A 57,671-nucleotide genomic window follows, 5' to 3' on the forward strand; every position below is an offset into this window, starting at 1 on the left:
GTGCAGGCTCAAGCCAACAAGCCGAAGTGCCAAGTTTTCGGGCAGCGGTGACCCTTCAAGTTCAGCTCCCAAGTCACTCGCCTACAGCGCCACATGCCCAGTCTGCTGCGCAGGCTGCAGCGATGCGTCCTTACTCGAAGATGCATTGCGTGAATTGGCGGTTTTGACCGTGTAAATTTTCAGCTGAACACCATGCTGCTGCTCAGCCTCCCGCACCCGACCAATGAAATGGCGCGACACCACCTGTCCCTTGGACAACCACATGAACCCGTCTGGACCCTCAAAATCACGGGCCAACACCAAACCTTCGTACAGGTCCTCGCCATGCAAAATTTTCTCGTTGGCTTTTTCTGCGGCCTTCAGTTTCACAAGAGCTGTGGGCAACACCGCAATCACTTTGGGGTCATAACGCTTGCCTGCCGCACCCACCAAAAATGTCTGGGCTTGCAACTCATCAAAAGCCTTGGACGCCAGCCAGCCTTGTTGCAACTCATCGTAATCTTCGGCAACCGCCAGAATTCGCGCTCCCAGCGGAATGCCCTCACCCTCCAGCCCATCGGGAAAGCCCTGCCCATCGTAACGCTCATGGTGGTGTCGAATAATTTCAGACACATGTGACATTTCCGACATTCCGTGAAAAGCCGCTTGGGCCTTCATAGGGTGCTTCATCAAGGCCACTCGAGCGTCGCCCTTCAATTCCACCACGGGTTTAAACAGCGTGTCGTCACTCAAACCCAGCTTGCCGATGTCATGCAACAGAGAGGCCACATAGATGTCCTGCAACGCCGATTCGCTGGCATGTAGTTCCTTGGCAATCAGGCGAGCCAATTCTGCAACCCGCAAGCCATGGGCAGCCAATTGCGGCGAACGCAACTCCATTAAATTGGAAAACGACTTCACTGCCGCCAGGTACTGCATACGCATCTCGCGCTGAATTTGCTCCAGCATCAGTTGCATCTGGTGGGTTTCAGCACGCTGAGACTCAAGCTGATGACTCAAGCTTGAGTTTGCACCCTGCAAACTTTCAACTTCCTTGCTTAACTTGTCAGCATTGCCTTGGAACTCCGCCAACTGGCGCTCTAGTTCCTTGATCAACTGCTTGTCATCGGTGGCTTGTTCAACAGACATGGTGCGGGTTCCCTTGCGAATGCGGTGCATTCTCCTCGAATGGAATAACGGCAGGCCTTTCAGGAATCTGAAACCCTTTCCCCCTCTAAATGGGGGGTGCAGTTTACTGAATCTGAAATGACCAATTGTCAGTATTAATTTGTAGAACCAATCGAGTCACAAAGACCCTGGGAAGACGAGACATGAGACACGCCCTACTTGGCACCTTGGTGCTGTGTGCAGCCCTGGCCGCTTGCAATTCCGATTCGAACACCACAGCCGGAAATACCGATGGGCGCACCACACCCAACGAAGTCGAGGCGGTGCCCACGGCATTCAATATTGCAAATCAATGTGTCGCAATACAGTCTCTCGCCAACAACAAATTTGTGGCGTTGAGCAGCGATGGTAGCTACGGTGTCACCGAGGCCACTGCGGTGAACGCAGCGCCCTTTTTCCTCAAGCCCACGGCTTTGGGAAAGTACATGATTTACAACCGCGACGATGCCATGATGCAGGCCGTGGGCAATTCGGCAGGCACCCCGGTAGGCAGCAGCACCGCCTTTTCCGACTCAATTGAATGGGCAGTTCAGGAAGATGAAAAAGGGCGCGGTGGTTTTTCTCTGACCAATACTGGCAACACCATGAAGCTGGCCCTTCTGGGTTTCAGCAATGGCCTGGGTACTGTGGAAAGCGCAGGCAACAGTGAAGAAACCCTTTTTCAGTTTGTAAAAGCCACGGGCTGTGCCGAGTTTCCTGAAATTTCCACCAACACCGAAGGCCGCACCTTTGCTGGCGCCGGTTTGAACCGCGCTGTGAAAGGTTTTGCTGATGTGCACAACCACATCACTGCCACCACCTTTTTGGGTGGCGCACACCATGGTACGCCCCACCACCGGTTTGGTGTAACACAGGCGCTGGGTAGTTGCGAGGCAAACCATGGCCCAATGGGCCGGCTTGATTTGGTCGACAACCTGTTCAAGTTTTCACCACAAGCCAGCCACGATACCGAGGGCTGGCCCACCTTCCGCAGCTGGCCTGCGGCCGACGCGCTTACCCATGAAGGCTTGTATTACAAATGGCTGGAACGAGCCTGGCAAGCCGGCTTGCGTATTTTCGTGACCAACCTGGTGGAAAACGAAACCCTGTGTAATTTGGTGAAAGTGAGCAAAGGCAGGCCCCTTGTAAACTGCAATGAAATGGAAAGCGCAGTTACCCAAATCGAGTATGTGAAGCAGCTTGAAAGCTACATTGACGCTCAGGAAGGTGGCCCCGGGAAAGGCTGGTTCCGCATCGTGACCAGCCCTGCTGAAGCCCGCAAAGTAATTAACGAGGGCAAGCTGGCGGTGGTGTTGGGTATTGAAATTTCACACCTGTTCAACTGCGGCATCAAACTGGGACAAAACCTGTGTGATGAGGCAGAAATTGACAAGCAACTGGATCGCCTTCACGCGCTGGGTGTGCGGCAAATGTTCCCAATCCACGAATTTGACAACGCATTTGGCGGCAACAGCATTTTCGATGGTGCAGTGCTGAACGTGGGCAACTTTCTGGACACCGGTGCTTTCTGGCAAACCTACGACTGCCCCGGTGGCGACAACAATTACGCCGATTACATTTTGCGTCAGCCCGGCGCGGTCATGACTTCAGCGCCCGGTTTGGGCAACGACCCTTTGACGCAGGCACTGATTGCCAACAACCCCGGCGTGGCCCCAATCTACCCCACGGGTGAAAACCAGCGCCAGTGTAATCGCCGCGGCCTGACCGAACTGGGCAAATACGCCTTTAAACGATTGATGGAAAAAGGCATCATCATTGAAGTGGACCACATGGAATTGAGCATCAAGGGCGATCTGATCGAGATGGCCGATCGCCAGCAACCCAAGTACCCACTCGTTTCTACCCACGGTGCACACGGCGGCATTACCAGGGAACAGGGTCGCAAAATTCTGGCGGCGGGCGGCATTATTTACCCCTACCAAGGCAATGCGCAAAGCTGGACTGAGGACCTGAAAGTAATCGCCCCGCTGAAAAGCCAACAGTTTGATTTCGCCATGGGTTTTGGTGCCGACACCAACGGTCTTGGTGCCCAGGCAGGCCCACGGGGCGCTGACCGCCCACAAATTACTTACCCGTTCACACTGTTCCAGGGACCCGATTGGGCCGGTGTATTCAATACCAATGTAAGCCCTGTGAAATTTGACAAACAAACCAGCGGCGAGCGAGTGTTTGATGCCAACACCGAGGGGCAGGCCCACTACGGGCTAAAAGCGGACTGGGTCGAAGAATTGCGCCTCGAGGGTGGCAACGAGGCATTGAAGGCACTCTACAATTCAGCCGAGGTGTATATTCAAATGTGGGAAAGAACAACAGCGAAACGACCTCAAATCAATCCATGAACAAACGCGCACTTGTTTACCTCGGCCTGGCCAGCGCCACGCTGGCCGGGGCTTACCTTTACGTTCAATCATTGCCCACTGAAAACGCACATGCCCCTGCTGCGCAAGGTGATGCCGCACAGGCACTGGAGTCTTTGTCCATCGTCGACGGCAGCCTGACAACGGGTTCCTACAGTGCAACCGTTCGCCAAGGGCAGCGTATTCAGTTTTTGGTCCACAGCAATCAAACCGATTCCCTGATTGTTGAAGGGCTGGATGCACGCGTGCCACTTCCAGGCAATCAAACCACATTGGTCAGTATTGCGGCCAATGCGCCGGGCACACACGCCATCGAGCTTGATGTTTCTGGCACCACCATCGGCAGCATCGAAGTCACGCCATGACTTTGGTGTTGCTGCTCAGCCTTGCAGCATTCATCACCTCCAGCATCACGGCTGCCACGGGAATTGGTGGTGGCGTGGTGTTGCTGGCCCTGATGGCGCAACTGGTACCGCCCGCCATACTGATTCCCCTGCACGGTGCAGCCCAACTCATGTCCAACACCAACCGTGTGTTGGTGCAACGCAAATTCATCAATTGGGCCTACATCAAGCCCTTCCTGCTGGGTTCTATTGTTGGCGGGGCATTGATCACACCGCTGGCCCTGTATATGCCAGTGCCCGTGGGGCAGGTGTTGTTGGGCCTGTTCATTGTGCTGGCCACCTGGAAAAGTGCATGGTTGCGCCTTGCGCACTGGCCGCCGGCAGCTTCGGGTGGAATTACCACTGGGCTTAGCCTGGTGCTGGGTGCCACCGGCCCACTGGTGATGTCGGTGCTGCCTAAATCTGCCTGGGAAAGGCAAGTGGTGGTAGGCACACATGGCATGGCCATGGTGATTCAACATGGTATCAAGGTAATTGCATTTTCCAGCCTGAACGTGAGCCTGGTGGAGTACTGGCCCCTGTTGTTGGGCATTGGCCTGGCCACACTGGCGGGCAACCTGATGGGTGCCAAGTTGCTTACACGCGTGCCCGAGGAAAAATTCACGCTCATCCTGAATTGGCTGCTGACCGCATTGGCCCTTCGTTTGGTCTACCAAGGCATCAGCGCGCTTCTAACAGCCAGCAACTAACCATTTCGGGTTCCCATTCAACAGGGATACCAAGCGATCAATTGTGTTCCACACTCAAGGCTGAACACAATTCACACGCCACTGAAGGTTGCCCCATGGTATTCAAACGCACGCTAAATTCGCTGACCTTGCCCCAGAAATGCGCCATCATCGCGCTGCCACTTTTGCTGGCTTTTGGCTTTTTGTTTCAGCAAATGTACACGCAAATCAACACGCTAATCAGCTCGTCCGAAAACGAATTGCGCGGTGCCGTTTTTCTGGAAAAAATTAACCCTGTGATGCAGAAGGTCCTGGCTGATCGAGCACAAAAACAGGCCGGGGCTGTTGGCGATCTGAGCGCAGCACTGAAAGCAGCCAAAACGGATTTGCCGGAGAGCTGGCCCATCACAGCCCGCAACCTGGAGCAAGTGACAGCCCTGTTACCTCAAGCGCTGAACAAGGGCACCACCGATGCCCAATCCGAAGAACTGGGCAATCAAATGGTCACCCTGGTGCGTCAGCTGGCCGATGAAAGTGAATTGACACTGGACCCCTTCCTGCCCAGCTACTACATGATGAGCCCCATGGCCTTTCAGCTGCCACGCGTCATCGAGTATTTGTCTGAACTGGAAGGTCGCCTTCGCAACCCCAACAGCGATGCCGCAGCTACCTTGAGTTTCGTACAGTCGCGGCTTGGCACTTTGGGCCGGGCCATGGATGAAATTCGAGAGGCCACCGAAAAATCAGCTGCTGCGGGCGGTGCAATTACCGCTGACACGCGCGCACAAATTGACACCATTGACCAACGAATTGACAGCATCTCCGCCTGGGTGAAAGAGCAGTCGGCCAAAGACCTGAATTACGACAGCGTCACGGGCCATGCCAACATGGTTGGCTTGCTTGGCGAAGCCGTCAACTCCGGATTTCAGCTGAGCCAAAGTTTGAACAAAACCTTGCAAGCCGACCTGACAGAGCGCATCTCGGGCATGCAAGGCACGCTGATCAAGGCAGGGGCTGGTTCCTTGGCAGTACTGTTGCTGGCCTTGGCCTTGGGTTATGTGGTGTTCAAAGACACCAACACTGAAATCGCCCAAATTTTGGCGTATGCAAAAATTATCGGCATGGGAGATTTGTCCAAACCGATTGACAGCCATGGCAGCAATGAAATCAGCAAAATTCGCGCTGCACTCGAGAATATTCGTCTAAAACAAACCAGCCTGGTGGGCGAAGTAAAGGATGCTTCCACCCGAATGGCCGACACCATCAACACCTTGGTTATTGCCGCCTCGCAGGTGAAAAGCAGCGTGCAAGAGCAAACCGATTCCGCCTCGGCGGTGGCCGCTTCGGTCGAAGAACTGACGGTATCGATCAGCCAGGTACATACCCATGCCAGCCAGGCGCTTGGTTTGTCCAATCAGGCCGGGCAATCGTCCATAAATGGTCGCGAGAGCGTAAAACAAGCCCGCCAGGCCATGGAGGAAATTGGCACCGCATCGGGCAATCTGGCGCAAAGTATCAACAACCTGGGCAATCAGTCTGACAACATTTCCAGCATTATTCAGGTGATTCACGCCATTGCCGACCAAACCAACCTGCTTGCGCTGAATGCGGCCATTGAAGCGGCGCGCGCTGGTGAACAGGGGCGGGGTTTTGCGGTGGTGGCGGACGAAGTACGAAAGCTGGCCGAGAAAACTGCATCGTCGACCAAAAGCATTTCAGCCTTGATTTCAGACATTCAACACGAGACGCGCTCAGCCGTTGAGCAAGTCACTGGCTGGACCGACATGATCAACCTCGGCCAGAGCTCTTCCACGGGTGCCGACCAGCAAATGGAAGCCATCAACCACCACACCAGCGATGCCGAACGCGCAGTGACCGAAATTACAGAGGCCCTGAAAGAACAAAGCTCGGCCTCAACGCTCATTGCCCAGCAGGTAGAACGAATTGCGCGCATGACCGAAGAAAGTCAAGGCGTCGCCCATGAAGTTAACCAGGTGATTACTGAACTACAAAATCTGTCGAATCAAATGGACACCGTCATGGGCAAATTCAAGTTGACCCAGCAAGCGTAAAGCGTCAATCAAGGTTTAAATTCGCTCGATCCTGACCTTTTCCTGAAACAGGATCGAGCTCAAGAAGGTCGCGAACAGGGAATACAACAAGGCGGCCAACACAGCCCACCAAAAACCATTGACCTGAAAACCTTCCAGAATGGAGCCCACCCAGTAGAACATCAAACCGTTCAAAATGAAGTAAAAAAGGCCCAAGGTTAATACAGTCAAAGGCAATGTCAGAATAAGCAAGACCGGCTTCACAATGGTGTTTACCAAACCCAGAATCAATGCAGCCCACAATGCTGCCCAAAACCCCTCTACAACCACACCTGGTAACAAGTAGGCCACCCCCATCAGTGCCACTGCGTGTAAAACCCAGCTCAGCAAGAGTTTCAAATCCATTCCCTCCAAGTTCAGAAAACAAGTGATGTACAATCAAAAACGCTTGTTGGCCAAGCTATCACATTTCGACAAAACCGGTTGGTGCACAATATCAAGCAACAACATTAAGCAACAACGAGAATTTCAGATGGATGTTACTCAACGCCTTGTCTCCCGCAGTTGCCCCTTCTGCCAAAACAGCGCAGAAGACGCACAGGTACTCAGCTATGGCAACAGCGAATGGCCCATGATCGAATGCAACAAATGCCATTTTGTATATTTGAAACGAGCGCCGGTTTATGAGCGTCTTAGCGAAGAATTTGCCTGGGAAAAAACCTCGGAAACCGAACGCCAGGTGCGCGAAGAACGCGAACCTGTGAAGCAAGGCTTAAGCCGCGCCTTCAAGCATTTTCGGCAAAAAGTACTCAAGCGCAACAAGTTGCCCGAGCTGATCGAAAAATACATTCCCGGTGGTCGCGTGCTGGACATTGGCTGTGCAGCTGGCGGCTTGCTGGCTACCCTGCCCGCCAAATACCAACCTATGGCATTGAGGTATCCAAAGCTCTCGCCCAAGCGGCCAGTGAAGTGGTCGAACCCCGAGGCGGCAGCATCATGCACGACAATGCCTTGAACGGCATACAAAAGCTGCCCGAAAACCACTTTGCCGGCGTGCTGATGAGCGCCTTTCTGGAACACGAAGTGGAACCCAACGGTCTGCTACAGGGTGTGGCCAAGGTCCTTCAACCCGGCGGTGTGGTCATTATCAAGGTTCCAAACTATGGTTCCTGGAACCGGAAAATTCGTGCCGAGAAATGGTGTGGTTTCCGACTGCCCGACCACGTAAATTACTTCACACCCGAAAACCTGGAAGCCCTGATTGTTCGTCAAGGCATGAAAGTGGTGCAGTTTGGATTGGCAGACAGACAGCCCACCAGTGACAATATGTGGATTGTTGCGGCCAAGTAATCGGGGGCACACGCACCGGTCAAACACCCACCGGCTTGACCAGCTTGTTGAGTATGTGCATCAGGTCTTCGGGTTGCAGCGGCTTGTGAAGCACCGCATTCATGCCCGCTTCAAGGGCACGTCTTTCGTCTTCCGGCCCTACTTCACCAGTCAAACCAATCACCGGTAAATTTGCATTGAAAGGTTGTTTGCGCAGTTCTCGGGTGGCCTCAAGTCCGTCCATCAACGGCATTTGTACATCCATCACCACCGCATCAAAACCATGGCCGTATTGCAACAAGAACGACAATGCCTCCAGCCCATTGTTGGCTTTGGTAATGTTGGCTTGCTTGCGCACCAAAATTCCTTCAAGCACCTTCAAGTTCAGTTCGCTGTCATCCACAATCAACAAATTCATTTTATTGCGTGCCGCAATTGCCGAACTCATTCGCGTGGCCAGGTTCGGTGCCGCATTTTTAAATGCACTCTGAAGTTGAAGCGGGGTTAAGGGCTTCACATAAATTGCGCTAAAAATTTCGCTGATGCCTTTGTCCAGCAAACGCCGCGTGTCATCACTGCCCAGCAGCACGGCACAGGGAACTCCCATCAAGCCCATGGCCTTGACAAACTCAATCCACGCCAGTCGATCGATTTGTCGCTTGGGGAAGTCCAACACAACGCCAGCGACCCCGGGAGTGCTGACCATCAACTTGCGCGCCTCGTCAAGGCTGCCAGTGGTAATCAATTGACGGCCCACCAGCTTACTGGCGTTGAGCAAGGCCTGGGTTTGAAGTTCACTGTCAGACACCAGGAGCACCGATTCACCTGTCTCGGTGAAAGTACTTGCGCCACCTTTGGGTACAGCGAATTCAAGCTCGGCCCAAAAGGTACTGCCACAGCCCAACTCGCTGTTGAAACCCAGGCTGCCGTTCATCAACTCGACCAGCTTTTTAACCAGGCTCAAACCCAGACCAGAACCACCAAACTCCCGTGCAACCGAGGTGTTGGCCTGATGAAATTGTCGAAACAGGTTGGCTTGCCCTTGCGGTGAAATACCGACCCCGGTGTCTCGCACTTCCACGCGCATGCGGCAAACACCATCTTGATTCGACAACACCTGCAACAGCAAATGCACATGCCCCACCTGCGTAAACTTGATGGCATTGCCCACCAGGTTCACTACAATTTGACGGAAACGCAGCTCGTCGCCAATCAATTCACGTGGCATGTGAGCAGGTGGTTCAATAATCAACTCGATTGGCTTGTTCGCCGCAGCGCCAGTCATGATTCCTGACACCTTGTCGATGAACTCCAGTGTCGAGAACGGTTTGGATTCCAGCTCCATGCTGCCGGCTTCAATTTTGGAGATATCAAGCACATCACTGACCAGATCAATCAAATTGCGCGATGTTTTTTCCAGACTTTCCAGCAACAATTTCTGATTGCTGGACACCGAGGTGTCCTTTAGCAAATAGGTGAGGCCAACAATCCCGTTCAAGGGCGTGCGGATCTCATGGCTCATGTTTGACAGAAACTCTGTTTTGGCCTGGCTGGCCATTTCTACGCGTGTATTGGCCTCTCGAAGGCGCTTGTTTTTGTGGGCCAGGTTGTGGGCCATCTGGTTGACGGCTTTGGACACGTCACCCAATTCATCGTTGGTGTTGATCTCGCACACCGCATCTTCATTGCCATTTCGAATTTCATCCGCTGTGCGCTTTAACTTGGCCAATGGGTTCAACACCCCCGTGCGCATCAACACCACCAACAAGGCAATCACCACCACAAAACTACCCAAGCCCACCGATTCCAGGACCGTGAGTCCTTTCAGGTTTCTGGCTTGTGCTTCATTCACCTGTGTGGACCACTGATAACCCAACTCTGAAATGACCTGGGTTTCTGCAATCAGGCGTTCGACAATCAAGCTTTGGCGGCGCTCCAGAAAAGCAGCGTTGTTGTTGCCTGGCACTGCGGTGTTATTCAATTCATTGAAAATTGGTTTCAGTTCAGCCAGGCTAGCCTGAATGTCCGACAACTCTTGGGGAGCCACAGAGGGATGATCTGTGGTCTTGATCAGGCGTTCAAGCTCTTCTTGGGTACGTAACCAGGCGTCAGCCACTGAAGGCGACTTGAACAACACATATTCCTGAGTCAGCACCAACAGGCTGGAAGACAAACGAGTGATGTTTTGAGCTTGTTGCGACTGCTCCAAGCCCTTGAATTGCTCACTGAGAATGAACAGATTACCCAACACCAACACCACCGCGCAAATCACGGTACTGAGAATGGCCAGGTTGATTTTGGTAGCAACGCGCACTAAATACTTCCCGTTATTGAAGCGACACAGCGCTGGGGTCGACTGTTCTCAAAAATGCCGGGTATAAAAAACTGGTGTAATTGGGTTGAGGCAGATTGCTTGGCACATGCCCCTCCCGCAGGGCCCAGCGCCCCTGCCCCTCCATTGTGCGCGGTAAAGAACGGTTCAAACTCAAGCGAAAACGGTAGTCATCAAATATTTTGTCAATCAGCGTCACCGGTACTCTCAAACGCTTGGCAGCCAAGGCCTTCACCTTCTCGGGATGAGTCTGGATAAACTGGGTGCTGTCCTTCAAGGCCTGCACAATCCGTTCAAGTTCTTGCGGCCTGGCTTTGATTGCGCTTTGCATGGCAATCAAATTGAATGTTTCTGTGTACAACTTGGGAATGGGCACCAGTTGCACATCAGTCCCCAGCTCCAACTCAATGCGAGACACAAATGGCTCCCAAATGCACAGTGCATCCACCTCCTTGTTGGCCAAAGCGGTCAGTGCCGTCTCAGGGGTAATCGCTTTGAGTTTCACCGTGTCTGGGTCAATACCGTTGTAAACCAGTACCAAATCCAGCACATATTGGCTTGCACCACCTTTGACATAGCCCAGGGTTTTGTCACGCAGCTTGCCAGGCTCCGTAATTTTGGCATCAGTGCGCGCCACCACCTTCAAATCGTTCGCAACACTGACAAAGCTGGTCAAAATTGCGAAATCACTTCGGGAAAAACTGTTGAACACCACGGGCAGCTCGGTGGCTGTCGAAATGTCGGTTTGACCGTCAAGCATGTTTTTTACACAGCGATTACCGCCAATGCAATTCACAAACTCAACATTCACACCACGTTTCTGAAAAAACCCCTCCGCCTCGGCGACGTACAAAGGCAAAGACAACAGGGTTTCAGAAACCCCGATGCGCAAGGGCGCCGCATGCGCGGCAAGTGATAGCAACCATAAACTGAGAAAAAGTGCGGCTCGAACCATTCAAACTCTCGATGAGCAAAGGACCCCTCAAAAGTGTAGGGGTTTTGTTACATCAGAAAATTACCAAGAAGAAACACAAAAAGCCATCTCTTCCCGACATTGAATGATCAAACACTCAAGGAGTGTCGCAAGCCGTGAACACAGGGGTGGCCAGGGCTGGCACACCCCGGATTAACTTGAGATCAGAATGCAAATGTGGCAGTCAAATTCAGGCCATCGGCTTCGATATTGTCTTTGTCGTAAAGCATTTCATAGCCAGCACGAATATTCACGTTGCCTGCGGTGTACATCACACCACCGCCATAGCTGAGTGCACCATCGTCGTCGCTGGTATTAAAGCCGGGACCACTGATGTTGGCATCCAGAAAACCATAGCCCAACGTGCCATACAGCGAAAACTGGTTGTTCAAAGGCAACTTGCCCAAGAGGTTGGCACCGATATAGGAATCGACCTTGGCTCGGAATGCGCCCGAGTTTTCTTCGTCCACACCCGTCAACAGGCGACCCTCTACGGCCAGGTTGGGGCTGAGTTCGTAGCCACCGACCACACCCAGCGTGTCGACATCCAGCTCGACTCCACCGATACGGCTGTCGGTAATTCCCAGGCTGTTGTAGGCGGCGCCCAGGTAGGGGCCTTCAGCGAAAGCGGGGCTTGCTGCAGCTGCAGACAAAACGGCAATAGAAATTAGTTTTTTCATGGCTGACTTCCTTCATTTGTTATGGATACTGCGCACCCCTTGGGGAGTGCACAGTTCCTAACGCAGGAAATCAGCCAATGGGTTACAAAAACCCGTGATACACAGTGATCAAGCTGCCAAGGGTTCTTGATTCTTGCGCTTTAAGCTTGGCAAGCTGTACTTGAATGCACGGCCAACCACGGTAGAAAACTGCTTGAGCAGCGAAGCCTTGTTGTAATGCTGGCCGTAGCGTTTGCAAACTTCCTGCACTTCAACCGACATTTCTGCGTAACGGTGCGCTGGCACTTCAGGGAACAGGTGGTGTTCAATCTGATGGCTCAAGTTGCCCGACATGATGTGGAACAACTTGCCGCCGGTCAGGTTCGATGAACCTTTCAACTGGCGCAAATACCAGTGTGCTTGCGATTCGCCTTCGATGATGGACTTGTCGAATACTTCAGAATCGGCTGTGAAGTGGCCGCAGAAAATAATCACGAATGTCCAGTAGTTGCGAATGATGTTGGCCAGGAAATTACCAGCCAACACGGGCAGGAAGAATGGGCCAGCCAACAGCGGGAAAAAAACATAGTCTTTCGCAATCTGGCGACCGGCTTTCTTGAATGTCGGAATGGCGCGGTCTTTGGTTTCTTTCAGGGTTTTTTCACCGCTGATTACTTTTTCAAGTTCAAGCGTTTGCAAAGCCAGCAGGTTTTCAAAGAAAGTGGCCAAAATCACCATCAGCGGTACGTTGGCCAGAAAACGAGGTTCCCATTTTTGTTCAGGGAATAGGCGCAACACGCCATAACCAATGTCATGGTCCTCTCCCAACACGTTGGTGTAAGTGTGGTGGCGGTAGTTGTGGCTGTAGCGCCAGTTATCCGCGGTACACCAGGTGTCCCACTCGTAAGTTTGGCCCATCAGGCGCTTGTTCTGCATGAAGTCATATTGACCATGCATCACATTGTGGCCCAACTCCATGTTTTCAAGAATTTTCGACACGCCCAAAGTCAGCGTACCCAGAATGAATGCGGGCGGAAAAATACCGGCCATCAACAGGCCACGGCCTGCAATTTCTGTGTAGCGCACTGCTTTTTCAATCTTGGTGATGTACTTGGCGTCGCGTTCACCCACGTCGGCCAGGTGCTTCTGGCGAATCGCTTCAATCTCGGCACCAAACTGTTCCAGTTCAGCGGGGCTCAATTTGCGGTCAGCTTTTCTCATGATTTGCTCCAGTATTTTTAGGTTTTGCTTTTAGAGGTCCAGGGAAACCGGGCCTTGGGCGGCGTTGATACACAAACGCAGCGCCGTGTTGTTGGTGCCGCACACCGATTTGTTTTGCATGTTTTGCGTGGTGCCTGTCAGCTTTTCACATGAACAGGTGTTGCAAATGCCCATGCCACAACCGTGTGGGGGGTTAATACCCTGCTCTTGCAGTGCTTTCAACAGGGGCTTGTTATTGCTTACTTCAACAATGCGATTGCTCTTGGTCAGGGTCACCGTGAATGTTTTTACCTCGGCGTTCTCATCAATGCTCAAGGCCATGGGGGTGAATGATTCGGCGTGAAAGCTTTTGGGTGTGTCACCCAGAATGCCGCGCAGGGCATTCATGAAACCATCGGGGCCACAGGCATACACATCGGTGGTTTCCAAAGTGCCTGCAACCGCTGCGAATTGCTCAGCGCTAGGGCGACCCGCCAAGTCACCCGCGGCCAGGTTGGCGCCACTTTCCAGCAGGCGGACATATTTGAAGTGTTCGTTGATTTTGGATTTCAGGGTGGCGTCAAACAACACGTCTTCCGGGTTGCGCGCCCAGCTCATCAGGGTTACATCAGCAGGCCAACCTTTGGCTTCCAGTTCTTCAATCAAGCTGATCATGGGTGTAATACCGCTACCAGCAGCCAGCAGAAGCATGGTGGGGCGCTGTTGGTTCAGCATGGGCTGAGTGTGTCCAAGGGTCATGTCACCAAACACATCGCCCAGTTCCGCCACAGTGCCCACTTCAAGTTGGTTCACTACATAACGTGACACAAGACCAGTTGGAGTTTGCTTGATAGTCAGGCGCACCAAGCCACTTTCAGTGGGGGCGCTGCTGAAGCTGTATGAACGCGTGTGCACCACACCATCAATCGTAATGCTCAGGTTCACGTGCTGGCCAGCCTCGAAACCTTTGAACAAAGCATTGGGGCGCAACCACAGGCTGACTGCGTCCGCAGTTTCGCGATCAATACGTGCCACCTCGGCCAGACAACGATCGCTTGAATGGGTGCTGCCCGCTTGCTCAAGCCAGAAGGTAACGAATTCCTGACCCAGAATTTTGGAGAGTCCGCGGACTACTTTGTTGGACAGTTGGCTGTTGGTTCTCATTGCGTTTTCCACATTAGTGAACAGATGTGCACCAATGTAACTAAAAACGCCTGTTTTTCGCAAGAGATTTTGCTGAAAAAACTAGAATAAAGTGTCAGAAGAGTACAACTGTACACTTATTTTATTGGTCAAATAATTGATTTTATTGATATTTTTTTATTTGATCGAAATGAGCTTTTTAAGTGAACACTTTTGAGAATTTATCTTCCCAACAGTACTTTTTGATCATTAATCATGCGATCAGCCACGATACTGGCATCAATTTTCAGGCCACCCTCACTCAACTGACGGCGAATCATTTCCACCTTATCCGCATCAAACGGGGTGGTACTGTCTACCAACATGGTGCCCCTTGGCCTTGAGATCGACACCACCACGCTGGCACCATCCCGGTCTGCGGCGGTTTTCACCTCCGGTGGGCGCGAGGCGGCCAATGCGTCCGCCTTCTTGGGATCGGGCATGGTGAAGGCTATCGGGGGTTTGTCGCCAGAAATCATGGTGATGCTGAAAGTTGGTTTGTTGAGACGGAAAGACAAAAAGATACTTAGAACGATTCCCGATATAAATCAGGCACACAGGAAAATGATTGCAAGACTTCGGCTGACAGCATGTCGGAAAATAAAGAAGCCCGCGCCGAGTAAATCCCGACAAAGCCGGAATTGCCACCCAAATTACCCATATCCTCTATCGACGCGCGATCAAATCAACCCACTAACATAGTGAAATCAAATCGCTAACCCCCCAGCCCACCCGGAGCGCTGCTCATGATTCGTCTTCTTTATTGCAGCCAAGCCAAGTCCGATTTCAGTGAAGAAGTGCTGAAAGAAATCTTGCTGACCTCAAGAAAAAACAACAGCGCAGCTGGGATCACAGGCGTGCTGGTTCACGGAGGTGGCATGTTCATGCAAGTGCTTGAAGGGCCCGAGCAAAATGTGCTGCGCACCTACATGAAAATTCTCGACGACAAGCGGCACACCGACAGTCGAATCATTCAAATCTCTCCGATGAAAGAGCGCATGTTCGACAACTGGACCATGGGTGTTATCGAAGCAGAACCCCTGACCTTTGAACACGTTGCCAAGTTGCGAGCGCATCGCCTGGAAACATTGCATGCAGATGCATTTACGCAGGTGATACGTGAATTCAACGCCCTGCTGATTAAGACCTGAAACATTGTTCGGTCAATATAGAACGCTTGACCAATCCCCCAAAGCAGCACCAAGGCTATGATCCATTTAGGAGAAACTGGCCAACAGCCGTTTCGGCATTGCAGCCATGTGTCTGCTGACCTACCTGGGTGGATTCATTTTTCCCGTGCCCAGCGACATCATGTTGCCGCCCATGATCATAGGTCGCCCAGACCGCTGGAAACCCCTGATGATCGCATGCGTGCTGTGTTCGGTGGCTGGTGCCTGTTCAGCGTACTTACTTGGGTTTGCATTCGCAGGTGAATTGGCCACATGGGCACAATCGGTTAACCTGGAAGAAATAAACCAGGCCACAACACTGATGGCTGAATACGGCCCGCCTATTTTGTTTATCGCGGCATTTGCGCCCATTCCCTTTAAAACACTGGCGCTGGCCGCAGGCGCAGGCGCAATGCCCTTGGCGGCTTTTTTACCGGCAGTGGTGTTGGGCCGGGCTATTCGGTTTTATGTCATTTCGAAGGTGACGCTTCAGGGCTTGAAGTGGATTAACAATTAATCAGTTTTCGAAATTCAAAGCGCCCTGACCGATAACATCTACTCTTAGTTCAAAAAGCTCAATTGGACACTCAACGGAAAATTGGGTGAGCGCATCAAAAACTCGGTCAGCCGACGCTTTATCCCCTTTGAATACTGTGATGTGGGGATTGAAGCCGAACTGGTTAATTGGAAAATCTGGTTTCCACCAGACCTTTCTTAGCGCTTCGCCTTGAACCGATAGATACACCACATGACAATCCGCCAATTCAAAACGTCCTACACCCGACAATCGCAGCTTCGGTTCGTGGGAAAGTCTCTGCATGATCTGCTTGGATCTGCGAGAGGACACCGCTGTCTTGTATGGGCCGCGTATCGTTACGTGGGGGCTTGAGGGTATTTTTCCAACGCGATTAAAGCGCGAACGAAGATCGACAAAAAGATCCTGGATCTTTTTGTCTTTCACTTCTAGCGTAAGAATCTGTTGAGCGTTGGCCATTTTAAATTACAAGGTACTGTCGATATTCAGGTGAGACACTGGGATGATGCAAGGCCGAAAACAAAAAACTGGAGACTTGCCCAGCCTTGTCATTCAAAGCCATCCTGGTGGGGTCATCAAGCAAATTGAAATCCTGATATTCTTTAGTGTGCAAGAAAAACTCATAGTCGTCCAAAAAAATTGTAAACCCACGACTTAATTGTGCATCATCTAACATGTCCAAACCAACAGCCAGCCTCTCAAGTGGAGTTTTCTCTGTTAAATCCAAAAGCCACTCCTGATTAACATGGCTTTGTAAAACCATTGGCAACACCGTGCTGAATACTGTCAGCATCCGACTAAACTTCAAGTTGAAGTTTCGCTTCTTCCATGAACGTGTAGGCCCCGATCTTGCATTCTCGTAATTCAAACACAACGTTCGCCAGAACCTGAGCAAATCATTCAATAAAAACAGAGGTTTAAATTGACTGCCGTTGTCTCTGTCGCGAAAGTAGAACTTAAGAATTTCCTCTTTGTGTCTTCGATACAACTGCGGATCTGTAAGCGGCTTACTTTCCAGCAACATCAGCATTCGCACCGTAAACCAATTGACCCCATCATCTCTGGCAGAGCCAACACAAGACTCATGCTGTGGAATATTGAATATTTTTAGAAATTCACCGTCATTGCTAGGCTGCCCATAGCCCAACTCCTCATACACACCAAGTATCGAGGCCAAACATTTAACGTTATCAAGATGAGAGATAGGCACTTCGGCACTGGATGTCAAAAATAAATCCAAATCAGAATTCTCACCTGAATCGTGTCGCCCCAACGAGCCTGCGACAAAAACGCTGGTTTCAGAAGGATTCGTGAACTTTGCCGGATTGGAAAATTCACGCTTAAGGGCGTCAATTTTCTGTGTCGACAAACCTTGCCGCCGCCCTATACCTTGGTGTTGGCTAAGTATCACTGAGTACACAGAATTCCTCATCAATCTCATCATCCGCTCAAATAATTGGATGATAAAGACAATATGACGGCGCAACAAAAAATGCCTTGGGTGACTAACCCAAGGCATTTTCCAATCAATGTGGTAGGGCCGGAGGGGTTCGAACCCTCGACCAAAGGATTATGAGTCCTCTGCTCTAACCGCTGAGCTACAGCCCCACTTTACCTTTCAAAAGCTTTATTCGCCTTCCAGGAAGCTTTTCAGCTTGTCTGAACGGCTGGGGTGACGCAGCTTGCGAAGTGCCTTGGCTTCAATTTGACGAATCCGCTCGCGGGTTACATCAAACTGCTTGCCCACTTCTTCCAGCGTGTGGTCGGTGCTCATCTCAATACCAAAACGCATGCGCAGCACTTTCGCCTCGCGTGGGGTCAGCGAATCGAGTACATCTTTGGTCACAAAGCGCAGGCTGCTGTACTGTGCAGCGTCTTGCGGGGCCAAAGTGTGGTTGTCTTCGATGAAATCGCCCAAGTGAGAATCGTCGTCGTCGCCAATCGGTGTTTCCATCGAAATGGGTTCTTTCGCGATTTTCAGAATCTTGCGAATCTTTTCCTCGGGCATTTCCATGCGCTCGGCCAAGGTGGCGGGATCGGGCTCAATACCGGTTTCCTGCAGAATTTGACGGCTGATACGGTTCATCTTGTTGATGGTTTCGATCATGTGCACCGGAATACGAATGGTGCGTGCCTGGTCAGCAATGGAGCGGGTAATGGCCTGGCGAATCCACCAAGTGGCATATGTCGAAAACTTGTAGCCACGGCGGTATTCAAACTTGTCCACCGCCTTCATCAAGCCCACGTTGCCTTCCTGGATCAAATCCAGGAATTGCAAGCCACGGTTGGTGTACTTCTTGGCAATCGAAATCACCAAACGCAAGTTGGCCTCGATCATTTCACGCTTGGCCAAACGGGCACGGTTTTCACCGGACACCATTTGTTTGTTGATCGCGCGCAAGTCATTCAAAGGCAAAGAAACCGCGTCTTGAATGGCAACCAGCTTTTGCTGCAATTCGTTGATCGCAGGAATATTACGCGCCCAGGTTTCAGCCCAAGCCGCGTTCGATGCGCTGAATGTATCTACCCAGGCCGCTTCCACTTCATGACCACGGAATTTATCGAGGAACTGCTCGCGGGGCACGCCCACGCGGTTTACGGCGATGTCGTAAATTTCACGTTCAATTTTGCGAACACTGTCCACTTGCTCACGCAAAATGCTGCACAGGCGCTCAACCTGCTTGGCAGTGAAGCGAATTTTCATGAACTGTTCGGCAATCGCTTCCTTGGCTTTTTTGTAGGCCGCAGAATTGTAGCCACCATCTGCACGTGCTTTTTTCAGCTTGGCAAACTGCTTTTCAATTTCAGCAAAAACCACCAGCGAATTCTTCTTGAGTTCTTCCAGCTGACGGGCCGACATGCCGGAGGTGGTGCCACCGTCATTGCCCTCTTCTTCGTCATCGCTGTCTTCGTCGTCGCTAACCTCTTCAGGCGCTGCGGCTTCAACCATGTCGTCTGTAATTGAGTCGTCAACAATGCCGTCAACCACTTCATCTACCGTCGACAAACCTTCAGCAATGCGCTGGCCCAGGCCAACCACGTCTTCGACAATGGCTGGGCACGCAGAAATGGCTTGCACCATGTCTTTCAGGCCAGCTTCAATTCGCTTGGCAATTTCAATCTCGCCTTCGCGAGTCAACAACTCAACCGTACCCATTTCACGCATGTACATGCGAACGGGGTCGGTGGTGCGGCCAAATTCAGAATCGACGTTGCTCAACGCGGCTTCAGCTTCTTCTTCTGCGTCTTCGGCAGAAGTGCCAACCGGTGCGTTGTCGTTCATCAACAAGGCTTCCGCGTCAGGGGCCTGTTCGTAAACAGTGATACCCATGTCGTGGAAGGTGCTGACCATGGCTTCGATCACTTCGCCGTCGGTTACATCGTCAGGCAAGTGGTCGTTAATTTCAGCAAAGGTCAGGTAGCCGCGCTCTTTACCCATTTTGATCAGGGTTTTAAGCTGGTTGCGGCGCAATTCGAGTTCTTCAACAGTGGCGTTGGCCGAGCTGAGGTAAGCCGAGTTGATCAGCGCTTTGTCTTTGGCCTTGGAGCCGCGACCACGCTTGGGCATGATCACCAGGTCGGCTTTTTTGGCATCTGAATCGTCGTCTTCGGGCACATCGTCGGAGTCGATCGATGCGTCTGCACCGGAATCGATGTCCTCGTCGTCCTCTTCTTCAGCCTTGGGCTTGCCAGCCTTGGGCGGGCGTCCACGCCCCTTGGGGGCTTCAGCGGTTTGCGCTGGCGCCGCCTGTTCAACCACCTTGGGTTTGCGACCGCGTTTTTTGGGCTGCACTTCCTCAACAGCAACGGGCTCCGCCACCTTGACGGGCTTGGCCGCCGCTTTGGCTACAGGCTTGGCTGCCTTGGCCACTGGCTCGGCAGCAGCTTCAACCACTTTGGGCTTGCGGCCACGCTTGGGCGTTTCATCGGCCACAACAGGTGCGGGTGCGGGCGCAGCGGCTTTCTTGCTCACAGGCTTTTCAGCAACAGGTGCTGTTTTCTTGGATTCTGTCTTCTTAACCACGGTGTTTACTTTCGCTTCTTTTACAGTTGCCTTTTGAGGAGAAACCTTCTTCCCTGCCATTGACGACGCTCCCTTGCGTTTGGATGCCTTAGTGGAGGATTCCTTCTCCGGCTTTTGGCCACCAGGAATCTGTGTGTGTGTATCGGTTTGCTGAGAACTCACGGTTTGTGACTTCGCAGACTTGGTTTTGTGGCCGGATTTGGCTTTCTGTTCCTGTGTTTTTGAAAAAATGTTGAGTATTTTGAACATTCATTCCCTGAACAACTCAATAACAGCCACCTAATACGCAAATGCGCACTACAAAAAGATGCAAAAGCTGCACCGTAACCCTTAATTATAACTGATTAACTCGCTTTTGTTTTAATTCTTGGAAGCGTTGCATGCACTCGTGATACCAACGGAGTTGCTCCCCCTGAGTGGGCATCTCGGCGGTTAGCCGCTCCAGCTCAGCCTTAAACCACAGCTCGCTACATTGATACACGCCAGAACGCAACTCGGTTTCAAAATCGAGGGAATCATCCAAACTGCGCGCTTCTTTCAGAACCGAGTTAACCCAATTTTGATGCACTTCGTCATTAAAGGCATGTTGAAGCCTAGCCTCTAGCAAGTTGGGGTCGTTTCTGACTTTTTCAAGCAAATGAACAAAACTGTGCACCTCGGCTGCGGGGTCTTGCTCTCGCTCGTACAGCTCAAGCAATGAATTACACAACTCCACAAGCTGGGGTGCACGAATAACCCGCGCAGCCAGGCTTAATAACGGCGATTTTGCAGTGGGCCTGGGGCAATTGTTTTGTAATGGCTCGTCGTCGAACTTTCCAAACCGTTTACCGAACTTCTTGCCGGAAAATTTGCCCTGCTGCCCGCTCAGTTGCCCGTTTTGCTGCCCACCCTGAAACTGCCCCTTGTTTTTCGGCGAAAAGTAATCACCCCCGCCCTCGCGGCTTTTCAAACCCAAGTGGCGGCTAAGCTCCATGGGTGTGGCGCCCAGCAAATTGGCCAATGCACGCAACAACGACGACCTGTAAACGGTGGGCTGCATTTGCACAATTAAAGGCTTCAAGAATGAAATGGCAGCCGCACTGCCCTCAATTTGCTGCAGGGGGTAGTTGCGCTCCAGGTAGCGCGCCAAAAATTCTGACAAGGACGCGGCTTGCGCCACCATGGCCTCGAAGCATCTGGCCCTTCGGTTCGAATAAAAGAGTCGGGATCATGCTCGGCGGGCAGGAAAATGAAATCGGCCCGCTTGTTTTCGCTAACGTGTGGCAAACAGGCCTGCAGGGCGCGCCATGCCGCCTTTTGACCAGCCCCATCGCCATCAAAGGCAAAAACCAGCCGGTCAGTTTGTTTGAATAATTTCAATACATGATCAGGCGTTACTGCTGTACCCAGCGTGGCCACTGCGTTCTCGAAACCCCATTGGGCCAAGGCCACCACATCCATGTAACCTTCGGTAACCAAGGCGTAGCCCATTTTGTGAATGGCCTGGCGCGCCTCGAACAAGCCATATACCTCATGCCCTTTCGAGAAAACTGGCGTTTCGGGGCTGTTCAGGTATTTCGGCTTTTCGTCGCCCAGCACTCGGCCACCAAAACCAATTACCTGCCCCTTGGCATTTCGGATCGGGAACATGATGCGGCCACGAAAGGCGTCGTACCGACGGTTGCTGTCGCTGATTTTGGTCAGCCCGGCCAAATCCAGCTGGGTATTGCTTGCGTAATTCTCGACCACGGCTTCCAGGTTTTGGTAAGCATCGGGCGCGTAACCCATGCCGTAGCGGGCGGCCACTTGCCCAGTCAATCCGCGGTTCTTCAGGTAATCAATGGCCACCGGGCTTTTTTTAAGCTGTGCCTTGTAATAGTTGGCAGCGCGTGTCAGCAACTCAACCAGCTCTTCCCGCTCAGAACGCACCTCGGCCGGAACATCCATGCCTTTTTCATAAGGCACATCAATGCCCAAGTTGCCCGCCAGGTTTTCAACAGCCTCGGGGAAGGTAAGCCCAAGGTGCTCCATCACAAATCCCACCGCATTGCCATGTGCACCACAACCAAAACAGTGATAGAACTGCTTGGACGGACTGACCGTGAATGATGGAGACTTCTCGTTGTGGAATGGGCACAAGCCCTGCAAGTTAGCCCCGGCCGCTTTTAACTGCACATAACGCCCCACCACATCGGCAATGTCGAGGCGGTAGAGTAAGTCATCAATAAAGCTTTGAGGAATCATGCAGTTTGGGTGAATTCACATGCAGAAAAATCAGAGCCAATGGCCCGACTTCTAGAATAACAAACCCAAAGGGGAGGAAACGAGCAGTTGGTTTGCGATGGGCCAGCTTATTTGGCCAAAGCGGCCTTGACCAGCCCAGATACTTTGCTCATGTCAGCCTTTCCAGCCAGCTTGGCTTTCACTGCGCCCATGACTTTGCCCATGTCTTGCGGGCCAGTTGCGCCCACTGCCTGAACAATGGCCTGAATTTCGGCCACAACTTCTGCTTCGGACAATTGCGCAGGAAGATAAGATGCCAAAACAGCAGCTTCGGCTTTTTCAACCTCGGCCGACTCTGGCCGACCACCCTGCTCAAACTGGATGGCGGCTTCGTTTCGTTGCTTGATTTGCTTTTCGATGATGGCGAGGACCGCCCCATCGTCGAGTTCGACGCGTTCGTCGACCTCTTTTTGTTTGATTGCCGCTGAGAGCATTCGAAGCGTTGTGAGCTTCGCTTGCTCACGGGCCTTCATGGCCTGCTTGATGTCTTCAAGAATTTGCGCTTTCAGTGACATACCAAACGAATCAATACATTTTCTTGGGCAACATTTGGCTGCGCAGGCGCTTGTAGTGGCGCTTTACGGCAGCAGCTTTCAGGCGCTTACGCTCAGCGGTTGGCTTTTCATAGAACTCGCGTGAACGCAGTTCAGTCAACAGACCTGTTTTTTCGATAGTGCGCTTGAAGCGACGCAGGGCAACTTCAAATGGCTCGTTTTCTTTAACGCGAACGTTTGGCATATGGCTCCAATCGGGTGTTCGTAAGTTGTTTTTCAGCTCTTTTCTGATCTTTAACCCATTGATTTCACATGTTTTTTTATGCAAAACCCAATGCGCTAGAGCAAAGAGTTACCGCCAAGAATCTGGCAAAGACCGAGATAGTACCATGCAAAAGCCGGCTTTCTCAAGGGTTTTCAACTATTTTTGGTCCAATATTGCATGGGCCACAGTGTAGCCACTGGCCCAAGCCCACTGGAAGTTGTAGCCACCCAACCAGCCGGTTACATCCACCACCTCGCCAATAAAGTACAGGCCTGGAATTTTGCGCGATTCGAGTGTTTTGGGCTGCAAATCGGCAGTGCTGACACCGCCACGCATTACCTCGGCTTTTTTATAGCCTTCTGTGCCACTGGGCACCAACTGCCAGGCTGCAATTCGCTGCGCCAAAGGCCCAAGTTGTTTTTTCCCCAACTCCGCCACTTTGCGGCCGGCAAGCGACTGCAATTCGGGTTTGTTCAGCCAGGCTTGCACCAAACGCTTGGGCCAGTGCGGCACTTGCGCAGCAAACCAGTTCTCAGCGTTGGCTTTTGCACCCAGCGTGGCCTGTAGCAAATCGGTTTGTAGCGCCGTTGCGTCGGTTTCCCTGCCAGAGAGGTTAAGCGTAATTGGCTTGCCGGGGTTCCAGTAAGTCGAGGCCTGCAATACCGCCGGGCCGCTTAAGCCCCGGTGGGTAAACAACAAGTCTTCATCAAACCAGGGGGCATTGGAATCGCTTCCGCGGCTATACACTGGCAGCGCCACACCAGCCAACCCTACAAAGGGCTCCCACATGCCAGAATCAAAAGTGAGCGGAACCAGTGCAGGTCGCTGATCGACCAGTGTGTGGCCAAACTGCTTGGCCAGCTTCAAACCAAAATCGGTGGCGCCAATTTTGGGCACTGGCAAGCCCCCACTGGCCACAACCACATTGCGGGCCTGTAAGACACCCGCTGTAGTGCTTAACCTGAACTGGCTACCATCATGTTCCACTGCATTCACGCTGTGAGGGCGAAACCACTTCACTTTGCCTGCATTGCATTCGGCTGCAAGCATATCGATGATGTCGTCGCTTTTGCGGTCGCAAAACAACTGGCCTTTGTGTTTTTCATGAAACGGTATGTTGTATTGCTTCACCAACGCAATGAAATTGGCTGGTGTGTACCGCGCCAGGGCGGCGCGCGCAAACCTTGGGTTTTCAGATATGAAATTGTCCTCAGACACCTTCACATTGGTGAAATTGCAACGGCCACCGCCACTGATCCGAATTTTTTCAGCCAGTTTTTCACTGTGGTCCAGCAATGCGACCCGCAAACCGCCCTGCCCGGCCTGCGCGGCACACATGAGGCCGGCAGCACCGGCACCAATCACAATGACATCAAATTGCTGCATGGCTTATTGCTTGGTTTGGTGCTTGGTGAACAGCCTCAATTGCATCCAACTGACGCGCAAATCCATGCGGCATTTCCTGCGGATTGTTCAACCACATTTCAATTAAACGTGCGGTTGATTCTGCGTCAATATCGGGGTGTGGATCAGGCTGTTCGGTAAACAGGTTTTCGGGCTGGGAAATGCACCAGGTGCCGCCAGCCTTCACACCATCCATTCGGGGGCTGCGGTAAGGGGCTGCCACTGGTTCGCCTTCATGGCCGCGCAACACCAGCGCAGTGTGGCCTGTTGCGCACAGCACCTCGCGTTGCAAATTCCAGAATTCTGGATGGGTGTAACTGGTCACCAGAAGCGCATTGTTGAATGCGCTTGGCACCATCAATTTGACCAAGGTGTGGGTGCAACTGCGCACACCCAGTACCTTGCGGGTTTGCAACAAGGCTTCAATACGCGGATAAATTTGCGCCATGGGCATGTACACGGGTGCGGTGTGGGGCATGTGAACGGCATTCCAGTTTAAATGGGCAAACACTTGCGCACTGGTAACGCGCCCGGTGAAATCGCTTTGCAAACCATGTACGAGTACAGGGTAGCCGCGTTGCGCCAAAAGGCCTGCCAGCAAGGGGGTGAAGTTGGGTTTGCGCCGCGCCCCGTTGTAACTGGGGATCACAATGACAGGTTTGCCCTCGGCCCGGGATTGCGCGTTGAGCGCCTGCAGGGTGTGAAAATGAGGCGAATGGCTTTCGTCAGGCCAGTGCTGGGCAATGGCTTGCAAAAAACCAATCAACTCGTCGTGGCTTTCGCCTTTGACCCGCAATGCGATGAGTACTGCACCCAGTTCAAAATCCGACACCTCACCGCGCAAAATGGCTGAAAACAGGGTTTTCGCTTGCTCGCGGGGCAAGCCACGTGCGCCATCCTTCCCGCGACCAATTTCTTTGATGAAGGGGGCACAAGAAAATTTGTCGGCTTGAGCGGAGTTGGACATAGGGTCTTGAAAAATACTTAAGACACCATTGTAGCAAGGCTGGCCTGTGCGCGAATCAGTTTGCGAATTTCAGGCACGCACGAACCACATTGGGTGCCGCATTTCAGGCTGCCTTGCAAACCACTAAGCAATTGGTTTTCGTCGGCGCACAGGTTTGAACCGGGACTTTTTACACAGGCAATTGCAATGCCCGCCTGTATGGCCTGTTCAGACACACCCACGCAGTTGCACACCATGCGCACTGCCTCGGTTTGCACGCCTGGAGGCTGGCTTGCGGGTGCGAGCAGAAAGCTGCGCAAGGGCATGACATCAAGCTGCTGGTCGAAATAATTGCGCAACCAGCCTTCTGATTCAATATTGCCAGCGAGGAACACTTTATTCAGCGTGGCAGTTTGGCCTTGTGGCGAGGTTTGAACTTTCACGCCAATGCGGCGGCGTGCGTCGGTTTTCGGGTCGGAATACACCATGACATCGCCGCCCTCGCATTCAAACAAAGCTTGCAGGCGATCAATCACTTCCTTGGCAGGTGCCTGTGCACTGGCTGCGCGAAACAGCACACCGGTCTGCTCGCGGCCCACGGCACGCACACCGCCGCATCAAATTCGGCATACAGCGCACGGGCCTTCTGCCACAGGCCAAGCCAATGTTCACTATAGACAAACACAACCACCTGCCAGGGCAAGTGCACACGTTGAATGTTCACAGCGGAATGCTTCAGTTCCGGTTGTTTGGAATAGGGGTCGAACGCTTCAATGGTGAGCGCATTCACACCACCCACACCCGATTTGCCACCGAAAAATTCTGGTCCCCAATGCATGGGCAACACGGCTTGGTTTCGCGCAACCGATTCATCCTCTTTCGCGCGCAAGGTGATGGTGGCGCGGCGAGACTTCACCGACACCCAGCTTTGTGGCTTCAGGTTCAGGCGCTTGAAATCGGCCGGGTGCAAGGCGATTGCAGGCTCGGCTTCATGCGAGAAAAATTCAGCCAGAGTGCCGGTGCGGCTTGCGCCATGCCACTGGTCGCGTAAACGCCCTGTGTTCAAGCGCCATGGAAAGCGCGCATCGGCCTCTTCGGCCACAGGTTCATAATTGGCAAATACAAACTTGGCCCTGCCTGTGGCGGTGGGATAGACCCCATCTTCGTACAGGCGGGCTTTGCCTTCAGCTACTCCCTCGGGCATGGGCCACTGTTGCGGCCCTCTTGTCTCCAACACCGAATAGCTTAAACCAGTGATGTCGAGATCACGGCCACGTGTGGTTTCGCGGTGCTCATTGAAAATTTCTTCAGTGCTGGTGTAGGGCATGAATGCGTCGGCCGTGTTGTGAAGGCGCGGGCTTTCCACACCCAGCTTTTGTAACTCCACTTCCAGCCGCCTTGCAAACTCCACCACAATTTGCCAATCGTTTTTTGAATCCGCATAGGCAGGCATGGCAGGCCGCACGCGGCTGATGCGCCTTTCGCTGTTGGTGACCGTGCCTTCTTTTTCGCCCCAAGTGGTTGCGGGCAACAGCACGTCGGCATACTGCACAGTGGCAGGTGTCAGGTAAGCATCTTGCACCACCACCAACTCTGCGTTTTGCAAGGCACGCGCCACTTTTTGTGAATTGGGCAGTGAGTGCGCCGGTTGGTACACGCCACCCACACGGCTTTTATTTTGCCTTGTTCCAGTTGATCAAACATTTCAACTGCACTGGCACCCGGTGTGGCACTGATTTGCTTCACGCCCCAGAACTTCGCCACCTCTGCAACATGGGCGGGGTTGTTCAATTCGCGGTGCGCGGGCAGCAGGGTCGACAAGCCACCCACTTCACGGCCACCCATGGCATTGGGCTGACCCGTCAGCGAAAACGGGCCCGAACCTTCTTTGCCAATTTGCCCTGTGGCCAGGTGCAATGCAATCAGCGATGTGTTTTTGTCAGTTCCGGTGGTGGCCTGGTTCAACCCTTGGCAATACAGGGAGAGTGTCCTGTTGCTTTGGGCGAACCAGGTGGCGGCAGTCACGATGTCGCCTTCCGGAACTCCGCACACACTGGCTGCCAGCTTGGGCGAGTAATCGACCAAACCTTTGGCCACTGCGTCGAAGCCTTCTGTGTGTTTGTTGATGTAGGCCATGTCGAGCCAACCGTTTTGCATCATCACGTGCAACATGGCGTTGAACAACATCACATCGGTGCCGGGCTGAATTTTCAAATGCAAATCAGCCATCAGCGCGGTGTCGGTTGCGCGTGGGTCGACCACAATCAGTTTATGACCTGGCTTGGCAGCGCGCGCAGCTTCAAGCCTGCGGTAAGCCACTGGGTGCGCATACGCCATGTTGGAACCGGCGATAAACACGCAATCAGCCAGGGCCAAATCGTCGTAGTTGCAAGGTGGCGCATCAGCACCCAGCGTGCGTTTGTAACCGCTCACAGCGCTGCTCATGCACAGGCGTGAATTCGTGTCGATGTTGTTGGTGCCAATCAAACCTTTGGCAAGTTTGTTGAACACGTAATAGTCTTCGGTCAGCAATTGGCCGCTGATATAAAAGCCAACGCTGTCGGGTCCATAGGTGGAAATCAATCGCGCAAACTCGCGCGCGGTGAAATCAAGCGCGGTGTTCCAGTCGGTGGGGGCCACTTGCTGGTCGCGCTGAATGCGCAGCAAAGGCTGGCTTGCACGCACTTGCCCATACACATTCACCGTGGCCGTTTCAGCCAGCTTGCTGCCTTTGCTGCACAGCTTGCCAAGGTTGGCCGGGTGTGTTTCGTCGCCCTTCACATCAATAATTTTTCCGCCTTGCGTGCGCACCATCACACCACACCCCACGCCGCAATACGGGCAGGTTGTTTTGGTGGTTTGGATGGCTTGCAGCAATTCGCTCATTGGAATGGTTTTCCGAAATTCAGGTGCGTTAATTAAATGCCGTGGTTTTTCACTTCGCTGGCTTTCAGGTGCACACGGCCATCAACCACCTGTACCGTGAATTTCGCGGTGCAACCTTCGTCGGGTTCACGTGCGCAGCCATCGGCCAAACCAATTTGCCAGTTGTGCAAAGGGCAGGTGACCGTGGTGCCGTGTACGATGCCTTGGCTCAAAGGGCCTTTTTTGTGCGGGCATTCATCCAGCAAGGCAAACACCTGTTCTTCACTGTTGCGAAAAACCGCGATGTCTTGCCCTGTGGGGCGGCGCACAATGCGTGATCCCAACACGGGGATGTCTTCCACCGCGCAAATGTCAATCCATTCCATTTGAATTTCCTTCTGTTCCTCAAGTAGTGATGCCGACATTAGACCACCTCCGCCAGCTTGATTGGAATGAACTGGCGCAAATCAACCTGCGCTTCTTTGGGCTTGTGCCATGGGTCTTCTTCAATGGCCAGTGCTGCTTGCAGTTCGGCCCACAAGGCGTTGCGATTGGCGACATCATCGACCACGCGGGCCTTGGCGTGCTCAAGACCCACGCGCTCGAGGTAATGCACCGTGCGCTCCAGATACCAGCCTTCTTTGCGGTACAACTGCAGGAATGCACCACTCACTGCCATCACTTCATCGGAAGTTTTAACGCGGCACAAGAACTGGGCCACTTCGGTTTTAATGCCACCATTGCCGCCCACATAAATTTCCCAACCAGAATCAACTCCAATCACACCGACATCTTTGATGCCGCTTTCAGCGCAGTTTCGTGGGCAACCCGACACAGCCAGTTTCACCTTGTGGGGTGCATACATTTTGAACAAACCACGTTCAAGATCTTTGCCCATTTGCGTGCTGTCTTGCGTACCAAAGCGGCACCATTCGCTTCCCACACAGGTTTTTACTGTGCGCAAACCTTTGGCATAAGCGTGACCGCTGGGCATGTCCAGGTCTTTCCACACGTCTTGCAAATCTTCTTTTTTCACACCCAGCAAATCGATGCGCTGTCCACCTGTTACCTTCACAGTGGGAATGTTGTACTTGTCGACCACATCAGCGATGCGGCGCAGTTCAGCGGCGGTTGTTTCACCACCCCACATGCGTGGCACCACCGAATAGGTTTTGTCTTTTTGAATATTGGCATGTGCGCGTTCATTGATGAAGCGGCTTTGTGGATCGTCCACCGCCTCGCCGGGCCAGGAGCTGATGAGGTAATAATTCACAGCCGGCCGACAACTCGCACAGCCGTTGGGCGTGCGCCAGTTCATGGTCGCGAACACTTCTTCCTTGGTGGTCAAGTGATGCTTGAAAATTGCATCGCGAACCACTTGGTGGCCGTGGTCTGTACAGCCACACATGGGTTTTGTTTTCGGCGTGGCGGAATAATCAGCGCCCGCCGTGCTCATCAAAATCTGTTCACACAACCCTGTGCATGAACCGCAGCTTGCGCTGGCCTTGGTGTGCTTGCGCACTTCTTCAATGGTGAACAAACCTTTAGTTTTAATTGCCTGAACAATGGTGCCTTTGCACACACCGTTGCAACCGCACACTTCATCCGTGTCGGCCATTTTGCTGGCTTGGTTTTGCCCTTCATGGCCGGTGTCGCCAATATTGTTCTGGCCGAACATCAGCTTCTCGCGAATTTCCTTGATGGCCTTGCCTTCACGCATCAACTTGAAATACCAGGAACCATCTACCGTGTCGCCGTACAGGCAGGCGCCAACCAGTTTGTCTTCTTTAATAACCAGCTTTTTGTACACGCCACCAATGGGATCGGAAAGCAGCAATTCCTCGCAACCTTCACCACCCATGAAGTTGCCAGCAGAGAACAAATCAACGCCAGTCACTTTCAATTTGGTGGAGGTAACAGACCCCTCATAGCGGCCAATGCCGAACTGCGCGAGGTGGTTGGCACACACTTTGGCTTGCTCAAACAAAGGGGCCACCAAACCGTAAGCAATACCACGGTGGCTGGCACATTCGCCCACAGAATAAATTTTGGGGTCGGTGATGGTTTGCATGGTGTCGCTAACCACCACACCACGATTGCACAGCAGGCCGCTGCTGGCGGCAAGCTTGTCGTTCGGGCGAATACCCACCGCCATCACGACCAAATCAGCATCGTGAATTTCACCATCGGCAAATTCAATTTGTGCAACACGGCCATCGGGCCCGGCATGCAAAGCCTTGGTGTTTTTCGCGAGTAAAAATTTGAGCCCTTTGGCTTCCAGGCTTTTCTGCAACAGGCCCGCTGCAGTGGGGTCAAGCTGGCGTTCCATTAACCAGGTGGGCAAATGCACCACGCTCACGTCCATGCCCTGAATGGCCAGACCGTTTGCGGCCTCAAGGCCCAGCAGGCCGCCACCGATTACGATTGCTTTCTTGTAATGCTTTGCAGCTTCCAGCATGGCTTCGGTGTCTGCAATGTCGCGATAGCCGATCACGCCGGGCAAGGTTGAGCCGGGCACTGGCAAAATGAAGGAATTGGAGCCTGTGGCCAACAGCAAGCGGTCGTATGGCGCAGCAGTGCCGTCGGCACATTTCACCACGCGTTTCACACGATCGATCTCAGTGACCTCTCGGCCCACGTGCAGGGTGATGTTGTTGCTGGTGTACCAGTCCCAATCATTGAGCACGATTTCTTCGAACTTCTGCTCTCCAGCCAATACTGGCGAAAGCATGATCCGGTTGTAATTGGGATGTGGCTCTGCGCCAAATACGGTGATTTCATACAATTCGGGGGCAAGCTTGATCAGCTCTTCAACCACCCGGATACCGGCCATGCCGTTACCAATTACCACCAGCTTCTGTTTTTTGACGGACATCAGCATACGATTTATCCCAATTTACCCAAAAAAAAACGGCCCCCGGCTGCACGAAGCAGCACGGACGCCGTTGTCCAACTCCCGTGGTCACTTTCGTAACCGTGGGAGACCTGTCAATCCACCTGCAGATCGCCGCCGTTGACGACCTACGCCCCTATCAATGCAAGGGGCGTGCCAGCCGACTCAATGTGGTTTTGCACCACAAAGAGGCTGATTCCGGTGAAATGGGGGAGTATTGGACGGGCTGGCTGGCACCCAACTAGTGCAGCGCACCATTCTGTGTAGAACAGTGCGCTGGTTTGTTACAGCGTACAAAAACCGGTTGGGTCTTGAACTTGATTGGGTAGGGCCACGCTGGCACTGACTGTAACAGGCACGGGCAAGCGGTTGAAACTACTGACAAAAACAGGGTTGTAGCCCTGAATGGTCAAGGTGAGCGAATCGCCTTCCAACAATTGAACCGAGATACCCGGCAACTCGATTGCTTTCTCGCCATAGCCTTTCAACGGCGTAATTTGATCGTGCAACACGGTTTGGGTACCATCGGCACGCTTTAAACCCAACCCCACGTAAACAATGGGCGCCTCCGGCGAAGCCGGGCCAACTGGCTCTACTTTCACAGTGGCTTTGGGCGTGCCCACGAAACAACCGGGCAAGTTCGCATTGTTCAATTCAACATACACGGGTTGGGCCAACTGCGCTGCCTGTGTTGAGGTTAAACCAGAAAACAGACCTGCCACGCCCGCCGCCACCTGCGTGGGTGCAGTAAACGCCGAGGCTGCGCGTACACCTTCCAGTTTTGGGCGGTTGGATGAATTGGACTTCACCTCAACTGCGGTGGGGTCATTTCTGCTGTCTTCAAGAACTGAAGCAATTTCGGGCAAGGGCACTGGGTCGAACCCCAGGTAATCCGCAGACCTGGATTGCCTGCCGCCCACCAAATGCTGGGCGAGGAACTGGAACATCATGTTTTTCAGCGGAATAACGCAACGGCCTGTTTCAGCATCCCAGTTGGCGGCTGGGCAGGTATTGCGTGCGGTTTTCAGCCAGATGAGGCTTTCATTGAAGGCGTATTTGGCGCCTGTGCCTTCCAGCGCCATATTGGGGTCTTGCTGCACGCCCAAAGCATTGAGCAAGTGCCCGTATTTGACGAACAACAATTTCGCATCGGCATTCACCTTGCGATAGCACTCAAAGTTTTGAATTGCTTCATTCAGGTTAAACAACACATCAGTAGCACCTTGAATAAAAAAGGCAGGCACATCTGATTTCAGGTTCATGCCTCTGGGCAAGTTTGCAGACAAGTCGCAGTAGGAAACGGAGCCTTGCGAGCCCAATCGCTTTGCGATTTCCTCCGACACCACACCGGTGGTGTTGGCCTGCGCCAAACCCTCAAACAGGAAAGGATCGTAGCGCCCACGGTTGCTTTGCAAACCACCGGCCACCAAACCGTTGAGGTACGTGGTTTTGGGCACACCGCCGGGGTTCAGGCTGTAGCGCAAGTCGTACCAGGTGCCGTTGGGCACCATGGCATCAATTCGGGGATCAAGCCCGCTGCCAATCAATTGAAAAGCACCACCATAACTGCGACCAATAGTGCCTACCACCGGGTTCAATGTCCCGGCCTTGCTGCGGTAACCCAGATTGGGCAAATTGGCTTCGGCCCAATCCAGAATGGTTTTTAAGTCTTTGCCCTCAAAATCAGGATCAAGAATGGTGACATTGCCACCGGTGTCGCCGTGACCGCGCTGATCATAAGAAATCACGTACCAGCCTGCACGCCTGGCGATCGGTTCTTTTTCGTTGTAGGCCACTTGCAGAGTGTCTACACCAATTTCGGAGGTTTGTTGGGCCTCGTCGAAATCAAGCGTTGCAGCGCGGTTGCCGCCAAAGCCGTGGGAGTGCAACAACAGGGGAGTAGCCTCGCCCGCATCTAACTCCGGAAAATAGACAGTTAACGCCAAATCTGTGCCGTCAAATGCCGGGATGACGACCTGCTCAACACGTGCGGCATGGCCTGTGGCCGTTTGCTGGCTTTTGACCCGCAACGGCATTTCAGTTTCAGAAGGGCTAAGGCCACCATCGCCGCTTGAGCCTGTATTGCCAACCCTTGCCTGGTCAGTTTCCGACAGGCAACCCGCAAGCCCAACTACCAACAGCAGTGGCCCCAGCAGTCTGCTTACACCGATCAACATGAAATGTCTCCGATTTGTAATGTTTCGACTATTACTTGCACTTGAACCCTTTCAGATTCAATTGCTTATCGAAGCCACGCTAAAATAAGGTGTTGACTCCATTTTGGCCGCCTGAAGTGACTTCTGCTGAAAATTCTCAAAAAATTGTGCTTGGTTTTGAAAGCTCCTGTGACGAAACTGGCGTAGCACTGTGCACCACCGATGGCCACATTCTTGGGCAAGCGCTGTATTCTCAAATTGCAATGCACAAGGACTACGGCGGCGTGGTGCCCGAACTGGCCTCACGCGACCACATTCGCCGCCTGATCCCGCTGATGAATGAAACCTTTGAACAAGCCGGCATTGCCTTACAGGATGTTGATGCGATTGCCGTGACCACAGGCCCCGGTTTGCCAGGCGCGCTGATGGCGGGTTGCGCCTTCGCCTACAGCCTGGCGATGGGTTTGAACTTGCCTGTTATTCCTGTGCACCACCTGGAAGGGCACTTGCTGTCACCTTTGCTTTCTTCGAACCCACCTGCTTTTCCTTTCACCGCGCTGCTGGTTAGTGGCGGGCACACGCAGCTGATGGGTGTGGAAGGCCTGGGACGTTACACCCTGCTGGGTGAAACGCTGGACGATGCAGCTGGCGAAGCGTTTGACAAAACCGCAAAAATGATCGGCCTGCCTTACCCAGGTGGCCCGGCGTTATCAAGACTGGCAGAAAGCGGAAATGCGGAACGCTTCAAACTGCCCCGGCCCATGCTGCACAGTGGCGATTTCATGTTCAGTTTTTCAGGCCTTAAAACCGCAGTACTGACCACCGCCATGAAACTGGCCGGGGTCAGTCAACCTACTGAAACCATGGCGATCAGCGACACAGACAAAACTGACCTCGCGGCCAGTTTTCAAGCGGCCATTGTGGAAACCCTGGTGAAGAAAGCCTTGGCAGCTTGCCTGCAGCAAGATCACAAGCGTTTGGTTGTGGCCGGTGGCGTGGGTGCGAATAAATCGCTAAGAGAACAATTGGTGAAAGCGGCGCGCAAACGTGGTGTGGAAGTTTACTTCCCCGAGCTAAGCTTGTGCACCGACAATGGTGCGATGATTGCTTTTGCGGGTGCCATGCAACTGGCCATGAACCCAGCGCTGCTGGATGCGCGGGATTACGGCATGCGCACTCGCCCCAGGTGCGAACTGGCCACCCCGATGGAAATATAAATTGAACCCATCGACAGCAAATGCCACTGACTGTGTTTACCGCTTCGCCTCTTGCAGCACCCATGATAAATGCAGCTGAATGCCCCATTTGCTACGAAATACCGTCCTCACAGAACAATCCAGAAATTGAACTTTGCAACAACCAGCACACAGCGTGCACAAATTGCGCACGCAAATTGGCCAATCAGGCGATTGCACAGGGCATAGACCCGCGATGCATGATGTGCCGGGCACCTGTTACCGTGAGCAATATTCTCGTTAATCCAATAGACACCGCGCTCCACCGCTTGCGCGAGGAACCATCCAACCCCAACTATTGGGCACAACTTGGTTTGACCTTGGGCACCGATGAACATGTAATTTTCCAGGGTAAAGCGTATTCCAAACAAAGGTGTTTTAACAAAGCCGCAAAGCTGAGTGCCTAGAAACTCGGGCAAGCACCAATTACCATAGGGGTTCTGAAAAAGGTATTCTTTAAAGCTGTCAAAGAGGTACCCCCTATGAATGCGCCCACCGAAGACTTTGTACTGAATGCCGCCCAGCGCGCAAAGGTAATCGCCGGACTGAACCAGATTCTGCCTGCACACGCTGTTTTGCACGAAGTTGAAGACACCAAACCCTATGAATGCGATGGCCTGAGCCTGTTTCGCCAGCTGCCCATGGTGGTGGCCTTGCCGGAAACAGAAGATCAAGTCGTTCAAATCCTGAAACTGGCCAATCGCCTGAATGCTCCGGTGGTTGCTCGTGGAGCGGGCACTGGTTTGTCTGGCGGTGCACAGCCCCACAAGCACGGCATTCTTCTGGGCATGGCCAAGTTCAACAAAATCCTGAAAGTGGATGTGCAATCGCGCAGCGCAGTGGTGCAGCCTGGTGTTCGCAACCTGGCCATTTCCGAGGCCGTGGCCCAACACCAGCTTTACTACGCACCCGACCCCTCCAGCCAAATTGCCTGCACCATTGGCGGCAATGTGGCCGAGAATAGTGGTGGCGTGCATTGCCTGAAGTACGGCCTTACCGTGCACAACGTGTTAAAGGTGCGCGCCATTACCATTGAAGGCGAAATCGTTGAGTTCGGATCTGAAGCACCCGATGCTCCCGGCCTTGAATTGATGAATTTGGTGATTGGCTCTGAAGGCATGCTGGCTGTGGTTACTGAAGTCACCGTAAAACTGGTGCCCAAACCCGCACTGGCACAGGTCATTATGGCCAGCTTTGACGATGTAGCCAACGCAGGCAATGCCGTGGCTGCCGTGATTGCTGCCGGCATTATTCCCGCTGGCCTCGAGATGATGGACAAACGCGCCAGCCAAATGGTTGAGCCTTTCGTGAAAGCCGGTTACGACACTGAAGCCGAAGCCATTTTGCTGCTTGAAAGCGATGGCACCCCGGAAGAAGTGGCCGAAGAAATTGCGGAAATGACCCGCGTGCTGAACGGCTGCGGTGCCACGGCCATCAAGGTGTCGCAAAGCGAAGCTGAGCGCCTGAAGTTTTGGGCGGGGCGCAAGAATGCATTTCCTGCTGCTGGCCGCGTGTCACCCGACTATTATTGCATGGACGGTACCATTCCCCGCAGAAGCCTGGCCCGTGTACTCAACGCCATCACCGAGATGGAAAAGAAATACGACATGCGCTGTGCCAACGTGTTTCATGCAGGCGACGGCAATTTGCACCCCCTGATTCTGTTTGATGCCAACAAGCCAGAGGAAATTAAACGCGCCGAAGACTTCGGTGCCGAAATCCTGGAACTGTGCGTGGAAGTAGGCGGCACAGTGACCGGCGAACACGGCGTGGGTATCGAGAAAATCAACCAAATGTGCGTGCAATTTTCACGTGCTGAACTGGATGCATTTTTCGCAGTTAAAAAAGCCTTCGACGAACCTGGTTTGCTCAACCCTGGCAAGGCCATTCCAACCCTGCACCGTTGCGCTGAATATGGCCGCATGCATGTGCATGGTGGCCAAGTGCCTTTTGCAGACCTGCCCCGCTTTTAAAAGAACGAGACCATGAGCGACTTTATCGACGACCTGTGTAAGCAGGTGGAACTGGCTGCACGCAACAACACGCAAATTCGCCCGGTGGGTGGCGGCACCAAAAACTTTTACGGTGGCCCCTTGCAAGGCATTGAGGTGGACATGCGCCAATGGGCTGGCATTGTGGAGTACGAGCCAACGGAATTGGTAATCACGGTAAAACCAGGCACGCCGCTGGCTGAAGTGGAAGCGGCACTGGCTGCGCAAAAACAGGAATTGGCATTTGAGCCACCAAGGTTGAGCGCCGGCGGTACCATTGGCGGCGCCATCGCCAGCGGCCTGGCTGGCCCGGCTCGTTTAAGCCGTGGTGGCGTGAAAGATTACGTACTCGGCTGCACCCTTTTGGATGGCAAAGGCCAACTGCTGCACTTTGGCGGCGTGGTGATGAAAAACGTGGCCGGTTACGATGTATCCCGGGTTATTCCCGGCAGCATGGGCACGCTGGGCATTGTCACTGAACTGTCGATCAAGGTCATGCCGGTTGCACCCGCTGAAGCCACACTGCAGTTCGAGATGGACGTCAACAAAGCCATTTCGCAAAGCAATGAATGGTTGTCCAAACCCTTGCCCATTTCGGCCACATTCTTTGAGAATGGCAAGCTGAGTGTGCGCCTGCGTGGTGCCAGCGCCGCGGTGCAGGCCGCCATTAAAAACATGGGTGGACAGGAAATTGAGGTGCAGCAGGCACAAGCCTTCTGGACCAGCGTACGCGACCAGCAACATGAATTTTTCAGCCACGAAGGTGATTTGTGGCGCTTGGCCGTGCCACCCACCACAGTAGATTTGGCCATGCATGGTCAAAGTGTGCATGAATGGGGCAGTGGTTTGCGCTGGTTCCGTGCAGATGACTCTTCTGCTGTAAATGCCGAACAAATTCGCGCAATGGCCAAACGCGTAGGCGGCCATGCCACTTTGTACCGAACTGCCAACGAAGCTGCGCGCGTTCACGCATTCCAGCAACCCGATGCGGTGATGCTGAAACTACAGCGTCGCCTGAAAGAACAATTCGACCCGGCTGGTGTATTCAGCATCAACCGCCTGTCACCCATTTTGTAAGTAGATCGCATGGATACCCAACTCGCCGACTGGATCAAAGACACCCCCGATGGCAAGGCCGCAGATGCCATTTTGCGCAAGTGCGTGCACTGCGGTTTTTGCACAGCCACCTGCCCAACTTACCAAATACTGGGCGATGAACTGGACAGCCCACGCGGTCGTATTTACTTGATCAAGCAAGTGCTTGAAGGCAAGCAGGTAACCCGCAAAACCCAGCAGCACCTGGACCGTTGCCTCACCTGCCGCAACTGCGAAACCACCTGCTTCCGGCGTGAAATATGGCCAGTTGATCGACATTGGCCGCAAAATCGTAGACGAGCGCGTAGAGCGCCCCATGGCGGAAAAACTGACCCGCGAAAGCCTGAAAATGCTCATGACCAACCGCCCCATGTTCACTGCGGGCATGGCCATGGGCAAGGCTGTGCGCGTCATACTGCCCGAAAGCATCAGGAAAAAAGTACCTGCCAAGCGCGCCACCCTGCCATTTGCCAACACCGCACACACACGCAAAGTCATTTTGCTGAAAGGCTGCGTGCAGCCTGCAATGATGCCGTCGATTGACTCTGCAACATCGGTAATACTCAATGCGCTGGGCATTCAAAGCATGGTGGTACAGGAATCAGGCTGCTGTGGTGCCGTGAAGTTTCACCTGAACGACCATGCGGGTGGACTTGCGCAAATGAAAACCAATATTGATGCCTGGTATTCACTGCTACAAAGCGGCGAGGCTGAAGCCTTGGTGATGAATGCATCAGGCTGCGGCGTAACCGTGCGTGAATACGCTCACCACTTTGAGAATGATGCGACATACGCAGCCAAGGCTAAATTAATCAGTGAAAAAACTCTGGACATTGGCGAGTTCATCACCCAACAAAACGCCGACGGGCTGGCACGCCTTGGAACCAGAGTAAAGGCAGCCATTGAACAGCAACGCATTCCAGGCACCATTGCATTTCACCCCCCGTGCACATTGCAACATGGCCAACAAATCAAGGGTGTGATTGAAAATGTGTTGACTACTCTTGGCTTCAAACTAACTCCAGTTGCGGACTCCCATTTGTGCTGTGGTTCGGCAGGGACCTATTCGGTATTGCAACCCGAACTGTCCAAAGAACTGAAGAAACGCAAGCTGGCCAATCTGATGGCGGGCAAACCACAAGCAATAGCATCTGCCAACATTGGCTGTTTGGGTCATTTGGAAAGTGATGCCACTGTGGATGTTCGCCACTGGGTAGAGTGGGTGGCGCAAGCAGTTTAAATGGAACTGACATTCTTGCAATTTCACTAAGGTGTCCTTTTACCTTTTGAAAACGCAATTTAGTCACCATGAACCCAACCCAATTTACCAGTGCACCGCCCATTCAACACATGAGTTACAACGCTTCAGCGGGCACCGATCCCCTCCAGGGTAGTGGGCTGGTTGCTGCTGCCCGCCGACAAGCCTCACAAATTTTTGAATCTGAAGGGATTAATGTTGTTCAAGAGATTGTGAGCAAATGCAACGCCATTGAAAACCAGATGTTTCGTGGTGTTCCCGTTGCTACGCGAATGGCCTTGGGGGAATTTCTGGTGAGTCGCAGAATAACAAACCCCGGGGATTTGACGACACGTCAGGAAAATCTTTGCGCATGGGTGATGCTTGAACACACAGCTTTAAATCCGAGTCAAAAACTGTCTTTCAATCAACTGCAAAGCTTTGCGAAAAAGCCAGCTCAGCTAGACATTGCGACGAAGATTGCCAGTCAATTGTCATTGACACAGGAACGCTTCACCCGTTGATCACTTCCGGCAAATCACCTGCCTACGGCTGTAGTAGCCAGGGTGCGAGGGCACCACTGGCATCATCATGTCTGCACCGTCAATGCTGCGAAGCACATCCTCGGTGCAGGCAGTAACACCCAAACTGGCCAGCCATTTGGTCGCAGCCTCGTCAGCGTCCAGTTCAAATTGACGGTTCATTGCATGCAGTTTTTCCATGGTGGCCGGGTTGCGTTCAATCGCATCAAAAGCCATGTCGGGTGTAGGCTGGCCAGCCAGTTCCATGGCTTTAGAGCCCAATTTTTTCTGATGCTCCAGGTGCACATGGGCGTACTCATGGGCGATCACAAACAACACGCCATCGGGTGTTAAGCGGCTCAAGAAGTCAGGATCCATGGTCAGCAGCGCGCCCTCGATGCGGTCTGACACGTAGGCCCTGCTCCAGGTTTTTGTCAGCTCAACCTCAAGCTTCATATTAGGCACTGTTTTACCCAACTGAACAATTGCATGGTCGATGTCAGTGCGGGTTGCCGCCTGTGCGCTTGAGTAAAACAAGGCAAAGCCCAGACAGGTGATCCATACAAACCGCAAGACTTCTACCCATGCACGCCACATACTCCACTCCAACTTCGAGCAACATTACTGCTTAAGTGTAATCACGACATCGGCGCCATGCAATTGGCTAGAAACCGAATGGCTTCAGGCCGCTTGCAAACTGTATGGCGTCAAGGGGGCGCGAACTGGTCAAGGCATGGGTTTCAACCACCAGCGATTCAAACATGGGGCGCTGATCTTCGGTCAACTCAGCGCCGTCAAACTGAATGAACGGATCGGTCCCACCCTTGATCGTCGCCAACAAAGCCATTTCAAGTACGGAGCCTGGCAAATTCACATGATCCGAAGTAGACAACCAAGCGGCTGCCTTGCTGCGATTCTCCATGCCACCTTCCAACCACAAACACGCGCGACGCAAAGCATTCGTCAAACCGGTCATCGCCTCGGGATTTTCTTGAGCCCATGCACGGGTACAACCCAAGACTTTTTCTGGGGCCTTGGGCCACAAACCATTTGATGTCGCCACAATAGTGCCCAAACCCTCATTCACTGCCAAGGAATTGTAGGGTTCTCCAACACAAAAGGCGTCAATCAAACCCGCCTGCAATGAACCCACCATGCGGATCGGCGGTACCACTTCAAAGCGCACATCCTGATCCGGGTCAACATCGTTCAAGCGCAACCAACGGCGCAGCTGCAGGGTGTGCATCGAAAACGGGAACACCGTGCCGAATACCATCACACGCTCACCCCGGGATTTTGCCGCACGCAAGGCTGAGCCAAGGGTTTCACCCTCGACCAGCCCGGATATCAACGCCGCCAAGGCCTTGCTGACCGTAATCGCATTGCCACTCCGATTCAACACCAATGGTGCCAATACATCTTTTTTGGGAGAACCACCCAAACCCAACTGAAGAGCGATAGCCATGGGCGAAAGCATGTGTGCCGCATCAATTTCACCGTAGGCGAGCTTGTCGCGTAGCGTAGCCCAAGACGCCTGCTTGACCAGTTCTACAGTCAAATTCTCCGCCTCGAAAAAACCCGTTTTCTGGGCCACCACAAACGGCGCAGAATCAGTCAAGGCGATCACGCCGATGCGAATTTCCTGTTGCATTACAAGCCACCTCCGCCCAACATTTCAAACACCTCAATCACGTTGCGGGCAGTGTCAACCAAACGCTGATTACGCTCCATGGCAAGCTTGCGCATGGCGTGGTAGGCCTCGTCTTCATTAAAATTGCGGTGCTTCATCAACAGGCCTTTGGCTTTGTCAATCAGCTTGCGGTCTGCAAGTTGATCCCGGGTTTTCTGCAACTCGTTTTTTAGCGCCTGAAACTCACGAAAACGCGCCACCGCCACCTGCACAATGGGTCGAACCCGATCCGGGTTCATACCGTCGGCCACGTAGGCACTCACGCCAGCCTTGATGGCGCTGGCAATCGTCTCTTCGTTGTCTTCATCCGAAAACATGATGACCGGCTTGGGATTGCTACGCGACAACACGGCCATGTTTTCCAGGCAATCGCGATCGGGCGAGTCGATGTCCACAATCACGATGTCGGGTTGGGACACCGCCACATGCTCAACCAAACGATCAGCAGAACTGAGACGGGACACCAACACATAACCTGCATCAAGCAAGGCGCGTTCCAGTATGGCAGCGCGGCCTGGTTCTTCGTCGACCAAGAGTACTTTCAGTGGAGGTGTGGCGGCTTTGCCGGTTTTGCTATTGACCATGAACAGGTTTACTCATTCCTCAAGGAGCAAGGCGGGACATTGCCCATGAATCACCTTGCAAGGTGTAGGCCAGGCGATCGTGAAGTCGCGATGGACGGCCCTGCCAAAACTCAAAAAAATCGGGCACCAAACGGTAACCGCCCCAAAATGGTGGCCGCGTTTGCGGGTCACCCTGCTGTTCTTCCTGAGCCTGACGCACCCTGGCTTCAAGCACAGCACGGGAATCGATTACCTGGCTTTGCGGCGAAGCCCAAGCACCCAATCTGCTACCTGCCGGTCGAGACAGGTAATAGGCATCAGACTCTTCGGGACTGCACTTCTCTACCCGCCCCTCGATCCGCACCTGTCGCTCCAGTTCTGTCCAGTGGAACAGAATGGCTGCATGCGGGTTCTGCGCCAACTCCTGGCCCTTGCGGCTTTCATAATTGGTGAAAAACGTAATGCCGCGCGCATCCAGCCCCTTGATCAACACAATACGGGCCGAGGGTCGCCCCTTTGCATTGACCGTCGCAAGTGTCATGGCATTGGGTTCGGGCAAATCCGCAGTCAAAGCCTGGTCAAACCAAAGCTTGAAGAAGTCGAGTGGATTGGCCAGGGCGTCGGCTTCGTCCAGTGTGGCTTGGGTGTAGTCTTTTCGAAGATCAGCGATCGACATAAAACAAAACTCCTCGGTGCTGCTAAAGGTATCATGACCTTTATTTTCACATGCAGACAGCACCACAATGAAGAGCAATGCCGATCTCATCGACGAATTCTGCACCACTTTGTGGCTTGAAGAAGGATTGGCCAAAGCCACACTGCAGGCTTACCGCAGCGACTTGCAACAACTGGGAAACTGGCTGGACGAACAGTTTGCGGAAAACCTGCTGCAAACCAGCAGTGAACACATCCGCAACCATGTACACGACCTGCTGGAATTAAAGCCCAGCAGCCTGAACAGAAAACTAAGCAGCTACAAACGTTTTTATTTGTGGCTGAACACCACCAAGCAACGCGAAGACAATCCCTGCACCCAACTGCAAAGTGCCAAACGCGGCTTGCGCATTCCCAAAACCCTGAGCGAGAAACAAGTACTGGACCTGCTGGCCGCACCCGACCTGAGCAACGCTGCAGGGCAGCGCGACAAGGCCATGCTTGAATTCATGTACGCCAGCGGCCTGCGGGTCAGTGAACTGGTGAACATGCCCTTACGCGCAATCGACCTGAATGTTGGGGCAGTGAAAGTGCTGGGCAAAGGCAAGAAAGAACGCTTGGTGCCCATGGGCGAACCTGCAAGGCTGGCGATTCAGCTGTATTTGCAGCAGGCCCGTGGTGAGTTGTTGAAGGGGAAAACCAGCGACTTTTTATTCGTAACCCACTTTGGAACACCGATGACACGGCAAGGCTTCTGGAAAAACATAAAGCGCCTGGCCTTGATTGCTGGAATCAACACCACAGTCAGCCCCCACGTGTTGCGGCACGCATTTGCCACGCATTTGATCAACCACGGCGCCGACCTGCGGGTGGTGCAATTGCTGCTTGGCCATGCCGACATAGGCACCACTCAGATTTACACCCATGTGGCCAAAGAACACCTGCACACCTTGCTCAATCAAAGCCACCCACGATCAAAAAGTCGCTAAAATCGACGCCAAAGCCCAACAACAAGGAGACACCTTTGCTTAATTTTGCCGCTGGCCTGCTGATCGCCTATTTGATTGGTTCTATTTCATTCGCAGTGGTTGTTTCCAAATTCGTGGGTTTGGCCGATCCACGCACTTACGGCTCAAAAAATCCTGGCGCCACCAATGTGCTGCGAAGCGGCAACAAAAAAGCAGCCGTGCTAACTTTGTTGGGTGATGCCTTGAAAGGCACGCTCGCTGTGGCCTTGGCCTTCCATTTTCAAGACCAATTGGGTTACAGCCGTACCGACATTGCCTGGATTGGACTGGCTGCGTTTATTGGTCACCTATACCCGGTGTTCTTCAAATTTGAAGGGGGTAAAGGCGTGGCCACCGCGCTGGGCGTGCTGCTTGGCTTGAACTGGGTACTGGGCCTGGCCACCGCCATTACCTGGATTGTGATTGCTTACTTCTTCCGCTACTCCTCGTTGGCAGCGTTGATCGCCGCGCTGTTTGCAGTGTTCTACAACGTGCTGCTGTTCGGAATTAATGGACAGGCTGCTGCAATCACGATTATGTCCGCATTGCTCATCTATCGACACAAGCAGAACATTGCCAATTTGATTGCAGGCAAAGAAAGCAAAATTGGGCAGAAGAAAAGTTAAGCACCAATATTGCTTTCTTGCTCTGTTTACTTAAGCGGCTGCTGGTTTCTGATAAAACTGCCAGTGGCCGGTATTGCCGGTTCCGTCGTATCGAAGTGTTGGCCAAGTGTCAGGATGGCCTTGTTGATCAACTGAAAAATTCTCGGGCAAATAAATATCAGGAGCATCGCCGTTTCCGTTTCTTATTACCACCGGTAGGCTCAAGGCGTTCAAAAATGCCGCACCGAAATCACCTTCTGCCTGTACCTCACGCTTCGCTTCAAGGGCCTGCAAAGTGGCTCGCGCATCACTCGACCAAGCCTTTGCCTGCTTTTTGGCAATTCCGATCATCAAGTTAACTTGCTTATTCTCAAGCGCAGGATTGTTTATCATGCCGCTTAAGGGAGCCTTCGTGGTTTGATCATAAATTTCCTGAATCTCGCTTGTGGTCAGATCGCTGCCAATTTGTGATACGCGTGTTGTAAAGTCCTCTTTGGACAACGCCTGTGCTGCCACCCCCCATGCAGATCGCAACCAGCAACGATTCTTGTCTGGCGCCACGTTCTGCAAGACTCGCGTATTAAGGTCAGCCAATTCAGTAGTCAAAACATGCCCTCGAGTAATGTCGAGCAGCAATGGTGTTAACTCTTTCATTTTAGAGACGATATCTGACGGGATATCTTTGACCTCCGAGGCAATATGCGCAGAAATGGCTGCCATTGCACTGCGGTTCTCATGGTATTTCTTGACCTCAACTTCGCTGGGTGGACTCGCCCCCTCGGGGTAATTTGTGAGAAACACCCGTTCATAATCTTTTTGCAGATTGTGCAGTTGCTTGGTTCTTGGTTGACCTGCATGGTTCAACACCTTGCCCCACATGGCCACAACCCACTGATTATTAGATAATTTATTGGTGGCTTCCACACGGAAAGAGGTTGCTGCTGCCCCGCTACGCGCCGGAACAACTGTCGGTGCGGACTCGGGCGTGGAAGATTGCGAACCCGACAAGGGATTGCCTACAAACTGACTCAGCTTGGTGTGGACGAAACCAGGAATTTCATTGGTTTGAGATGCGGACAAACCGATGACCGTGGGAGCTTGTTTGCCCTTTGAAACAGGCGCCCAGGCTTTCTGTAAAAAATCGCCGGTGCGCTTCAATTCAATAATCATTCGGGGACTCAACGGGTCTTTCAATTCAACATTCAAGGAACGGCCGTCCAGGTAAGAGATCAATGCTTTTGCGTTCGCGCTCGAACCCGGCTCTTTCTCGGCCAAAGCCATCAAATCCCGCTTCATCTGGGCTACCTGCACCACATTCACGGGGCTTCGAATGGCCTGACACATGCGCTCTTTCTGGTTGATTTGACCGACGTAGGCTCGGAATGCAGACCAACCCTCACGCACCAGTCTTCCACCCGCCAAGTTAATGAAATTACCTGTTGAAGCCTTCGCTTGCCGGAAGAAACCTTTACGCGCTTTGCTGGCAAGATCAGCCGAAATTTGACGCGCTGAAGCCAGGGAATTTGCGGCCCCGCCCGCCCCGGCTCGTTCGGTGAGCCACTGCCCCGCCTGTTGATGAAAGTCATTCAAAGTACGTTTGAAGGCGATCATTGAGCGGGGGTCAAGCGGCTTCTCCTTGGTCGATGCCGCCACTTCTGCCTCAAACTTTTTTAGAATGCCAACGAAGCGAGTCACTTCGTCGCCATGAATCGTCAACAGGTCATTGGGAAGAGCGGCAATAATCAAAGACGATGCCTCTACGGCGTGCTGTGGTGTAATCACTGCATGCTCAAGACTAACTGGTTTGCCATTGCGAAATAGCTCCCGCTGCAACACTTCGGACACATGACCGAGCAAAGTAAGGCGCACACCGATGTGTTCTTCCGGATTGCGAGCAAATTTGCCAGTAGGCGTGATAAACCGTTTTTTCAGCCCACTCAACCCTGACTCCACTTTATAAGCCAGCGAAGGCGCATCCAGTGAAAGCGTCTCGGTATTGAACCCGGCAGCGACCAAGTTAATGGCCGCCAAATGATGCACATGCTTTCGCCCCTCAGGACGACTCATGAAGTTGAGCACATCATTGACACTTTTTTCTTCGTTGGCCCTCAGCGCGCCGCCCAAAGCAGCCAAGAACGAACGCTTGTCACCCCGAGATGTAGTGGGTGTGGGATTGCCTTCGTTTTGAAAAAGATTCAGATCAGAGCCAAACTCAGCCAAACGGTGACTCAGGGTCAGAGCTCGAGGCGCAACATGATTACCTGAGCCAGAGTTACCCAGAAGAAGGGCCTGGTTCAAACTGCAACCGTTTTCAATGGAGGGGGATTCCTTGCCATTGGCCAACATCGCCAGATTGAACGGCAAATCCTTAACATCCGACCGATTGACTGCGACGCGTGCACCCAATTCTTCGATTGCGCGCAAATCGACACCGGCCAACTCCACATCATGCTCAATATCCTCAAATTGTTTCCTCAATTTCTTGAGGTCGCCAAGCGCATCATTCACGTGGTCGATCTGGGTTCGAAGTTGAGACACTTCACCTGCGCGCCCCTCCTTTTTTGCAACATCCAAATCACTTTTAAGTTTGTCTAAGCTCTGATTGTGTTGATTATTCAGTTCGCTTAATTTCTTAGAGAAGGCCTCCAGTTTAGCCACCTGACTATTCACTTTAGGCTGCAATTCGGGCAACGTTACATTGATCACGTGCGAAGAACGTTCTTGGATATGTTTGTAACCCGCTTGTGCAGATTGCGCTGCTTCACGCAGTTGTGATCCGTCACGGACCTTGGTCAACCAAAGTTTGGCATACTTCCCCTCGAGTGTTTTGGTCGGAGAAAGTGCATCAAGTGTGGAACGCATAACCCGCTGTTCATCAAGCAACTTGCCTTGTTTTCGATTGCTGACTTCGACATGACGAAGTTCGCCAACCAGACCCTGTTTTCTCGCTTCAACAACCTTTTTCAACAATTCTGTTGATGTTCTAAGTTTTTCAAATACGGTAGTCACCGCTTTGATATCAGACAAAGCATCAATCGCCGCGAGCTCTGCATTGAGTTCTGCCTGAACTGTTTTTTGTTGTTTTTCAGTTTCAAGCTGCTTTTTAAGCTTGACTACTTTGCCCGAGAGTCCGTCCTGGCTGGCGACCTGCTGCACCACCTCGGAAATGGACTGACTTTTCGAGCCAAAATAGCTAAGAGGATTCAACCAACTCCAAACACTGCCGGATTTAACTTCAGGTTGTGGCGATGACGGCAATGAAGATGTCGAAGTGTGGCGGGTTGGGGTAGCCGTCCCTCCTGACGTTGCAGGCGCTGGGGATGGCGAAACTGTTGAGGAACCCGCTGGTGTTGCTGCTGGTGTTGCTGCTGGTGTTGCTGCTGGTGTTGCTGCTGGTGTTGCTGCTGGTGTTGCTGCTGGTGTTGCTGCTGGTGTTGCTGCTGGTGTTGCTGCTGGTGTTGCTGCAGCGGGAGTTGCAGCCACTGCTGGGCCTGCTTTTTTCATGAGTCCAATGATAAAATTCTTCACATCATCCGACTTGTGACCACCACCCAGTTTTTCAACACGAACCGCCAACTCATCAACAATCGATTTCAACTCATTACTTACTTCTTCAGTGCCAGCAATCTGATGGCACTCAGTAAGTAACTCGATGACATTGGGCCGCGCCTGTGGTGAGCGTGTGAAATCCGCTTTGGTTTGAGTTGCAAGCAACTGTGAAGAAGGCCGAGGCTGAACCACCGATTTATTGGATGCGGCCGCCGGAATGGGCGGAACAACTGTGCCTTTTGAATTGGATGAAATAGGAGAATGCTGAGTCACGAATTAGCTCCGAGTCTGAATCATGGGGTCAATTTGAAGAATTCTTCTTGAGACTGTGAAGGGTCTGGAGTTGCTTGGAGGTGGTGACAACATTCAACTTTAAAACCGAGAGCAGCTCTTTGATATAGGGGCCGGGGACAAGTAGTCCGTCCGTAGATTGAATTTTCAACCCCAACAATGTTTGTTCAAGCAGATTGAGATTGCCGATAAGATCAGCTTGAAAATCTTCGGGAAGATCCTGGCCACATACTGACCGAGCCAGTTCATCGGCGGTGCTCAGTGCATTTTGCCAATGCAGCGCGGGGTTCTGCTTCAAGTCTGCACTCAGTTTGTTCCAAATGGCTGATGCAGCCTTTGACAGGCCACCCTCACCCACAGTCTTTGCGCCAGAGGGTGATTTGGCTGCACTTTCCGCAACTACACTTTGAGGAGGTAAGGAGGGTGAATTCCCTACCCCGGAGGAACTGGCCGGCATGTATTCCCCTTGCCTGAAATTCAGTAAAACGACAGGGGAAATATCCCCTTTCATCTAAGGAACAAATGCGGCCGGAAAGTTCCTCCAGCTATTGATACATATCAGTTTCTACTGGCGTAAAACTGCGCCAGCGCGGCTGCAGTGTGCCCCGCTTTCTTGCCTTTCGCCTTGGCCAGCGTTTGCGGGCTTCCCTGCGCCACCAATTGACCTCCGCCAATGCCAGCCTCGGGACCCATGTCGATCACCCAGTCTGCCTGGGCGATCAAGTCAAGGTCGTGTTCAATCACCACCACCGTGTGGCCCGCGTCCACCAGCCTGTGCAGCACGGCAATCAGCTTTTCCACGTCGTTCATATGCAAGCCAACAGTGGGTTCGTCCAACACGTACAAAGTGGGCGGGCTCATTTGTACACCCGCTTTGTTTTCCCGCACCTTCACCAGTTCAGTCACCAGCTTGATCCGCTGCGCCTCGCCACCGCTCAGCGTGGGGCTGGGCTGGCCAATGGTCAGGTAACCGAGGCCAACGTCGTTCAGCAGTTGCAGGGCTTGCGCGATTGCCGGGTGCGCCTCAAAAAACGGCGCCGCCTCTGAACAACTCATGTTCAGAATTTCCGCAGCGGTTTTGTCGCGCCAGGTGACTTGCAAGGTTTCAGGGTTGAATCGTTTGCCTCGGCAGGCCTCGCACACCACTTTCACGTCTGGCAGGAAGTTCATTTCAATGGTTTGCATGCCCTGGCCATCACACACTGGGCAGCGGCCGGGCCCTGCATTGAAACTGAAGCGGTTGGCTGCAAAACCGCGCATGCGGGCTTCAATGGTGTCGGCCAGCACATTGCGAATTCGGTTCCAGAAACCAATATAAGTGGCAGGGCAACTGCGCGGCGTTTTACCGATCGGGGTTTGGTCCACTTCCAGTACACGGGCCACTTGGTCAGCGCCCTCAATGGCATCGCAGGCAAACCAGTTGTGTACGGGCTTGCCTTTCTTGTTTTGGTTCAACACGTACTGACGCATATTGGCCAACAAAATGTCGCGGGCCAGGGTAGATTTTCCGCTACCAGAAACGCCAGTGATGGCCACCAAACGGCCCAGTGGAATATCCACATCCAAACCCGTAATGTTGTGCAGTTTGGCACCCTTGATACTCAATCGTACTGTGTCTTTTTCAACCAGCCGTTTGGGGCTTGGCAGGTGCGGAATGGGGTTCTTCAGGTAACGGCCTGTCAGCGAATTTTTGTCCGCGGTTACCTCAGCCACTGTGCCTTGGGAAATAATTTCACCACCCAATGTGCCCGCACCAGGGCCAATGTCGACCAAGCGATCAGCGCGCTGCATGGTGTCAATGTCGTGTTCAACAATCACCAGGGTGTTGCCCTTGGCGCGAAGTTCCTCAAGCGCGTCCAGCAGGCGATGGTTGTCGCGGGTGTGCAAACCAATGGTGGGTTCGTCCAGCACATAACACACACCGCGCAGGTTGGTGCCCAACTGGCTGGCCAAGCGAATGCGCTGGGCTTCACCACCACTCAGGGTGGGCGCGCTGCGGTTCAGGTGGAGGTAATCGAGCCCCACCTGTTTCAAAAACTTCAATCGCCCAGCCATTTCAATGCGAATGTCTTTGGCAATTGCAGTTTCACGTTCATCCAACTCAAGCTGATCCACCCACAGCAAAGCGTCACTGACTGTTTGGTCGGCCAGTTCGGCAATGTTGTTGTTCTTGAACTTCACAGCCAGCGCGGTGGGGTTTAGGCGTTGGCCATTGCATGATGCGCACACCATGCTTTCCCGCAAATAGCTTCCTTCTTCATTTTCAGCATTTTCGTCTGCACTTTTGTCTTGCTCAGAAAGCCACTTGCCTTCTTCGCCTGTGGTTTCAGCATCAAAGCCTTCTACTTCTTCACCCACCCCAAAACAGCTGGCGCACCAGCCATGTTTGCTGTTGTAGCTGAACAAGCGCGGGTCGAGTTCCGGAAAGCTGCGCGCGCAACTGGGGCAGGCACGTTTGGTGGAATAAAAACGAATGGCAGGTGATTCGCCTTTTTTTCCGGGCGCCTCGACCATTACTGTGCCTTTGCCATATTCCAGCGCAAGTGCCAGTACTTCGCGCAGTTCTTTCTCACCTTTGGCTTGAATGCTCAGGGTTTTAACGGGAAGTTCAATGTGGTGTTCCTGATAACGGGCCAATTTGGGCCAGGGGTTGGTGGGCACGTACTCACCATCCACGCGCAGGCGTTCATAACCGCGGTCCAAGGCCCATTTTGCAATTTCGTTGTAAATACCTTTACGCCCCTGTACCAGTGGGGCCAGCAAGGTAATCTCCTGCCCTTTGTAATGCTGCATGATTTGCGCCAGCATGCTGTCCATGCTTTGCGGAGCAATGGGCACTTCGCAAGTGGGGCAATGCTGAATGCCCAGCTTCACGAACATCAGGCGCAGGAAGTGGTACACCTCGGTGACTGTGGCTACTGTACTTTTTCGACCACCACGGCTGGTGCGCTGCTCGATCGCCACCGTGGGTGGGATGCCAAAAATAGCATCCACATCGGGCTTTGCGGCAGGCTGCACAAACTGGCGTGCGTAGGCATTCAAACTTTCAAGGTAGCGGCGCTGGCCTTCGGAAAACAAAATATCAAACGCAAGGGTGGATTTTCCGCTGCCCGAAGGCCCGGTAATTACAGTCATTTTTTCACGCGGAATAGTCAAACTGACGTTCTTCAGGTTGTGCTCGCGCGCATGCAAAATTTCAATGCCATCGGTCAAACCTCGGCGGCTACTTGCCGTGTTTAGCCCATACAAGGCGGCAGCCTCGGCCACCATGTGGTCACTACCTTTATCACTGCCTTTGTTCAAATCGGCAGCATCCAGCAAATTGGTTTGCGCCAAATACTGCTTAATTGCAATGCCGGTGTGGCTGGCTTTGTTCTTTGCAAGTTGTTCAGGTGTGCCTTGGGCCACCAGTTCACCACCGTATTCACCCGCTTCAGGGCCAAGGTCGATGAGCCAATCGGCGGCGCATATTACATCCAGGTTGTGTTCAACGATCAGCACACTGTGCCCTGCTTCCTGCAAAAGGCGCAGCGAACGCATCAGCTTGGCCACATCGTCAAAATGCAAACCGGTGGTGGGCTCATCAAACACAAACAGGTCACCACGCTTGGCCACTTTCTGGCCGCTGGCAGTGGGCTTCAAGTTGGCCAGAAAGCCAGCCAGTTTCAAGCGTTGTGCTTCACCACCGCTGAGCGTGGGCACGGGCTGACCCAGGCGCAAATAATTCAAACCCACTTGTGCAAGCGGTTGCAGTGTTTTTAGCAGTGCGGTGTCTTTCTCAAACAAATCAAGGGCCTGGTCTACAGTTAGCTCAAGCACCTGCGCCATGTTCAACACTTGGCCTTTGCGCTCAAGTGTCACTTCAAGCGCCTCTGGCCGGTAGCGTGTGCCATTGCATTCGCCGCAGCGCAAATACACGTCGCTTAAAAACTGCATTTCTACATGTTCAAAGCCATTGCCGCCGCACATGGGGCAGCGGCCGTCGCCACTGTTGAAACTGAAAAAGCCGGGTTTGTAATCGCGCTCTACGGCAATTTTTGTTTTGGAGAACAGTTTGCGAAGTTCGTCAAACGCACCGACATAGCTGGCGGGGTTGCTTCGCGTGGTTTTGCCGATCGGGCTTTGGTCAACAAAGGCCAGTTGTGAAATATGCTCTACACCCTCCAATGAATCAAAGTCACCCGGTGACTCTGTGGGCTCGCCTTTTATTTTTTTAATGGCGGGTACCAGAACGTCTTGCACCAAAGTACTTTTGCCCGAACCTGAAACACCAGTGAGTACCACCAAGCGGTTCAGCGGCAATTTGAAATCAATGTTTTTCAAGTTGTTGGCGCGCACACCAGTCAAGGCAATATGCTCTGTGGAATCGCCCAGCGGCTCGATGTTTTCCACCACCTTCAGTTCGCCCTTCAAGTAGCGGGCAGTCAGCGAATTTGCCTGGGCAATTTTGGCGGGCGCGCCATCAAACACAATATTGCCACCGGCTTCACCCGGGCCTGGACCAATGTCCACGAGCCTGTCAGCCTGGTTCATCAATTGCGGGTCGTGCTCAACCACAACCAAGGTGTTACCGGCCTCTTTCAGACGCTGCATGGCTTGAGCCACGCGCGCAATGTCTCGGGGGTGCAGGCCCACCGAGGGTTCGTCCAATACAAACAAAGTATTCACCAGCGAACTGCCCAGTGCCGTGGTCAAATTGATTCGCTGTACTTCACCACCACTCAGGGTTCTGCTTTGCCTGTCCAGTGTCAGGTAACCCAAGCCCACTTGAATGAGGAAGCCCAAGCGGGTGCGAATTTCTTGCAACACCAAATCACTGGCCTCATCGAGCGCGCCGGGCAGTTGCAGGTTTTTAAACAGTTGAGCCACTTTCAATAGCGGCATCTGCATGATTTCATGAATGCTGTGCTTGCCAGAATCGCTGGGCAACTTCCACAGCAGTGAATCGGGTTTCAAGCGTGCACCGCCGCAATCCCCGCAAGGGGTGTAGCTGCGGTATTTGCTCAACATGACCCGCACATGCATTTTGTAGGTGCGACTTTCCAGCCATTCGAAAAAACGGGCCACACCATAGAACAAGTGACCGTCCCAATTGCCGTCAAAATTGGCATCGCCTTCAATCACCCACAACTTGTGTTCTTCGGGCAAATGTTTGTAAGCAATATCGGTGGCAATGCCGCGTTTTTTGGCAAATTTCACCAAATCTTTCTGGCAGCTTTTGAAACTCTCCGTGGTCCAGGGCTTTACCGCACCTTCTTCCAGCGATTTGTTTTCATCAGGGATAACAAGGCCATAATCGATTCCAATCACCCGTCCAAAACCACGGCAGGTGTCGCAAGCGCAAGGGGGAATTGAAGCTGAAGTGGCTGGGCAGCGGGCTTGAGTAATCCAGATCACAGGTGGCGCAGTGCAGCCCCTCGGAATAGCGCCAGGGCTCTCGTTCTACAGCCCCTTCATCGCCAGTTTCAGGCAGCGCAAACACATTCACTTTGCCTTTGCCGCGGTGCAGGGCGCTGGCCACGGCGTCGCTAAAACGACTTTCCTCAACACCCGCCACGCGGAAGCGGTCTTGCACCACATCGAGCAATTTTTCCACCACGCTGCGGCCTTTTTTAATCGGTGTTTCGCGGTGAATTCGGGTATAACCTTGCGCGCTCAAGAAATCTTCAATCTCCTGAGTCGTAAATTTTGCGGGCACGCGCACGGGAAAGGTAACCACCAAGCGTGGGTCGTTTTGCGCAGCGGCCTTGTCCAGTATCGATTGTTTGATGGTGGCTACGGTGTCTTCACGTACCCACTGGCCACACTGGCGGCAATGCAGGTGGGCGGCGCGAGCGTAAATCAACTTCAAGTGATCATTGATTTCAGTCATTGTGCCCACGGTGCTGCGGGAGGTGCGCACGGGGTTGGCCTGATCGATGGCAATGGCGGGCAACACGCCTTCAATGCTGTCTACATCGGGTTTGTCCATGCGGTCCAGAAACTGGCGTGCATAGGGTGAAAAAGTTTCAACGTAGCGGCGTTGCCCTTCGGCATACAGGGTGTCGAACACCAATGAACTTTTACCACTGCCTGACACACCCGTGAACACGGTGATTTCACCGGTTTTGATGTCGATGTCAACGTTTTTCAGATTGTGCTGGCGGGCACCCTTGATGCGAATGATGTTGCCAAGGTATTGAGAATTTTGGTCTTTTTTTGCTTTGCTAGTCATGGGGTGCCTGCAGGGTAAAACAGTTGCTACATGACTTTGATTGTAATGGGTGAGGCGAGCTTAACCGGGCCTAAGCCGCCTGCTTGATTGAAATTATAAAACCCGGCGTTGCCTACTGGCTGAGGGGCAAGGGCTGAACACGATGACGCACGCTTGGCGACTCGATTTGATCCCGCAGATGCATGGCTGCAGCCGTCAACGTGCCTACCCGCAACTGCCCCAGCAGTGGTGTTTGAATACCGGTGGGGATGGAGCCCTGAACCGCCAGATATGCTGAATTCAGGTCACCCAACTGTTGATAATCCCGGGGCAGTGCATTGTGGCAGGCTGGTGCATCGCGCCTGGGCAAGACAGTGGCCACCAAACCCTCTGCCAAACGAATGTGGGTTTCAAATGTGGCGGCCTCTTGTTCGGCTTGAACCAGTATTTTTGTAGGTTTCCCCTGATCAGCCCGCTTCAAATCGGGTTTGTAACTGTTTTTCACCACAGCATCCAGACAGCCTTTCAAGTTATCAGCCTGGTCGTAAACAAGGCTACTGCATGCCTGCAAGTTTTCAAGGTTTTGAATCACCGGATTGGCCACACTTGCTGGCGTGGCAAAACGTCGGCATTGCTTCAGATAATCTTTTGCCAGCGAGTCGACCGATTTGGTCAAAGCACTGGATTCTTTCTTCAACGTTTGAACATCAGAGATGAAACCATCCAGCACCGCGGTACTGTGCTGCAACTGGGCATGCAGATTTCCAATCGGACTTTGCATAATCAACACTCCTGAATCAGTTAAGGAGCGCTTCGTGGGGAAACATACAAGAATGGTTCCTTCTTGGTACCTCTCTGCGGGGAAACGTACAAATGAACTTTCCGGTGCGGCAAAGTCACTTACTTTGTTTACATGATTGGCTGTTAGTCCATGCTCGATACCAACACCCCTGACAAGTTCATTTTTCATGGCGCAGGCCGCGAATATTTCAAAATCTGGCTTGTAAACCTTGTACTCACCATCGCAACCTTGGGTATTTACGCGGCATGGGCCAAAGTGCGAACCCGCAAGTATTTCTACCAATCCACTGAATTAAACGGCAACAGGTTTGACTATCACGGCGACCCCAAAGCAATACTGAAAGGCAATTTGCTGGTTGTCTGCATCGCACTGACCTACCTGTTTTCATCGGCTTACTCCCCAGGTTTTGCGGGCTTGATCATGTTGTCGGTGATTTTCCTGATGCCACTGTTTCTGGTCATGAGCCTGCGTTTTCACTTGGCTAACAGCAGCTATAGGGGGTTGCGCTTCCGCTTCAACGGCGCAGCTAAAAGGGCCTATGGCAAATTGATAGTCACCATTTTGATCAGTCTGGGCTTTTTTGTGGTGCTTGGCATGGTGCTCGGAATCGGTAGAGGGCTGATCAACCTGGAATTCTCTGGGGTAACCTCAGTCCTGATGATCATTGCAGCCTCACTGTTGCTAGGCACTGGCATTGCATTCATTCTCGCCATGTTCATCAGCGGCCTGCGCTTGTTTGTCATGAATCACTCAAACTTCGGCAACGCCGAGCTGAAGTGCGGCGCTCAGTTTGGCGAATTTGGCAAAACCACCCTGAAATCAACATTTTTGGCTGGCCTGGCTTTGTTTCTTCTGGCCATTGCTGCATTTGCCATCAACATGAGCCTATTCACCGACGCGTTCGATTTCTCGATGCCCTTGAGTGAAGAAACCCCCACGACAGAAGACAGCGCTGCGCAAGAACAAGCACATGTGGCCATGCAAGCCATGGCCATGCTTTCAAGCCTCGGCGCAATTGCATTGCTGGCTTATCTCGTATTGTTTGCATTCGGCGCCTATTTGAAAACCGCCATTGACAACCTGATGTGGAACAACACCACACTTGCAAACCAGCATCGGTTCAAAAGCACGGCGAGCCCAATCGCGGCCACATGGATCCACATCAGCAATATTCTCCTGATTGTTTGCACCATGGGTTTGTTTCTTCCATTCGCACGAATTCGCTCAACACGCTACAGAATTACACACATGGCATTCGTCCCCGTGGGCAGCATCGACGAGATTATGCGAGAAGAGCAGAGCAAACAAAAAGCTTTCGGTGACAGCATGGGGGATGCACTTGGTTTGGAACTTGGCATTTGAGATCAAACCCGCATCCCACTGCTTTACCGGCCATTTACTTTAACGGGGAGGTACTGAAAGGTACCCCCGTGAATGTCTACAACGATGCTGGGCAATTGGTGTTTTTGGTCAACGATACAAAACATGCCTTTGCTTTGCGCAATATCAAGCGCCCGGAAAGCTTCGGCAATGCGCCAATTGTGCTTGATTTGCCCAACGGGGGCACACTCGAATTTGATAGGGAAAGCTGCTCAAGCACCCTGCAATCCTGGAAAGTACTTTCCTTAAGCTGGTTTGAAAAAGTTCAATACCACCCCACTCAATGGCTACTTATTGGCATCGCGTCTATCGCGTTTGCAATTGGCCTTTACGGCCAAGGCTTGCCTTTGATCAGCAAATGGATCGCGTTTGCCACACCACCAGCCAAGCTGTCGGAATTAATGGGAAACGTGTTGATTGAGCTGGATGATGTTATTTTTCAACCCAGCAATCTAGACGATCAGGCGAAATCTACCTACCAGCAGCAACTGAACTCACTCATCGCAGGCCGCGCAGAGTTGTCCCATGTCAGGCTTGCGTTTCGCAGCAGTAAAATTGGTCCCAACGCCTTTGCCTTACCCGACGGCACCATTGTTTTAACCGACGAACTTTTGAACTTCCTACCGGCGAAGACCATTCCTGGTGTTTTGGCGCATGAGTTGGGGCATATTCAACTTCGGCACATGTTCCGCCGATTGCTGCAAAACGCTCTGGCTGGAACCGCAATTGCCATTTTTTCAGGTGATGTTTCAGTCCTGATCAGCACCTTGGGCACGCAATTGATTGCGCAGCACTACAGCAGAGAATTTGAACGGGAAGCTGATTTGTTTGCAATTGAACTGTTTGTTAAACAAGGGCGCGACCTTGCCGCACTTGAATTGCTACATGAAAAGCTCGGCAGCCTGGATGGTTCGGGTTCTACCGACTCGTCCTATCTGGACAGTCACCCAGGTGCTGAAGAACGAATTCAATTAATTCGAGAAAATCAATAAAACACGAAAGCCCGCTAAGCAAGCTTTCGCGGTACGACTATCACGAATTATCCGCCAAGCACTTTTTCGCACATCGTTGCATAAATGGCCTGGGCACAATCAATTCCCTTGAGCTAACACCCCAACAATTCGCTATTTGTTCAATTGGCATGTTATTTCTCATCGGAAAATTAATGAATATTCCTGTTCAAAGCCACAACGTTTGTATCCAAATCCGATTGGATATTTTGGCGAGTATATTGCGCAGCGATTCTCAGGTTGTTGACGGCTGTAGTTACCTTGGGCCCCTGGTCTGCACCAAGCTTGCTTGCTCGTTTCAATATCTTTTCCACTTGACCTGTGCACCAATTTACCTTGTGAGCTTGAGGAATCGCCGCGACATTGCCTTGGAACAAACCATCTTGATGATTCGAAAAGAAATCTACTTCCTGGTCGAGGCTTTTTGCTTTTGACGCAAAACTTTTGAGTGTATCTTTCGCTCCATCCAATAATTTGATTAATTGTTTGGATTGAATTGAATCCCCTTGGGGA

At 52.7% G+C, this 57,671-nt stretch carries 44 protein-coding genes, 1 tRNA gene and 4 pseudogenes (1 of these 49 running past the window's edge); 19 read left to right on the forward strand and 30 right to left on the reverse strand.

Annotated features, from left to right (window positions below; genetic code table 11):
* Nucleotides 1–81: 81 nt before the first annotated feature.
* The gene (locus BSZ31_RS01150; RefSeq protein ID WP_105027175.1) at nucleotides 82–1,158 is read right to left on the reverse strand and encodes an HD-GYP domain-containing protein; all 1,077 of its coding nucleotides are present in this window, start codon (nucleotides 1,156–1,158) and stop codon (nucleotides 82–84) included.
* A gap of 152 nt (nucleotides 1,159–1,310) precedes the next feature.
* On the opposite strand from BSZ31_RS01150, the gene BSZ31_RS01155 reads away from it, so the two are divergent.
* The 4 genes from BSZ31_RS01155 (at nucleotide 1,311) to BSZ31_RS01170 (ending at nucleotide 6,668) form a co-directional block, all read left to right on the forward strand.
* Nucleotides 1,311–3,506 carry a membrane dipeptidase gene (locus BSZ31_RS01155; protein WP_105027176.1) on the forward strand — a complete coding sequence of 732 codons (2,196 nt, stop codon included), beginning with the start codon at nucleotides 1,311–1,313 and terminating at the stop codon, nucleotides 3,504–3,506.
* The gene (locus BSZ31_RS01160; RefSeq protein WP_105027177.1) at nucleotides 3,503–3,889 is read left to right on the forward strand and encodes a hypothetical protein; all 387 of its coding nucleotides are present in this window, start codon (nucleotides 3,503–3,505) and stop codon (nucleotides 3,887–3,889) included. Before BSZ31_RS01155 ends, BSZ31_RS01160 begins: the two co-directional genes overlap by 4 nt.
* A complete protein-coding gene (locus BSZ31_RS01165) occupies nucleotides 3,886–4,617 on the forward strand; it encodes a sulfite exporter TauE/SafE family protein (RefSeq protein WP_105027178.1) in 732 nt (243 codons plus the stop codon). Before BSZ31_RS01160 ends, BSZ31_RS01165 begins: the two co-directional genes overlap by 4 nt.
* Before the next feature lie 95 nt (nucleotides 4,618–4,712).
* Nucleotides 4,713–6,668: a methyl-accepting chemotaxis protein gene (locus BSZ31_RS01170; protein ID WP_146106543.1), complete on the forward strand. Its 1,956-nt coding sequence runs from the start codon at nucleotides 4,713–4,715 to the stop codon at nucleotides 6,666–6,668.
* 15 nt (nucleotides 6,669–6,683) lie between these two features.
* On the opposite strand, the gene BSZ31_RS01175 is transcribed toward BSZ31_RS01170, so the two are convergent.
* Nucleotides 6,684–7,046 (reverse strand): phage holin family protein, encoded by a 363-nt coding sequence (locus BSZ31_RS01175; protein ID WP_040513453.1) that lies wholly within the window; start codon nucleotides 7,044–7,046, stop codon nucleotides 6,684–6,686.
* Nucleotides 7,047–7,179: 133 nt separating this feature from the next.
* On the opposite strand from BSZ31_RS01175, the gene BSZ31_RS17155 reads away from it, so the two are divergent.
* Both BSZ31_RS17155 and BSZ31_RS17160 read left to right on the forward strand, forming a co-directional pair.
* Nucleotides 7,180–7,662, forward strand: a complete 483-nt coding sequence (locus BSZ31_RS17155) for a hypothetical protein (RefSeq protein ID WP_240605615.1) — start codon at nucleotides 7,180–7,182, stop codon at nucleotides 7,660–7,662.
* Nucleotides 7,617–7,997, forward strand: coding sequence for a methyltransferase domain-containing protein (locus BSZ31_RS17160; protein WP_240605616.1), 381 nt, complete (start codon nucleotides 7,617–7,619; stop codon nucleotides 7,995–7,997). Before BSZ31_RS17155 ends, BSZ31_RS17160 begins: the two co-directional genes overlap by 46 nt.
* Before the next feature lie 19 nt (nucleotides 7,998–8,016).
* Here BSZ31_RS17160 and BSZ31_RS01185 read toward each other — a convergent pair whose 3' ends face one another.
* From BSZ31_RS01185 to flgM, 6 genes are all read right to left on the reverse strand, one after another.
* The gene (locus BSZ31_RS01185) at nucleotides 8,017–10,290 is read right to left on the reverse strand and encodes an ATP-binding protein (RefSeq protein WP_105027181.1); all 2,274 of its coding nucleotides are present in this window, start codon (nucleotides 10,288–10,290) and stop codon (nucleotides 8,017–8,019) included.
* A gap of 13 nt (nucleotides 10,291–10,303) precedes the next feature.
* Complete coding sequence (locus BSZ31_RS01190; RefSeq protein WP_105027182.1) at nucleotides 10,304–11,263, reverse strand: ABC transporter substrate-binding protein; 960 nt, start codon at nucleotides 11,261–11,263, stop codon at nucleotides 10,304–10,306.
* Nucleotides 11,264–11,445: 182 nt separating this feature from the next.
* Nucleotides 11,446–11,961: a porin family protein gene (locus BSZ31_RS01195; RefSeq protein WP_105027183.1), complete on the reverse strand. Its 516-nt coding sequence runs from the start codon at nucleotides 11,959–11,961 to the stop codon at nucleotides 11,446–11,448.
* Between the two features lie 108 nt (nucleotides 11,962–12,069).
* Entirely contained in the window at nucleotides 12,070–13,161 is a 1,092-nt protein-coding gene (locus tag BSZ31_RS01200; RefSeq protein WP_105027184.1) for an acyl-CoA desaturase, read from the reverse strand.
* A 30-nt stretch (nucleotides 13,162–13,191) separates the two neighbouring features.
* Nucleotides 13,192–14,304, reverse strand: a complete 1,113-nt coding sequence (locus tag BSZ31_RS01205; RefSeq protein WP_146106544.1) for a ferredoxin reductase — start codon at nucleotides 14,302–14,304, stop codon at nucleotides 13,192–13,194.
* Nucleotides 14,305–14,504: 200 nt separating this feature from the next.
* The gene (flgM, locus tag BSZ31_RS01210; RefSeq protein ID WP_146106545.1) at nucleotides 14,505–14,801 is read right to left on the reverse strand and encodes a flagellar biosynthesis anti-sigma factor FlgM; all 297 of its coding nucleotides are present in this window, start codon (nucleotides 14,799–14,801) and stop codon (nucleotides 14,505–14,507) included.
* Nucleotides 14,802–15,068: 267 nt separating this feature from the next.
* Here flgM and BSZ31_RS01215 point away from each other — a divergent pair, with 267 nt between their 5' ends.
* Both BSZ31_RS01215 and BSZ31_RS01220 read left to right on the forward strand, forming a co-directional pair.
* Entirely contained in the window at nucleotides 15,069–15,473 is a 405-nt protein-coding gene (locus tag BSZ31_RS01215; RefSeq protein ID WP_105027187.1) for a BLUF domain-containing protein, read from the forward strand.
* 106 nt (nucleotides 15,474–15,579) lie between these two features.
* Nucleotides 15,580–16,008, forward strand: coding sequence for a YqaA family protein (locus tag BSZ31_RS01220; RefSeq protein WP_105027188.1), 429 nt, complete (start codon nucleotides 15,580–15,582; stop codon nucleotides 16,006–16,008).
* Here BSZ31_RS01220 and BSZ31_RS01225 read toward each other — a convergent pair whose 3' ends face one another.
* The 12 genes and pseudogenes from BSZ31_RS01225 to nirB all read right to left on the reverse strand — a co-directional run bounded on the left by BSZ31_RS01225 (nucleotide 16,009) and on the right by nirB (nucleotide 31,167).
* Entirely contained in the window at nucleotides 16,009–16,485 is a 477-nt protein-coding gene (locus BSZ31_RS01225) for a 2'-5' RNA ligase family protein (RefSeq protein WP_105027189.1), read from the reverse strand.
* A gap of 1 nt (nucleotide 16,486) precedes the next feature.
* Nucleotides 16,487–17,395 (reverse strand): hypothetical protein, encoded by a 909-nt coding sequence (locus BSZ31_RS01230; RefSeq protein WP_146106546.1) that lies wholly within the window; start codon nucleotides 17,393–17,395, stop codon nucleotides 16,487–16,489.
* Nucleotides 17,396–17,558: 163 nt separating this feature from the next.
* A tRNA-Ile gene (locus BSZ31_RS01235) sits at nucleotides 17,559–17,634 on the reverse strand.
* 19 nt (nucleotides 17,635–17,653) lie between these two features.
* Nucleotides 17,654–20,110, reverse strand: a complete 2,457-nt coding sequence (gene rpoD, locus BSZ31_RS01240) for an RNA polymerase sigma factor RpoD (protein WP_369907250.1) — start codon at nucleotides 20,108–20,110, stop codon at nucleotides 17,654–17,656.
* Between the two features lie 925 nt (nucleotides 20,111–21,035).
* Nucleotides 21,036–22,273: pseudogene (dnaG, locus tag BSZ31_RS17165) on the reverse strand (DNA primase); the annotation flags it as partial.
* A 107-nt stretch (nucleotides 22,274–22,380) separates the two neighbouring features.
* Entirely contained in the window at nucleotides 22,381–22,827 is a 447-nt protein-coding gene (locus BSZ31_RS01250; RefSeq protein WP_105027192.1) for a GatB/YqeY domain-containing protein, read from the reverse strand.
* Nucleotides 22,828–22,837: 10 nt separating this feature from the next.
* Nucleotides 22,838–23,050 carry a 30S ribosomal protein S21 gene (gene rpsU, locus BSZ31_RS01255; protein ID WP_105027193.1) on the reverse strand — a complete coding sequence of 71 codons (213 nt, stop codon included), beginning with the start codon at nucleotides 23,048–23,050 and terminating at the stop codon, nucleotides 22,838–22,840.
* A 177-nt stretch (nucleotides 23,051–23,227) separates the two neighbouring features.
* Nucleotides 23,228–24,457, reverse strand: coding sequence for an NAD(P)/FAD-dependent oxidoreductase (locus BSZ31_RS01260; protein ID WP_105027194.1), 1,230 nt, complete (start codon nucleotides 24,455–24,457; stop codon nucleotides 23,228–23,230).
* Nucleotides 24,444–25,442, reverse strand: a complete 999-nt coding sequence (ybiB, locus tag BSZ31_RS01265; protein ID WP_105027195.1) for a DNA-binding protein YbiB — start codon at nucleotides 25,440–25,442, stop codon at nucleotides 24,444–24,446. Before ybiB ends, BSZ31_RS01260 begins: the two co-directional genes overlap by 14 nt.
* A 17-nt stretch (nucleotides 25,443–25,459) precedes the next feature.
* Nucleotides 25,460–28,307 (reverse strand): annotated as a pseudogene (locus tag BSZ31_RS01270) (molybdopterin-dependent oxidoreductase).
* Between the two features lie 32 nt (nucleotides 28,308–28,339).
* Entirely contained in the window at nucleotides 28,340–28,711 is a 372-nt protein-coding gene (nirD, locus tag BSZ31_RS01275) for a nitrite reductase small subunit NirD (RefSeq protein ID WP_105027196.1), read from the reverse strand.
* On the reverse strand, nucleotides 28,711–31,167 hold the full coding sequence (gene nirB / locus BSZ31_RS01280) for a nitrite reductase large subunit NirB (RefSeq protein ID WP_105027197.1): 2,457 nt from the start codon (nucleotides 31,165–31,167) through the stop codon (nucleotides 28,711–28,713). Before nirB ends, nirD begins: the two co-directional genes overlap by 1 nt.
* A 77-nt stretch (nucleotides 31,168–31,244) precedes the next feature.
* On the opposite strand from nirB, the gene BSZ31_RS16655 reads away from it, so the two are divergent.
* On the forward strand, nucleotides 31,245–31,424 hold the full coding sequence (locus BSZ31_RS16655) for a hypothetical protein (RefSeq protein WP_146106547.1): 180 nt from the start codon (nucleotides 31,245–31,247) through the stop codon (nucleotides 31,422–31,424).
* A gap of 39 nt (nucleotides 31,425–31,463) precedes the next feature.
* Here the strand turns inward: BSZ31_RS16655 and BSZ31_RS01285 are convergent, their stop codons facing one another.
* Entirely contained in the window at nucleotides 31,464–33,356 is a 1,893-nt protein-coding gene (locus BSZ31_RS01285; protein ID WP_105027198.1) for an alpha/beta hydrolase, read from the reverse strand.
* A gap of 116 nt (nucleotides 33,357–33,472) precedes the next feature.
* On the opposite strand from BSZ31_RS01285, the gene tsaD reads away from it, so the two are divergent.
* The 6 genes and pseudogenes from tsaD to BSZ31_RS01315 all read left to right on the forward strand — a co-directional run bounded on the left by tsaD (nucleotide 33,473) and on the right by BSZ31_RS01315 (nucleotide 39,417).
* Nucleotides 33,473–34,552 (forward strand): tRNA (adenosine(37)-N6)-threonylcarbamoyltransferase complex transferase subunit TsaD, encoded by a 1,080-nt coding sequence (gene tsaD / locus BSZ31_RS01290; RefSeq protein WP_240605617.1) that lies wholly within the window; start codon nucleotides 33,473–33,475, stop codon nucleotides 34,550–34,552.
* Nucleotides 34,553–34,614: 62 nt separating this feature from the next.
* Complete coding sequence (locus tag BSZ31_RS01295) at nucleotides 34,615–34,977, forward strand: hypothetical protein (RefSeq protein ID WP_146106548.1); 363 nt, start codon at nucleotides 34,615–34,617, stop codon at nucleotides 34,975–34,977.
* Between the two features lie 75 nt (nucleotides 34,978–35,052).
* A complete protein-coding gene (locus BSZ31_RS01300) occupies nucleotides 35,053–36,543 on the forward strand; it encodes an FAD-linked oxidase C-terminal domain-containing protein (RefSeq protein ID WP_105027200.1) in 1,491 nt (496 codons plus the stop codon).
* A 12-nt stretch (nucleotides 36,544–36,555) separates the two neighbouring features.
* On the forward strand, nucleotides 36,556–37,638 hold the full coding sequence (gene glcE, locus BSZ31_RS01305; protein WP_105027201.1) for a glycolate oxidase subunit GlcE: 1,083 nt from the start codon (nucleotides 36,556–36,558) through the stop codon (nucleotides 37,636–37,638).
* Between the two features lie 9 nt (nucleotides 37,639–37,647).
* Nucleotides 37,648–38,896 (forward strand): annotated as a pseudogene (gene glcF, locus BSZ31_RS01310) (glycolate oxidase subunit GlcF).
* Nucleotides 38,897–38,964: 68 nt separating this feature from the next.
* Nucleotides 38,965–39,417: a hypothetical protein gene (locus BSZ31_RS01315; protein ID WP_105027202.1), complete on the forward strand. Its 453-nt coding sequence runs from the start codon at nucleotides 38,965–38,967 to the stop codon at nucleotides 39,415–39,417.
* Here BSZ31_RS01315 and BSZ31_RS01320 read toward each other — a convergent pair whose 3' ends face one another.
* The 4 genes from BSZ31_RS01320 to pdxH form a co-directional block, all read right to left on the reverse strand.
* Nucleotides 39,418–40,011, reverse strand: a complete 594-nt coding sequence (locus BSZ31_RS01320; RefSeq protein ID WP_105027203.1) for a M48 family metalloprotease — start codon at nucleotides 40,009–40,011, stop codon at nucleotides 39,418–39,420.
* Between the two features lie 67 nt (nucleotides 40,012–40,078).
* Nucleotides 40,079–41,065 (reverse strand): CmpA/NrtA family ABC transporter substrate-binding protein, encoded by a 987-nt coding sequence (locus BSZ31_RS01325; protein ID WP_105027204.1) that lies wholly within the window; start codon nucleotides 41,063–41,065, stop codon nucleotides 40,079–40,081.
* The gene (locus BSZ31_RS01330) at nucleotides 41,065–41,688 is read right to left on the reverse strand and encodes an ANTAR domain-containing response regulator (protein WP_105027205.1); all 624 of its coding nucleotides are present in this window, start codon (nucleotides 41,686–41,688) and stop codon (nucleotides 41,065–41,067) included. The genes BSZ31_RS01325 and BSZ31_RS01330 overlap by 1 nt, the downstream gene beginning before the upstream one ends.
* 19 nt (nucleotides 41,689–41,707) lie before the next feature.
* Nucleotides 41,708–42,343: a pyridoxamine 5'-phosphate oxidase gene (gene pdxH / locus BSZ31_RS01335; RefSeq protein WP_105029697.1), complete on the reverse strand. Its 636-nt coding sequence runs from the start codon at nucleotides 42,341–42,343 to the stop codon at nucleotides 41,708–41,710.
* A gap of 67 nt (nucleotides 42,344–42,410) precedes the next feature.
* Between pdxH and xerD the strand changes: the two genes are divergently transcribed.
* The gene (gene xerD, locus BSZ31_RS01340) at nucleotides 42,411–43,310 is read left to right on the forward strand and encodes a site-specific tyrosine recombinase XerD (protein WP_105027206.1); all 900 of its coding nucleotides are present in this window, start codon (nucleotides 42,411–42,413) and stop codon (nucleotides 43,308–43,310) included.
* Between the two features lie 35 nt (nucleotides 43,311–43,345).
* Nucleotides 43,346–43,954 (forward strand): glycerol-3-phosphate 1-O-acyltransferase PlsY, encoded by a 609-nt coding sequence (gene plsY, locus BSZ31_RS01345; RefSeq protein WP_105027207.1) that lies wholly within the window; start codon nucleotides 43,346–43,348, stop codon nucleotides 43,952–43,954.
* A 30-nt stretch (nucleotides 43,955–43,984) separates the two neighbouring features.
* Here the strand turns inward: plsY and BSZ31_RS01350 are convergent, their stop codons facing one another.
* The 4 genes and pseudogenes from BSZ31_RS01350 to BSZ31_RS01370 all read right to left on the reverse strand — a co-directional run bounded on the left by BSZ31_RS01350 (nucleotide 43,985) and on the right by BSZ31_RS01370 (nucleotide 54,747).
* Nucleotides 43,985–47,647, reverse strand: a complete 3,663-nt coding sequence (locus BSZ31_RS01350) for a hypothetical protein (RefSeq protein ID WP_168426798.1) — start codon at nucleotides 47,645–47,647, stop codon at nucleotides 43,985–43,987.
* Nucleotides 47,648–47,783: 136 nt separating this feature from the next.
* Nucleotides 47,784–48,230: a hypothetical protein gene (locus tag BSZ31_RS01360; protein ID WP_105027210.1), complete on the reverse strand. Its 447-nt coding sequence runs from the start codon at nucleotides 48,228–48,230 to the stop codon at nucleotides 47,784–47,786.
* 101 nt (nucleotides 48,231–48,331) lie between these two features.
* A pseudogene (gene uvrA / locus BSZ31_RS01365) lies at nucleotides 48,332–53,987 on the reverse strand (excinuclease ABC subunit UvrA).
* Between the two features lie 112 nt (nucleotides 53,988–54,099).
* Nucleotides 54,100–54,747, reverse strand: a complete 648-nt coding sequence (locus tag BSZ31_RS01370; protein WP_105027211.1) for a hypothetical protein — start codon at nucleotides 54,745–54,747, stop codon at nucleotides 54,100–54,102.
* A 150-nt stretch (nucleotides 54,748–54,897) separates the two neighbouring features.
* Between BSZ31_RS01370 and BSZ31_RS01375 the strand changes: the two genes are divergently transcribed.
* Complete coding sequence (locus tag BSZ31_RS01375; protein WP_105027212.1) at nucleotides 54,898–56,130, forward strand: YjgN family protein; 1,233 nt, start codon at nucleotides 54,898–54,900, stop codon at nucleotides 56,128–56,130.
* A gap of 68 nt (nucleotides 56,131–56,198) precedes the next feature.
* Nucleotides 56,199–57,140, forward strand: coding sequence for a M48 family metallopeptidase (locus tag BSZ31_RS01380; RefSeq protein ID WP_105027213.1), 942 nt, complete (start codon nucleotides 56,199–56,201; stop codon nucleotides 57,138–57,140).
* A gap of 170 nt (nucleotides 57,141–57,310) precedes the next feature.
* On the opposite strand, the gene BSZ31_RS01385 is transcribed toward BSZ31_RS01380, so the two are convergent.
* Nucleotides 57,311–57,671: the 3' portion of a hypothetical protein gene (locus BSZ31_RS01385; protein WP_105027214.1), read on the reverse strand. It continues 191 nt past the right edge of the window; only the last 361 of its 552 coding nucleotides appear in the window; its start codon lies off the right edge, out of view — the gene reads right to left on this strand; it ends in the stop codon at nucleotides 57,311–57,313.

This window comes from Limnobacter sp. SAORIC-690, assembly GCF_002954425.1.
Classification (GTDB): domain Bacteria; phylum Pseudomonadota; class Gammaproteobacteria; order Burkholderiales; family Burkholderiaceae_B; genus Limnobacter; species Limnobacter profundi.

Bases quoted from the DNA above. Each gene is read 5' to 3' on its own strand.
- BSZ31_RS01190 (WP_105027182.1), bottom strand. From the start codon at position 11,263: ATGGTTCGAGCCGCACTTTTTCTCAGTTTATGGTTGCTATCACTTGCC.
- xerD (WP_105027206.1), top strand. From the start codon at position 42,411: ATGAAGAGCAATGCCGATCTCATCGACGAATTCTGCACCACTTTGTGG.
- BSZ31_RS01375 (WP_105027212.1), top strand. From the start codon at position 54,898: ATGCTCGATACCAACACCCCTGACAAGTTCATTTTTCATGGCGCAGGC.
- BSZ31_RS01325 (WP_105027204.1), bottom strand. From the start codon at position 41,065: ATGCAACAGGAAATTCGCATCGGCGTGATCGCCTTGACTGATTCTGCG.
- BSZ31_RS01170 (WP_146106543.1), top strand. From the start codon at position 4,713: ATGGTATTCAAACGCACGCTAAATTCGCTGACCTTGCCCCAGAAATGC.
- BSZ31_RS01315 (WP_105027202.1), top strand. From the start codon at position 38,965: ATGAACCCAACCCAATTTACCAGTGCACCGCCCATTCAACACATGAGT.
- BSZ31_RS01195 (WP_105027183.1), bottom strand. From the start codon at position 11,961: ATGAAAAAACTAATTTCTATTGCCGTTTTGTCTGCAGCTGCAGCAAGC.
- nirB (WP_105027197.1), bottom strand. From the start codon at position 31,167: ATGCTGATGTCCGTCAAAAAACAGAAGCTGGTGGTAATTGGTAACGGC.
- ybiB (WP_105027195.1), bottom strand. From the start codon at position 25,442: ATGTCCAACTCCGCTCAAGCCGACAAATTTTCTTGTGCCCCCTTCATC.
- BSZ31_RS01370 (WP_105027211.1), bottom strand. From the start codon at position 54,747: ATGCAAAGTCCGATTGGAAATCTGCATGCCCAGTTGCAGCACAGTACC.
- BSZ31_RS01165 (WP_105027178.1), top strand. From the start codon at position 3,886: ATGACTTTGGTGTTGCTGCTCAGCCTTGCAGCATTCATCACCTCCAGC.
- nirD (WP_105027196.1), bottom strand. From the start codon at position 28,711: ATGTCGGCATCACTACTTGAGGAACAGAAGGAAATTCAAATGGAATGG.
- BSZ31_RS01360 (WP_105027210.1), bottom strand. From the start codon at position 48,230: ATGCCGGCCAGTTCCTCCGGGGTAGGGAATTCACCCTCCTTACCTCCT.
- BSZ31_RS01300 (WP_105027200.1), top strand. From the start codon at position 35,053: ATGAATGCGCCCACCGAAGACTTTGTACTGAATGCCGCCCAGCGCGCA.
- BSZ31_RS01260 (WP_105027194.1), bottom strand. From the start codon at position 24,457: ATGCAGCAATTTGATGTCATTGTGATTGGTGCCGGTGCTGCCGGCCTC.
- BSZ31_RS01295 (WP_146106548.1), top strand. From the start codon at position 34,615: ATGATAAATGCAGCTGAATGCCCCATTTGCTACGAAATACCGTCCTCA.
- BSZ31_RS01285 (WP_105027198.1), bottom strand. From the start codon at position 33,356: ATGTTGATCGGTGTAAGCAGACTGCTGGGGCCACTGCTGTTGGTAGTT.
- flgM (WP_146106545.1), bottom strand. From the start codon at position 14,801: ATGATTTCTGGCGACAAACCCCCGATAGCCTTCACCATGCCCGATCCC.
- rpoD (WP_369907250.1), bottom strand. From the start codon at position 20,110: ATGGCAGGGAAGAAGGTTTCTCCTCAAAAGGCAACTGTAAAAGAAGCG.
- BSZ31_RS01205 (WP_146106544.1), bottom strand. From the start codon at position 14,304: ATGAGAACCAACAGCCAACTGTCCAACAAAGTAGTCCGCGGACTCTCC.
- BSZ31_RS17155 (WP_240605615.1), top strand. From the start codon at position 7,180: ATGGATGTTACTCAACGCCTTGTCTCCCGCAGTTGCCCCTTCTGCCAA.
- BSZ31_RS01225 (WP_105027189.1), bottom strand. From the start codon at position 16,485: ATGGCCAACGCTCAACAGATTCTTACGCTAGAAGTGAAAGACAAAAAG.
- pdxH (WP_105029697.1), bottom strand. From the start codon at position 42,343: ATGTCGATCGCTGATCTTCGAAAAGACTACACCCAAGCCACACTGGAC.
- BSZ31_RS01215 (WP_105027187.1), top strand. From the start codon at position 15,069: ATGATTCGTCTTCTTTATTGCAGCCAAGCCAAGTCCGATTTCAGTGAA.
- BSZ31_RS01250 (WP_105027192.1), bottom strand. From the start codon at position 22,827: ATGTCACTGAAAGCGCAAATTCTTGAAGACATCAAGCAGGCCATGAAG.
- BSZ31_RS01150 (WP_105027175.1), bottom strand. From the start codon at position 1,158: ATGCACCGCATTCGCAAGGGAACCCGCACCATGTCTGTTGAACAAGCC.
- rpsU (WP_105027193.1), bottom strand. From the start codon at position 23,050: ATGCCAAACGTTCGCGTTAAAGAAAACGAGCCATTTGAAGTTGCCCTG.
- BSZ31_RS01160 (WP_105027177.1), top strand. From the start codon at position 3,503: ATGAACAAACGCGCACTTGTTTACCTCGGCCTGGCCAGCGCCACGCTG.
- BSZ31_RS01220 (WP_105027188.1), top strand. From the start codon at position 15,580: ATGTGTCTGCTGACCTACCTGGGTGGATTCATTTTTCCCGTGCCCAGC.
- glcE (WP_105027201.1), top strand. From the start codon at position 36,556: ATGAGCGACTTTATCGACGACCTGTGTAAGCAGGTGGAACTGGCTGCA.
- BSZ31_RS01320 (WP_105027203.1), bottom strand. From the start codon at position 40,011: ATGTGGCGTGCATGGGTAGAAGTCTTGCGGTTTGTATGGATCACCTGT.
- BSZ31_RS01200 (WP_105027184.1), bottom strand. From the start codon at position 13,161: ATGAGAAAAGCTGACCGCAAATTGAGCCCCGCTGAACTGGAACAGTTT.
- BSZ31_RS01155 (WP_105027176.1), top strand. From the start codon at position 1,311: ATGAGACACGCCCTACTTGGCACCTTGGTGCTGTGTGCAGCCCTGGCC.
- BSZ31_RS01330 (WP_105027205.1), bottom strand. From the start codon at position 41,688: ATGGTCAATAGCAAAACCGGCAAAGCCGCCACACCTCCACTGAAAGTA.